Genomic DNA, 55,561 nt, shown 5'->3' with positions numbered 1-55,561 from the left:
TTTCGACAGTCGAACACCTGAACGCCGCTCTGGCAGCACTCGGCATCGATAATATTGTGGTGGAAGTTAACGCGCCTGAAATCCCGATTATGGATGGCAGCGCCGCGCCCTTTATCTATCTGCTGATGGATGCCGGCATCGAAGAGCTGAACAGCGCGAAGAAATTTGTGCGCATCAAACAACCTGTCCGGGTTGAAGAAGGCGACAAATGGGCTGAACTGACCCCGCATAATGGTTTCTCACTGGATTTCACCATTGATTTTAACCATCCTGCGATCGACGCCAGCACCCAGCGCTACCGTATGGACTTCTCTGCCGAAGCCTTTACGCGCCAGCTCAGCCGTGCTCGTACTTTCGGTTTTATGCGCGACATTGAAGCGCTGCAGTCGCGTGGTCTGTGCCTGGGTGGCAGCTTTGACTGTGCCATCGTGGTCGATGACTACCGCGTGCTGAACGAAGACGGCTTACGCTTCGAAGATGAGTTCGTGCGCCACAAAATGCTCGACGCCGTTGGCGACCTGTATATGTGCGGCCACAACATTATCGGTGCACTGACGGCGTTTAAGTCTGGCCATGCGCTGAACAATAAACTGCTGCAGGCGGTTCTGGCGAAGCAGGAAGCCTGGGAATGGGCAACGTTCGAAGACGAAGCTGAACTTCCGGTGACGTTCAAGGCACCTAACCTGGTTCTGGCCTAAGCCAGAACCGGTAGTATCTGGTGACTGACACAGGCTGTGTGGTCAACGGGTAAATTAACGACTGGTTGAGCGGGTACTCTCTCCGGCCAGCGAGGCCAGTCGTTCTAAAATCTTCTTCAGTTTTTCCGGGCTGTTACTGGCCACCGCACGCAAACTTTCCGCACTCTGCTCCGTCATCTTTCTCAGCACCGGTTTTTCTTCGGTAGTCGCCTGAGCGCTGTTTTCTTGCACGGTTTTAAGCCCTTTTGAGGCCAGCGACGGATTAATCCTGATGTCGATTGCCGTCAATGATGGTAATATTTGCGCACGTAAAGCTGATAACAGACTGGCCTGTTCATAGCGTAAGCGCATCAGCCAGCTGGCGTTAGCCGTTTCGATCACCAGAATCCCCTGACGGAAGTTGGCTACGCGGCACCATGGGTGCAGCTGAGCGGGCAGAACCCCCTGAACGGCGCGATTCAGCTTATTCAGGGCGATGGCACGCTGCTGCACATGTTGCAACACGCTCTGCTCCTGGGCGAGATCGAAAAAACTTTCAATTGATTGTGGGCGACTATCACGCATAGTTAGCTCCGGCGGAACACAGTGATCGGTATTCTGAGTCGTTGGCGACAATTTGGCAGACGTTACTTCTGGCCACATCTCCTGCTGGGGATGGTCGCGGCCAGTCTCGGCCTGCCGCAGGCGTCCGCACACGACCACACTACTTTATCAGAAACCTCGTCGCGCAGCCTGAATATCAGCAGCGTGGCGCGCAGCCACCATCTGGCGCTGCTGCAGGAGAGCGTCCGCCGCCCCAGCTTTAGCGTTGATTACTGGCACCAGCACGCGATCCGCACGGTAATCCGCCACCTCTCGTTTACGCTGACGCCGTCGGTTTCTCCGGCCACCGTTGCTGAACAGCCGCTGGAAGCCCACAAGCTGGCGCTGCTGGATACCTTAAACGCCTTACTGACCCACGAAGCGCGGCCGCCGGTGATTATCCGTCGTACCGCCGAGCGCGAAGTCTCCGTTTCCTCTCTGCATCATCCCGGCCTCTGGCTGGCGCAGGTTCGCGGCATCCGTGCCGGACCTGCTTCTCTGGTTTAACTCACCCAAACGATCGTTAACCCCTTTTGAGTGACCGTCGCACATCGCGATGGCAGAGAGAAACTATCTATTATGATTAGCAAATTATTGACCAAAGTCTTTGGCAGCAGCAATGACCGTACCCTGCGCCGTATGCGCAAAGTAGTTGAGCAGATCGGCAAGATGGAGCCGGATTTCGTCAGGCTGACGGATGAAGAGCTGCAGGCAAAAACCAACGAATTCCGTGCCCGCCTGGAGAAAGGCGAATCGCTGGAGAGCCTGATCCCGGAAGCCTTCGCCACCGTGCGCGAAGCCAGTAAACGCGTCTTCGGCATGCGCCACTTCGACGTGCAGCTGCTGGGCGGTATGGTACTGAACGACCGTTGCATCGCCGAAATGCGCACCGGTGAAGGTAAAACCCTGACCGCTACCCTGCCTGCCTACCTGAATGCCCTGAGCGGCAAAGGCGTGCACGTGGTGACGGTCAACGACTATCTGGCCCAGCGTGACGCCGAAAACAACCGTCCGCTGTTCGAGTTCCTTGGCCTGAGCGTCGGCATCAACCTGCCGGGCATGCCGGCACCGGCCAAACGTGCTGCCTACGCTGCTGATATTACCTATGGTACTAACAACGAATACGGCTTCGACTACCTGCGCGATAACATGGCGTTCAGCCCGGAAGAGCGCGTACAGCGCAAGCTGAACTATGCGCTGGTGGATGAGGTTGACTCCATTCTGATCGATGAAGCGCGTACCCCGCTGATCATCTCCGGCCCGGCGGAAGACAGCTCCGAGCTGTATATCAAGGTTAACAAGATTATCCCTAACCTGATCCGTCAGGAAAAAGAAGACTCCGACAGCTTCCAGGGCGAAGGCCACTTCTCGGTGGATGAGAAATCACGCCAGGTGCACCTGACCGAGCGCGGTCTGGTGGCGATTGAAGGGCTGATGGTCAGCGAAGGCATCATGGAAGAGGGCGAGTCGCTCTACTCGCCGGGCAACATTATGATGATGCATCACGTGACCGCCGCGCTGCGCGCCCACGTGCTGTTCACCCGCGACGTAGACTACATCGTAAAAGACGGCGAAGTGATCATCGTTGATGAACACACCGGCCGTACCATGCAGGGCCGCCGCTGGTCTGACGGCCTGCATCAGGCGGTGGAAGCCAAAGAGGGCGTGGATATACAGAACGAGAACCAGACGCTGGCCTCGATCACCTTCCAGAACTACTTCCGCCTGTATAACAAACTGGCCGGTATGACCGGTACCGCCGACACCGAAGCCTTTGAATTCAGCTCGATTTACAAGCTGGATACCATCGTGGTACCGACCAACCGCCCGATGCAGCGTAAAGATCTGCCGGACCTGGTCTATATGACCGAGCTGGAGAAGATTGGCGCGATTATCGAAGATATCCGCGAACGTTCCGCTAACGGTCAGCCGATCCTGGTCGGTACCATTTCGATTGAAAAATCGGAAGTGGTGTCCAACGAACTGACCCGCGCCGGCATCAAACATGAAGTGCTGAACGCCAAGTTCCACGCCCGCGAAGCGGATATCGTGGCGCAGGCCGGTCAGCCGGGTGCGGTCACCATCGCCACCAACATGGCCGGTCGTGGTACCGATATCGTGCTGGGCGGCAGCTGGCAGGCAGAGATTGCCGACCTGACCGATCCCACCGCCGAGCAGATTGAAGCGATCAAGAGCGCGTGGAAAGTGCGCCATGAAGCGGTACTGGCCTCCGGTGGTCTGCACATTATCGGCACCGAGCGTCATGAATCACGCCGTATTGATAACCAGCTGCGCGGTCGTTCCGGCCGTCAGGGTGACCAGGGTTCCTCCCGCTTCTACCTGTCGATGGAAGATGCGCTGATGCGTATCTTTGCCTCTGACCGCGTCTCAAACATGATGCGCAAGCTGGGTATGAAGCCGGGCGAAGCGATTGAGCACCCGTGGGTGACCAAGGCGATTGCTAACGCGCAGCGCAAGGTGGAGAGCCGCAACTTCGATATCCGTAAGCAGCTGCTGGAGTATGATGACGTGGCAAACGACCAGCGCCGCGCCATCTACACCCAGCGTAACGAGCTGCTGGACGTGTCTGACGTTTCTGAAACCATCGCCAGCATCCGCGAAGATGTCTTCAAAGCCACCATCGACGGTTCGATTCCACCGGAGTCGCTGGAAGAGATGTGGGATGTGCCAGGCCTGCAGGAGCGCCTGAAAAACGATTTCGATCTCGACCTGCCGATCGCCGACTGGCTGGAAAAAGAGCCTGAGCTGCATGAAGAGACGCTGCGCGAGCGCATCATGGACGAAGCCAAGGCTCAGTACCTGCGCAAAGAAGAGATTGTCGGCACCGAGATGATGCGCAACTTCGAGAAAGGCGTGATGCTGCAGACGCTGGATTCGCTGTGGAAAGAGCACCTGGCGGCGATGGACTACCTGCGTCAGGGTATCCACCTGCGCGGCTATGCGCAGAAGGATCCAAAGCAGGAGTACAAGCGTGAATCCTTCGCCATGTTCGCGGCGATGCTGGAATCACTGAAGTATGAAGTGGTCAGCACCCTGAGCAAGGTACAGGTGCGTATGCCGGAAGAAGTTGAGCAGATGGAAGAGCAGCGCCGCCAGGAGGCCGAGCGCCTGGCGCAGCAGCAGCACCTGAGCCACGTTGACGATGCAACCGAGGAAGCGCAGGCGCTGGCCGCCCAGACCGGCGAACGTAAGGTTGGCCGTAACGACCTGTGCCCGTGTGGTTCCGGTAAGAAATATAAGCAGTGCCACGGCCGTCTGAGCTAATCTCCTCAGCGTGTGCTAAAGCAGGGCCGGATGAGAATCCGGCCCTTTTTTATGGCGTAGCGTATGACTGACAGACCATGAACACCCACCCACCACCACGGCATATTCGCCAACCACCTGCCATCTTCTGCAACGGGTTTGATTTTTTCCCTGCCCCTTATCACGGTTTCTTTTTCCCGTCTGATAAGTTTCATTATTCTGAGATGACAATCCGTCGACGATCTCCATCTGCCAGTCTGACCGGTAGCCACGGTCGGTGTGGGGGGCAGAGAGTACGCTATTCTTCCGGATGTCTGTAGGGAGTGGTCTGAAGGTAATGTCGGGGTAATGTTGGCGTAATAAAGGGTAATGAGGATGGAATGGGGGCAACGGGATGCCCGATCGCTCTAACAGTAAAAAGGCAGCCGGTGAGGGCTGCCATGAGATTAACTTAATCCGTTTTAGAGAGAATTACTTCTTAGCATCACCGATTTCATTCCAGGCGTCCTGCCATGCAGAACCCACACCCGGCTCATAATGGTTGGCGCTTGATGAGTAAATCGTACACCAGCCGGCAACTGCACCCTGCTTACACTCGTAAACTTTGTTGGTTTTTGGCTGCAGTACGGTGGTGCCTGCTTTGTACTTCGCAATGTTCTGCGGATAAACGAACTCAGCATCACCGGCAGAGACTGGCGCGGTCAGATTTACCTTGAAATCTTCCATTAACATATCGTCAGAACCACGTGGGATTCCCAATACGTTGACAGAGTACACGCCTGAAGCGTTGGCATCCACCGGCACCTGCAGCGTCTTCTTACCGTCTTTCAGGGTTACGGACAGGAACCCTCTGAAAGAATTATCCTCACCGTGTACTTTGGTGTTCACCACCAGGTCGCCTTCGGCTACCACATCAAAGGTCACGATGGCTTTACCATCAACAATCGGGTAGCTTTCCTTGATCTGGCTCAAGGTCATCGACGCCTTGCTTTCGTTTTCAGAGTGGGTTTCGACCACTACGCTGCGCAGCGTGCTGCCTGCACGGGTATAAATCTGGTTCAGATCGGAAGAAGGATTCACTTCACCCTTCGCATTTTTAGAACCTGCGCGGATATCCTTGTGGGCACTGTTGATTTTTTCTGCCAGCGCCTTAGGCCAGTTCTGCTTTTTACCTGCTTCGTCACTGGTGATATCCATTACCAGCTCCAGTCGGGTATTTTCACCGTTGGTGTCGAAGAAGCGCACTTTCACATTGTCACCGGCTTTAAGATCTTTATGTGCCGTAATCGAGCCGATTGAGTTACTCCATTCAGACGGAACGCCACCGTCGAACTCCACGTCTACGGTTTTGTAGAAGCTGTTGCCGGTATCGTCAATTTCCCAGCTGGCGTAAATCACCTGATAACCGTTACGCTCCGGTACCTGGCAGGTGTGAGTTACATCTGCACCTGAAGGGGCAGGGATTTGACCATGGCCGTCAACCACGCAGAATGGCGTCAGTTCAAAAGCGTCACGGGTCAGCGGTTTGTTGGCATCCCAGTCCTGTTTGGTGATGAAGTATTTAAAATCAGTTGTCTTGTGGGCTGCAGTAAAGTGCCAGGTGAAGGTGTTAGTCCCCGCCTGCATTTTATTTTTGTACCAGCGAGTGCTGTCCTGAGCATTGAGTAATTTACCAATACCGGCAGTACCACCGTTACCACTTACCAGTTCACCGTCTGGCGGTGTGCCTGGCTTAGGGAAACCTTTTGGTGATTCACCCACACTCTGAGGTTCCCACTGTGCCTGACCGCACTCGGCGTTTTGCTGGGTCTGGCACAGACGATCGCGGGAAGGTGGCTCGCTGATAAATCCGTGTGCTAATGCACTGCCGCTGATCAGGAGGGCGGAAACCGCCAGAGCAATTTTACTGACTTTCATAAGTGACCGTATTCTCAATTAAATATTAAAATTAAAAGGCATCAGAAAAATGTTTTTGATGCACTACCAAACTACCCATCCAGAATATTGGCTAAACAACGAAATCCGTTACTTAACAAAACTTATAGTTGTTAAACTGCTGTTTTAACTATTTATTTTAATTCTGGTAATGAGTTGGGATGTTTTTTTGAGATTGATAAGTTGTTTTTGTATTGCTTTTAATACATTTTTTGATTGCGTGGTGTCTTCAGGCAGGTTATTAAGATCTGATGCCAGCTTAATTGCACAGATACGGAAAGTTTAACGGGATGGGGAGGGGGATATTATTTGTTAACCGTTCAGGATAACCCTGTATCCGGATGCCAGCCTGACCAGAACACTGTGCCGCCGCCAGACAGCGGTGGCACAGAAGTGAGAAAAGTGTGATTCAGTCAGGAGTAGAGGAGAGTTTCAGTAAAGCTGTCTCAGCAACGCGCTGTTTTCTGCTATGAACAGCAATCCCCCGGCGGAGGCAAGGCTCGGACCAAATGGAAAAGGTGCAGCCAGTGAACGTCCGGTCAGCACACGGCCAGCTGCCAGCCACACAATGCCGCTGGCCGATGCCAGCAGCAGCAGCAGCGGTAACGGCTGCCAGCCCAGCCAGGCACCCAGCGCGGCCAGCAGCTTGGCATCGCCCATTCCCAGCGCTTCCTTGCCTCGCAGCAGCCGGTAGCCGGTTGCCAGCAGCCAAAGCGAGAGATAACCGGCCATCGCTCCCGTCACGCTTTGTTCAAGCGTGATATCAGGCAGCCAGCCCGCCAGCTGGCAGACTATTCCCAGCCACAGCAGCGGCAGCGTCAGCGCATCCGGCAGCAGTTGGTGATCGCGGTCAATCAGCGACAGCGCCAGCAAAAACCAGCTCAGTAACAGTGCGGCGGCCAGCTGTCCATCCGCGGGAAAAATCCAGGCCATCAGCAGGCTCAGCAGCACGCAGGCCATCTCGGTCAGCAGATAGCGCAGGCCAATCTGCTGCCCGCAGCAGCGGCCACGGCCACGCAGCCACAGCCAGCTCAGCAGCGGCAGATTGTCATACCAGGCGAGGGGTGAACGGCAGCGTGGGCAGTGTGAGGGTGGCAGCCACAGGCTAAATTCCGGCCCTTCCTGTTGCAGCACTATGCGCGGCAGCCGCCACACCACCATGTTCATCAGGCTGCCCGCACAGGCACCTAGCAGGGCGATCAAAAGGAAGATCTCATTCATGGCGTTGCAGTACCAGCTGAACCAGGGTGACGCCCTCTGGTGCGTTGCGCAGCTGTAGCCGCACGGCGTGTACGTAATACTCCTGCTCCAGCTGCTGCAGCCAGCGGCTCAGGCGCGGCAGGTCAGTGTTACCCGGGCTGAACAGCAGCTGGCGGGCATCGCGTCCGGCCACCGTCAGGATCAACCCCTGTTCTGCTGCCAGCGCCAGCACCTCCTCCTGCCAGTCCGGGCTGTGCTGGCGCTGCTGGCGTGCCAGCAGTGGCTCCAGCGCCGCGACCTGCTGTTGCATCCCCGCCAGTTCAGCCTGCGCACGGCGGGCCTGCTGCCGGGCGTCAAGCTGATAGTGCCGGGCGGCCTGTAAACTGAGCCACAGCAGGGTCAGTAAGGCGACAGCGGCGAGCAGGAGCAACAACCCGCGTTCACGCGGCGGGCGGGACCAGACCTTTTGTATGCTGTTAATCATGGTTTCCTGCCAATGGTCATGATGTTCTCCTGAATCTGTATTGTCAGCCCATCGCCGCTTAACGCAGCGGGCAGCGTGCTGGCAAAGCTTAAATGAAGCTGCTGCTGCTTTTCATCCCAGCGCAGCGTTTGCAGCGGATTATCTTGCAGCGTTGCGAGCATGGCCGCAGAGTCTGCCAGCAGCCGCAGCGGTCCGTCCGCAGCGGGCACAGCGCTGAGGGCATTCAGCCGTTCCGTCATGCGTGCCGCCGGTCGTGCCGGTTTTTCGTCCGGGAAATAGCGCTGGTACAGCGCCAGGCTTTGCCGCCCTGCCTGTTTCAGCTGGGTGCCAGCCTGCCAGCCGGACCACAGCGGCGGGATCAGCAGCAGCAGTACGCTGCACAGTGCGCAGGCCAGCGCAAAGGTGCGGGCGTGACGCAGCGGCAGCCGGACGGCAAATTCACCCTGCAGTAAATTGATCCGCTGCCGGCACGCCAGCTGGTACAGCTGCCCGGCCGACGCCGGCCCGTCAGCTGCCTGCTGCCCACTGTCGGCCACCAGGGTGGCCAGCAGCGGTGCGTGCAGCTGTAACGGGGCCAGCTGTTGTTCATTCAGGCTGATGCCCTGCCAGCGCTGATGGCGGATCAGCCAGCGATCGCCCAGCCTCAGCGCCTGGTTTTCATCCGGCACCAGCGCATCGGGCAGGGCACGGGTTACGGCAATCCCCCGGCTGCGCAGGTGAGCCAGCAGCTGATGCAGCCACTGTCGGTCAACGGCAGCCAGATGCACCTGCTCACCTTCCTGCTGCAGCACCACGGTATGCAGCATCTCCGGTTCGCTCAGCGCCTGGTTTTCCAGCTGCCAGCTCAGCGTCTGCGGCGTGATATGGCGTAACGTGGCCTGGTGAAAAATAATCTGACTGGCGGGCAGCAGCAGCACCGTGCCGGAAACGGCGGCGGGTAGCGGAGTGTGCTGATCGCCGCTGTGCAGGCGGCCATCCACCTCCCGGTAATACCAGGTGAAGCACCTGGGATCGTGGCTGGTACAGTGAATAACCAGCGGCCGCGGGTCTTTAGAGCGGGACTTATCCATTTTTTTACTCGCTTAGTCCATAAAGTCGGTCAGAAACATGAAGACGCTTGTCGCGCAGGAGTAACCGGCTACGCAGACTGTTGCTGTATTGCGCTTCTCCGGTCCACATCAGCAGCTCCCAGGCCGTGCTTTTGGTGTCCACGCTGCTCAGCAGCAGGGCCGGATTATCTGCTGCATTGTTCTGCCCGGAGGCAGCCAGCATGGCGGTCAGCGTCTTCCAGCCCGCCGGGGGGCGCCGGCTCAGCAACTCGCCAGCCTGGGCCGCAGACAGTGCACCGTCAAACAGGGCGGTAAACAGCGGCAGTTGCTCTTCGGTCAGTCCGTTAATATTGATACGCAGGCTGTCAGAGGGCAGGGTACAGACCAGCGGAGCCAACCTGGCCCAAAGCGCGGCGTCGATGCCGCTGGCCGGGTCGCGCAGCTGGCTGGGTTCAATAAACGCCCCCTTGTGCAGTTGCGCGCTCAGCGCCAGCGCCAGTTGCCGTGCTTTGTCGGGCAGTACGTCAAGTTCCCGGAGCAGGCGGATAAACAGGCGCTGTGCTGCCGTCAGCGGCGAATCAACGGAGGAGTGCGCCGTGCTGTTCAGCTCGTTGCCCGGCACTGCAGGCGTGACAGGATTACCTGAACCCGCCGTGGACTTGTCCTCTCTCTGTGCGCTGCCTGCATGCTGCAATACGGTATCGGCTGCGCTGTTGTTCAGGCCGTTTGCCGGAGCGGCGTTGCTTTTACGGCCCAGCGCGTTGAGGTTGAAGCAGGCCTGACGATCGCGCCACTGGTAGTGGATCACACTATCCTCAAGCTGCAGTTGCTGCGGCGGCTGCGCGCCGGGCGGCGGGGGTTGCAGCAGCAGCCACTCTTCCGCCCCGCGCAGCGACCAGGCGGATTGCAGCATAAAGCGTCCGCTGTATGCCCCGTGCAGCGCCTGCTGAAAGCGATCCTGCGCGGTCACCGCCAGCAGCGTCATCAGTGCAATCAGCAGCAGCACGGTGAGTACGGCCATTCCCCGCTGGCGTTTGTTCATCCGTGGTTTTCCTGTAGCAGCGCGATATGTTTGAACTCACCCCAGGGCTGCATCGTCAGCGTCACTTCGATCGCCTCCGGCAGGCTGTGGGTGGCGGGCCAGTCGGTATGCCAGCTGCCGCCGGCCCAGAAGCGCAGCTGCAGCGCGCTGATCCCGCTGAACTGTGCGCCTGTCTGCCCGTCGCTGAGACTGACCCGCGTCAGCGTCCCGGCAGAAAAACGCCAGGCAACACGCTGCAGTGAGGAACGCTGCGTCTGCAGCGGATTGAGCCAGTTGCGGCGGGTCAGACGCAGCCGTTCTTCATCGTGATTACTGGCGAAAAAGGGGACATCACCGGCAGGCACCAGCGCCGGATGTGCCGGGATCGCTGCCTGTGCCAGATCGCGGCTGAGCAGGGCAATAATCCGCTCCTCATCGTTCAGGCGCGAGCTGTGCTCCTTCAGCTGTTCACCGTTGCGCAGCATCCCCTGCAACAGCTGATAGCCGACCAGACCGACCACCGAGAAGATGGCCAGGGCTACCATCATCTCCAGCAGGGTAAAGCCTTGCTGAATGCGCCTCATGGCCGGCTTCGCCAGCCGTGCAGCCGGGCCAGTGCCTGGGGAGCCTGACGGTTAAGTCGTACTTCCACCTCCAGAGCGCGGATCTGCGGATCGGCGGTACTGACCCCGCGCCAGCGCCAGAACCACTGCTCGCCGGCCATGGTCATATCGCCGTTATGCCAGTTTTCTGCGGGCCACTGCGCATCCAGCTGCAGGCGTTTCAACTGATAATCGGCCACCTGATACGCCAGCTGCTGGTGCTCCAGATGTCCCAGGTGGTGCAGTTGCCCGCTGCTGGTTCGCAGCAGCGCCAGCCCGGCAATTGCCAGCAGCGCCATCGCGACCAGTACCTCCAGTAGCGTCATGCCACGACAGTTCATTCATTCAGCTCCTCTGATGCCCGGCCGTTATGCCAGGTGATAAATCGTGACGCAGCATCCTGCGCCTGCAGTTCAAACGTCAGCGCGGGCATATCGCCATCGGGTGAAAACAGCAGTGTGGCAGGCAGCTTCAGCGGGCGGCCTTGCTGCAGCAGCCGCAGACGGATAGTCTGCGGCAGCCTGAAATGGCCCAGCCTGTGGCTGAGCGGCTGCCAGTGATAGCCGGGCAGAAAGGCGGCATGCTGACCCGCACCCTGCGCCAGCCGCTGCAGCTGCCAGCCGTCGCTTCTGACTTCAAGGCGTAAAAACTGGCCTTCTGTGGCCGCCTGTCCGGCGGCATGATTCAGGGTAAGGGCCAGCCTGCCGGCCTGCTGACGGGCGTCCTGCGAGGGCAGCGTGGCGACAATCAGCCCGGCAACCACCCCCAGCAACAGCATCACCAGCATGATCTCCAGCAGGGTAAAGCCTGCTGCGCGCTGCGCCATTAGCCCTCCTCTTGCCCTTCCGGCTGCCAGTTGGTCACGTCATCGTCGGTGCCGGGTTCGCCGTCCGGCCCGGCGGAGAACACGTCAACGGCACCATGCTCGCCGGGGCTGAGCAGCTGATAGGGGTTGCCCCACGGATCTTCAGGCAGGCGGCGGATATAGCCATCGCTGCGATAGTTGCGCGGCTGTGGGGCCAGCTGTGGCTCGCGGACCAGCGCCTGCAGTCCCTGTGCGCTGGTGGGGTAGCGGCCGTTATCCAGCTTGTACATATCCAGCGCGTTCTCCAGCGTGACGATATCGCTGACCGCTTTCTGCCGGTCGGCGCGGTCTTTATTGCCCATCAGGCTGGGGATCACCAGGCTGGCGAGAATACCGAGGATCACGATCACCACCATGATCTCCAGCAGGGTAAAACCCCGCTGCTGCCGGGCAAGTGAAGAGGGGTGTGTCTGTTTTGGGTTTTTCATCACGTATTAACCTACCAGGTTGTTAAGTTGTAAAATCGGCTGCAGGATGGCAAGGACGATAAACAGCACCACGCCAGCCATCACCACCACCAGCAGGGGTTCAAACAGGCTGACCGCCAGCGTCATCTGGCCGATAAACGCCCGATCCTGCATCTCTGCGGCGCGGGTCAGCATGCTGTCCAGCTCACCGCTCTGCTCGCCGCTGGCGATCATATGGCGCATCATCGGCGACAGCAGGCGGGTCTGTTCCAGCGCCTGGGTAAAGGCGCTGCCTTCACGCACCCGCTGACCCGCCTCCTGCAGCTGCTGACGGATATAGTCGTTGTTCAGCACCGTGGCAGCGATCTGCATACTTTCCAGCAGCGGCACCGCGCTGTTGGTCAGAATGCTCAGCGTGCGGGCGTAACGCGCCATATTCAGATCCAGCATGATGCGGCCCAGCAGCGGCAGCCGAAGCTGCAGGCGGTGCCAGCGCAGGCGGCGCAGCGGGTGGCGCACTGCCAGCCGGAGCAGCAGCATCAGCAGCAAACCGCCCGCCAGCAGCGGCAGCCCGACCGCGCGGGTCACGTCGCTGAGGGTCATCAGCAGGCGCGTAGAGAGCGGCAGCGCCTGCTGCATATGAGAAAACTGCTCCACCACTTTGGGCACCACGGCGGTGAGCAGAATCGCCACCACACCGATCGCTACCGTGGTCAGCAGCAGCGGATAGATCATCGCCTGGGTCAGCTTGCTCTTCAGCTGATGGGCTTTTTCGCAGTAGTCGGCCAGCTGCTCCAGCACCCTGGGCAGATTGCCGGAGGCTTCGCCCGCAGCAATCATCGCCCGGTACAGCGGGGTGAAAATTCGTGGGTAAAGCGCCACCGCCTCGGCCAGCGACGCCCCTTCCAGCAGCGCCTGTCGCAGATGGTTGAGCAGTGCCCGCTGCGCCGGTTTTTCGCTCTGGGTTGCCAGCGCCTGCAGCGCCTGCGGCAGCGGCAGCCGGGCAGCGGTCAGGGTGGCCAGCTGGCGTACCAGCAATACCAGTTCGTTGCCGGAGAACGGCTTACGCTGGCGGGAAAAGCGTGACGACAGCGCAGAAGCGGCGGGTTTCAGCACCAGCGGCGTCAGCTGTTTATCTCGCAGCTGCTGGCGCGCATCGCGCGGGCTGTCCGCGTCGATTTCGCCGCGCTGGCGCACGCCCTGTGCGTTGACGGCGCGGTAGTGAAAACGCATCTCAGCTACCTTCCTGGCTGACGCGCAGCACTTCTTCCAGCGTGGTGATGCCGTCCAGCGCCTTGCGCAGGCCATCCTGCTGTAGCGTGGTGTAGTGCGGCAGCGGCAGCGTTTTCTGCCCGCAGCTCAGGGCCTGGCGCAGCGCGTCGTCCAGCACCAGCAGTTCATGAATGCCGGTGCGCCCGCGGTAGCCGGTGTGGTGGCACTGCTCGCAGCCGCGCGCTGTCCACAGGCCGTGGTCGGTTGCCTGCATCACCGGGAGCAACATCTGATACTCTGTCGCGTTGATCGTCCGCGGCTGACGGCAGTGCGGGCAGAGCTTACGTACCAGCCGCTGTGCCAGGATCCCCTGCAGCGAGCTGGCCAGCAGGAAAGGTTCCACGCCCATGTCCTGCAGGCGCTCGATGGCACCAGGAGCGCTGTTGGTGTGCAGTGTTGACAGGACCAGATGGCCGGTCAGCGAGGCCTGTACAGCGATCTGCGCCGTTTCGGTGTCGCGGATTTCACCGATCATCACCACGTCAGGATCCTGACGCAGTATCGCGCGCAGGCCGCGCGAAAAGGTCATGTCCACCTTGCTGTTGACCTGGGTCTGACCAATGCCGTCCAGTTCGTACTCCACCGGATCTTCAATGGTCATAATGTTTTTCTCCTCGCTCCATACCTGGCGCAAAGCTGCGTACAGCGTGGTACTTTTTCCTGACCCGGTAGGGCCGGTCACCAGCAGGATCCCGTGTGCCGAGTTAAGCAGCCTACTCATCGCCTCACGAATATCAGACGTCATACCGATATCCGTCAGGGTCAGCTTTACACTCTGCTTGTCCAGCACGCGCAGCACGATGCGTTCGCCATAGCTGGAGGGCAGGGTGGATACGCGAACGTCGACACTTCTGCCGCCAATGCGCAGCGAGATGCGGCCATCCTGAGGTATCCGTTTCTCGGCGATATCCAGCTTTGCCATCACCTTAATGCGTGACAGCAGAAAACGGCTGAGCTGTGGCGGAGGTGACAAAACCGACCGCAACATGCCGTCAATGCGGAAACGGATATTCAGTCGTTTTTCGAACGGCTCAATATGTACATCGGAGGCACCCTCTTTTATCGCCTCGCTGAGAATCGCGTTAATCAGGCGGATCACCGGGGCGCCGTCATCACTGTCCAGCAGATCATTATCCTGCGGCAGGGTGTCCACCAGCTGGTGCAGGTCGAAGTCGTCGCCCAGCGTGTCGGCAATCTCACGTGAAGGCGCATTTTGCTGGTAAACCTGCAGTATCTGCTCCGCGAATTCTTCCGCGGTTAACAGTTTTAGGCTGGCTTCAGGCAGCATGCGCAGGGCTTCCAGCACCGCCGCCAGTGGGCTTTCCTTGCGGTAGCCAATCTGTGGTGGCGTGGTGCTGAGGTTGGCCACCACCTGATACTGTTGCACCCAGCTGTAAGGAAATGGCTGGGACATCATGACTGCTCCGCAGCGTAAAAATCGGCAATCTTTTCTCGGATGCTGTTCAGCGCCTGATTGTTCAACTTTTGCGACAGCTGCCGGTCCAGCGCGCTGTCTGCTTTGCTGGCAGGACGTGAGGTCGCCTCTTCGTGACGGAACTTCTCCAGCTGGCGATCGCTGGTGCGATCGAAGCTCTCCTGCTGGCGAATAATAGTCGGGCGGATAAACAGCATCAGATTGCGCTTGCTGCGTTTGTCGCTGTCAGAGCTGAACAGCTTGCCCAGCAGGGGAATACGGCCCAGGAACGGCACGCTGTTTTGCGTATTGCTGTTACTGGTGTCCAGCAGCCCGCCAACCACCACCGTGCGACTGCTGCCAACCAGTACGGCGTTTTTCACCAGACGGGTATTAAAGGTCACGCCTAATTTGCTGTCGCCACTCATTTCATTCACGCTGGAGACTTCCTGTTCGATCTCCATCATCACCGAGTCGCCCTGATTAATTTGCGGCTTGACCTTAAGCTTGATGCCAACGTCCTTACGTTCAACGCTGTTGAAAACATGGCCGCCTGCGGTGGTCTGGCTGCCGCTGAGCACCGGTACGTTCTGCCCGACGGTGAATTCGGCCTCCATATTATCAAGGGTAACGATGCTCGGCGTGGCGAGGATATTGTTCTGGCTGTTGGTTTGCAGTGCGGTAAACAGACCGGACCAGTTGCCATGCCAGAAGCCGGTAGCCAGGCCGTTAACATCTTTCATGGCATCACCGATACCGCCCGGCTTAAGGTTGCTGATTGGCATATGTGTATCGTTAAATTGCGTACCGCCGGCGGATTTATTTAACCACTGCATGCCCAGCGCCATGCCGTCAGCGTCCTGCATCTCCACGATAATCGCCTCTACAAGCACCTGTGAACGGCTGATATCCAGCCGGGTGATAATCTCCTGCAGCTCGCTCATCACATCCGGCGGCGCGTTGACGATCAGCGAGTTGGTATACGCGTCGGCTTTTACCACTATGTCCTGGATCATGCTGACTGCCGGCGCTTTACCCTCGGTTTTATTTTGCAGATTGGTACTGACGCCGGTCAGCACTTCGACCAGATTTTCGGCTTTGGCATGCTGCAGATAAAACACGCGGGAGTTGCTGTTATGCTGGCCTTTGGCATCCAGCGACAGGGCCGTGTTACGCAGTGACTCACGTAACTGGGGGCTGCCGCTAATCAGCAGCGTGTTGGTACGCGGATCTGCGACGGTCTTGCCGCCCTGTTTATCCCCGTGCTGGCCATTCTGACGGCCAAGGCCGTTAAGGATCTCTGCGACCTGGCTGGCCGAGGCGTGTTTCAGTGGTACTTTTTCCAGGTCGGTGTCGGCAGGCAGATCGACACTCTCCACAATGGCGATCAGCTGTTTGATCACCGCAGCACGTCCGGTCATCAGCAGCGTGTTGCTCGGGTCAAAATGCACCACGCCGCCCGCGCTGCTGTCATTCAGCTGGCGCAGCAGCGGTGCCAGCTCTTTCGCAGTAACATGCTGAAGCTGTACCACTCGGGTCACCAGTTCGTCACCGGCATCACCCTTCTGGCCGGCAACAAACGGTACCGCTGATCCTTTGGCATTCTTTGATGGTATTACCTTTACCACGCCGTTTTTCATCTCAATAGCAGCAAAGCCGTGGACTTCCAGCACGCTGAGGAAAAACTGGTAATACTGTTCATTATCCAGTTCATCATAGCTTCGTACGCTAATCTGCCCGCGTACGGCTGGGTCAATAATGATGGTTTTACTCAGATTTTTACTGACTGTATTAATAAACTCATTAATGTCGGTATGCTGGAAGTTGGCCTTCAGACCTTCAGCCTGGGCACCGGCTGCCAGCATCAGTGCCAGGGTTAAGGCCATCGCGCGGGGAGCACGGCCAGCCCTCGGCCTGCGACGAAAAGAAGCTATCTGCATAGTTTGAGCTCGAAAAACGGTCATTCCGCCATCGTAAGCGAGGCGTATTTTCCGTGGTGATAGATGATGGCCCTGTCAGGGAAGATGCGTATCAGTTCTGCGTCACTTTCCGGCAAGTGTTGTCCCGGGCTCAGGCTCAACTGCCTGCCGTTACTCTGGAGAATGAGCAGCGAGCGTTGTGGCTGGTTTGAGCTGATAATGCCAGTGATCTGCACCAGCAGCGTGCTGGCGGGGGCATTGAACAGGCGGTCATCGTCGCTGCTCATCCGCTCATCGTGCTGGGAGAGCGGGTCTGACTGCCTGCCAGCAGGTTGAAATAACTGCTGTATGATGGCTTCATAAGTAGCGGTTTCTTTCCCGTATTCAGCAATATGCACCGCATTTGGAAGCGCATCCCGGGTGGGAAAATGCGCATCCACCGATGCTCTGGCTATCCATAAGCTCCCCCCCAGCATAACGATGCCAGAGGTTATCAGCATAATTAATCGCCAGTTTAATAACAGCATATTTAACGATGCTTTATTTCTTAAGGCCATTATTTAAACCAGTAAAAAACCAGTGAAACCATAAAGAATGACAGCATGAAAATATACGAAGGTCTGTCGGCATGGCGAAGTTTTCCCTGCTGGTTTTCGCTATTTTCTTCTGTGGGTAACGGCTCATGCTGGCTTTCATTTTGGCTGTTTTGCTGAGAAGCTGATGCCGGCATGTCTTTGGCTAGCGAACGCCACAGGTTTTTATTAAGTTTAAGACCATAATAGGGAATGGTGACTAACAGATTAGCCGGCAATCCGTTACGCTGAAAAAGTGCCCGTAACTGGAATGCCAGTTGGTGATAGTTGTTATCACTAATCCGCTGATGATTCTCATACCAGACGATATTGATGATTTCGCGTTTGGCATTAATTTGCCTGATAAGGCAAATCAGTAGCCGCTTCTGTGCTTCATTCAGATTAATAGTAATCCCATGTTCGGGTATTGACAGGGTGTTTAAATGACAGTCAATAGTCATGATTTCTTCAAAGCATAGCGTATCAATATCGAGTATTTCGATGCACTCTTCGATGCTCAGCATCATTTATCCTTTTGTTCATGTGTCTTTAAGTGCTTTCAATGCTAAATAGACAGAAGTCCAGACGCAATACAGGGAGAGAGTCATTAAAATATTTATTCTGTTTAACTTAATGAAAAATAAGTATTTTGTTTAATGTTTTTGGTGTTTTTTTAATGAATTAAAAAGGTTTTAATCTTCTTAAAGTGCTTAATTCGTTAATCTGAACGTAACGTAAGCCACTTAACTCTGTCCGGCTGTTATTGAAATGGCATCTGGCCTCAGGGCAGCATCCGGTGCATAACCCCTTTGCCTGCCAGTTGATGTTTCACCACTGCCAGAATATGTAACAGCACCAGCAGAGCCAGCGAAGCGCAAAAGACGATATGCAAACTATGGAAAAACTGCGTGAGATGTGGTTGGCTTAGTGGAGCCGGAAAAGAGAAAAGGTTGAATACATTGATATCCCTTTCCATCATCAGTACACCGGTAACCAATACCACGGTAATGTTAACGTACAAAACAAGATGCATTACTCTGGCTATTTTGTTTGTGCCCTTTTGCATAGCTTCTTCTGGTGGGCTCTTATGCTTCATGCAATAGATGATGCGTAAAACAAAGAAAGGAATAAAACAGGTGGTTAGTGACACATTAATGAAGCTGATCAATCCTGCTGTCTCAGCATCGGGTTTTCCTAACGGGATGTAAAAGCCACTCATTGTTCCCCAGATGATCACAGCGGCTGAGAGCCAGTGTAACCAGATACGTGGCTGGCTGTATTTTTTACTCATAGAGCTTTCCTGTAATAAAAATGTGTGCATATGAATAATTGCTGTACTCTATTTTTATATTACGGCCATGCCAATGCCGATGGGCTTAATGACGCTTATTTTAAGCGTGATAAGCAAAATGCGCATGCTGTTGAGGTGAGCGGGCGCCGGTTTGCCAGCCGGAGCGAATGTTGCGCCATCACCAGGGGAGTGATAGATTCGCAGCCAGTAGTCACAGGAGAGTAAACAGCATGAAGCAGTTAACGATCGCGGTGGGGATTATCCGCGATGCACAACAGCGCATTTTTCTGACCCAACGCGCCGCAGATTCGCATATGGCGAATAAATGGGAGTTTGCCGGCGGTAAGCTGGAAGCCGGGGAGAGCGCGGAACAGGCGCTGAAGCGTGAGCTGAATGAAGAGGTGGGCATTGAGGTCACGGGCTATCAACCCTTCACCACCGTTGAACACCGCTTTAACGACCGGCACGTGACGCTGCACTTCTTCCTGGTGGAGCAGTGGCAGGGCGAACCGTACGGCCGTGAGGGACAGCCGCAGCGCTGGGTAGCACAGAGTGAGCTGGATGCGACCGAGTTTTCACCGGCCAACGCTGAGGTGATTGCGCGCCTGCAGCGCGCTGGTTAACTTAAATCAGGCCGCGCAAGGCGGCCTGCCTGTTCAGTCGCGAAACCCTTCCTGCTCGCTCCAGTCTTCGCTTTCGTTAAGATCGCCGCTGCTGGCAATGCGCTTCTCTTCCGCCGCCCATTCGCCGAGGTCGATCAGCTGGCAGCGCTTGCTGCAAAACGGACGCCAGCGGCTTTGTTCATTCCAGATTACCGGCTTCTGGCAGGTCGGGCAGTTTACCGTCGTAACATCACTCATTCTTTGCTCCTTAACAGCAGGCCAGGTCAAAATCGAGCCGCGCGGGCACTTCGCCGCGCTCGCTGTCCAGCGGCATAAAGCGGATCGCGTAGCGACTCTTATGGCCGGAAACCTGCGGGTACAGTGAATCTTCCAGCTGCAGCTGCAGGCGCAGCAGATCGGCACCTTCGGCGTTATCCTGGAAAAAACCGTTCAGACTGGTGTGGTTGCGGAAGCTGCCGGACTGACGGATCAGATCCAGAATCAGCATCAGCGCCTCACGGATTGGTGCCAGAGAGGTCATCCAGCGCGCCACCTGTTCATCGCGTACCTGCTGGTCGACGTGCAGCCAGATGTGCAGCGTCGGCAGATCGAAGCTGCAGCAACCGCCGGGAATGCTTAAGCGCTGGCGTACCAGGCTAATCAGCCGGTCTTCGCGCAGCTGCTGGCCAATGCGCGGTGCCGCCATCAGGGCGGTGGCCCGGCTTTTCAGATCCTGGCGCAGCCCGTCAATCCGGCTGAGATCGACGCCGGGAACGTCCGTCCACTGCTGCAGCTTCTGCTGCTGACGGTCCAGCTCTTTCACAATATCGGTACGCAGCTCGCCGCGTTCAAACACGTCCAGCAGCTCGGCCGCGTTGCGGAAGAAGGTCAGCGCGCTCAGATGGTCGGTGATCTGCTGGCTGGCGACCAGCTGGGCGAGTAAAAACTCAATGCGCAGCCAGGTGCGCATTTTTTCGTTTAAAGGGTACTCAAAAAGAACCGTTGTGGTCATGCTGTTAATCCCGATCGCTTGCCGCCGCCAGCGCCAGATAGCGCTGGTTTAGTTCGGCAACGTGCTCTTTCACCGCATCCGGTGAGGCACCGTTATCAATAATGTCGTCGGCCACCGCCAGGCGCGCTTCGCGCGTTGCCTGGGCAGCCAGAATATTTTCGGCCTGTTGCCGGCCAATGCCGTCGCGCGCCATAGTGCGGGAGAGCTGAGTTTCTCTGTCCACGTCAACCACCAGGACCCGGCTGGCCAGATGCTGCAGCTGGTTCTCTACCAGCAGCGGCACCACCCACAGGCACCAGGCTGAACGCGCTAATGCTAACTGGCGCTGCGTCTCCGCGTGAATCAGCGGGTGTAACAGATTGTTAATCCAGCGTTTATCCCCGGGCGAACTGAAGATTTTCTGTCGCAGAACGGCACGGTTCAGCCCGCCGTCGGCCAGCAGGATCGCATCGCCGAAGCGCGCATGGATAGCGGCCAGCGCCGGCTGGCCGGGCTCAACGACCTGGCGTGCAATGATGTCGGCATCGACAATATCAATGCCCAGCGCCGCAAAGGCGTTGGCGACGGTACTTTTTCCGCTGCCGATGCCGCCGGTCAGCGCCACGATATAGCGCACAGGTTACCTCCCGTCGTCCTGCGAAGGGCTGCGTGCGGCGTTAACAGGGGATTTCCGTGCGGACGTCAGCAAACTCGGGGCACACATCACAGGACAGGGTTACAGACAGATTTAGCCGATTGTAGCGTAATTCGTTAAATTTTCGCAGTCCTGACGGCGCGTTTTTGGCGGCATTTGTAACATTCTGACAGGCGGTCTTTTACCCCAGCGCGTCGCCCAGGTTGAACACCGGCAGATACATCGCCACCACCAGGGTGCCGACGATACCGCCGGTTACCAGCATCATCAGCGGCTCCAGCGCCGCCGCCAGCGCATCGGCCAGCTGGTGGGAGCGGGTTTCATGCCAGCTGGCCAGCCGCGCGAGCAGCGCATCCAGCGAACCGGACTCTTCGCCCACCTTAATTAGCTGGCAGCAGAGCGGCGTAAACAGCGTATGCCCCCGCAACGCCTGATGCAGGGGGTGACCTTCGGCAATATGCTGTTGCAGTTGCTGAACCGCCTCACGCCACAGGCCGGCGCGCAGCGTTTTTTCCACCGCCTGCAGGCTGTCTAGCAGCGTCAGCCCGGCGTGCTGGGTGAGCGCCAGGGTGGTGAAGATCTGGCTGAGCTGGCTGCCGCGCCACAGCGGTGAAACCAGCGGCAGCCGCAGCAGCAGCCGCTGCTCGCCCCTGCGCCACGCGGGCGATCGCCGCCGCTGCCAGCGCCAGGCCAGCCCGCAGGCCAGCGTCAGGCCCGCCAGCAGTGGGGCCTGGCGGCTGAGCAGGCCGGAGAGGGCGATCACCGCAGCGGTAAACGGCGGCAGCGGCGCGTTAAAGGTACGGTAGATCGCCACAAACTCCGGCAGTACAAACAGCAGCATACCGCCGGTAACCAGCAGCGCCACGGCCAGCACCAGCAGCGGATAGCGCAGCGCTTTCTTAACCTTCTGCTGCAGCTGCTGCTGGCGTTCCTGCTGTTCTGCCAGCTGCAGGCAGCAGGCATCCAGCTCTCCGGTCAGTTCACCGATGCGGATCAGCGCCGGATAGAGCGGTGGGAACACGTCCGGCCAGGCTTCCAGCGCCTCAGAGAAGGGGGCACCGCTGCTGATGCGCTGCTCCAGCTGCCGCAGCAACGCCTGCCAGCCCGCTTCCGGGTGCCCCTCCGCCAGCAGCAGCAGCCCGCCTGCCAGCGGCATACCGGCCTTCAGCAGCGTCGCCAGCTGGCGGATAAACGCCGTTTTCTGCTGCCAGCGCCAGCTGCCGCGGCGGTAGCGGCGGCCACGCGAAATATGCAGCGGCAGGTGCCCGGCAGCGGCCAGCCGTTCGGTCACCTCAACCGCGCTGGCGGCAAAACCAGCCCCCTGGTGCAGGGCACCTGCCGCATCCAGCGCCTGCCAGCGAAACAGCGTGCGCGGGATCATCGCAACAGCCCTGCAGACCAGGCCAACGCGGCCTGGTCTGCGCCGCTTATCGATACGGGCTGGGCTGGCCAGGTGCAGCCGGTGTATGCAGTAAAGGTAGGTTTAACAGGGTGCCCGCAGGTTTTTAGCCGCATGAAAGCCATCTATTCCCCTCCGTTTCCCGCCACCCGGTTCAGCTCCTCCAGCGTGGTGTCGCCGCGGTTGACGCAGTGCAGCCCTTCGGTAAACAGCGTGTTCATGCCCTGCTGGCGGGCAATTTCCGCCAGCGTTTCCGGGCTGGCGTTTTGCGCCAGCGCGTTCTGCAGCCGCCCGCTGACCGGCAGCAGCTCAAACAGCGCCAGCCGGCCGTAGTAGCCGGAAAAACAGCGCTCGCAGCCCACCGCCCGCCAGTTCTGCACCGTGCCCGGCCAGATATGCGCGGGAAAATGCCCGGTGGCTTCCGCCGGCTGGCGGCAGTGCGGGCAGAGCCGCCGCAGCAGCCGCTGGGCGATCACCAGCTTCAGCGCTGAAGCCAGCAGGTAGCCGGGCACCCCCATCTGCCCCAGGCGCACCAGCGTTTCGGTGGTGGAGTTGGTGTGCAGTGTGGAGAGCACCAGGTGGCCGGTCTGCGCGGCCTTCACCGCGATCTCGGCGGTTTCGCCGTCGCGGATCTCGCCGATCATGATCACGTCCGGATCCTGGCGCAGCAGCGATCGCAGCACCCGGTGAAAATCCAGCCCGGCTTTGGGGTGGATCTGGGTCTGGTTGACGCCGGCCAGTGGGATCTCAATCGGATCTTCCACGCTGCACAGGTTGCGCGAGGCGATATTGAGCCAGCTCAGCCCGCTGTAAAGGGTAAAGGTCTTGCCGCTGCCGGTGGGGCCGGTGACCAGAATCAGCCCCTGCGGCCGTGACAGCGCCTCGCGGTAGCGCTTCAGCAACGGCGCAGGCATCCCCAGCTTGTCCAGCGAGATCGCCTGCGCGTCGCTCTGCAGCAGCCGCACCACCGCTTTCTCACCGAAGCGGGTGGGCAGCGTCGACAGCCGAAACGACGCGGTGGCCTCATTCATCGGCAGCGAGAACTGCCCGTCCTGCGGCACCCGGCGTTCGGCAATATCGAGGCTGGCGAGGATTTTCAGCCGGGCGATCAGCGGCGCGCTGCCGGCGTTGCCGCTGCCCTGCAGCGGTTGCAGCACGCCGTCCACCCGCAGGCGGATGCGCACGCCGCTCTCCTGCGGTTCAATATGCACGTCGGAAGCGCGCTTCTGTAACGCCATCTGCAGCAGCGCGTTGACCTTATCCACGGTACCGCCGTCGTGCTCCTGATGCTGCTCTTTTGCCACGTGGCGGGCGGCGGGAGCTTCCCGCTGGATAAACTGCTCCAGCCGGGCCTGCGGCCAGCACTCCACTTCAATCGCGCAGTGAGTGGCGAAGCGCAGCGCGGTCATCATCTCGTTCGAGGGCGTTTCGGCCAGCGCGATATGCAGCCGCTGCGGGGTACACTCGACGATTACCGCCTGATAGCGCTGGCAGATCGATTCAATGGCGCGACGGGTAGCGGGGCTCATGGTTTCTCCTCCACGTCATCGAAGCGGAACAGCGCCTGGCAGGCCTCTTTCAGGCTGCCGTTGTCGCTGGCGCAGCTGCGCTGCCAGCTGAGCATGCCGTCTTCGCTGTGCCACTGCGGTTTCAGCGTGACGCTCAGGCCCTGCAGGTTCTCCTGGCCGGTCAGCAGCAGGGTGCCTGCCACCACGGTCAGCTGTGACACGTAGCGGGAAGTGCGCGCGGCCGGAACACCGTTGGTCCCGGCGCTGCAGCTGCCGGCACCGCCGTGCTCGATGGCGCACAGCTCAACGGCGGTCTTATACGGCATCGCGGTTTGCAGCATATCGGTCAGCGCCGCCTTCTGCAGATAGCCCTGATAAGCGGGCAGCCCGATGGCGCTGAGAATGGCGACGATCGCGATGACGATCATCAGTTCAATCAGGGTAAAGCCCTGTTGCAGACGCATGGTAAACCTCCTTGTGGTTAACAGAGGGGCACCATAGCGCCGGGAAAAGGGGGCAGCCAGCGGCCGGTTGCGGGGTTCAGAGGCGCTGCGCAAACAGAATTTGTAGCTTGCAGCTTTCACTCTCTCAGCGGAACAGGGCGCACAAAACCAGAACCGCAGGCGCAAAAAAACCGCCGGTCGCCGGAGCGGGGCGGTTCTGTTCTACAGCAACGCAGGTGGGCAGATATGTCAGCGCTGCCGGGAAAAAGCCGGCGGCGTCAGCGGGTCACAGCAGCAGCTGTTCCGGGCGGCAGGCGTAGAGCCGTGCCAGACGCTCGCGGGTTTTTCTCTGCGGTTTGCTGTCGGCACGCTCCCACTGAGAAACCGCGGACTGGGTGGTGCCGAGTTTTTCCGCCACCTCGTACTGTGACAGCCCGCGGTGGATGCGCCAGGCGGCCTGCAGGCTGACGTCCTGATCGACCATAATGCTCACCACCTCCTGCGGTACGGTTTCATTATCGTCGGCGGCCGCCGCGTAATCGAGATTGCCCCAGCCTGGCCCGGCGGCGGCAAGCAGCTGTTCGTAGTCGGTAACGGGCAGCACCACAAACTGGATGTTGCCCAGGCCGTCATAGATATATTGTTTGGACATTGCGCCTCCTTTCTCAGCCGGTAATACCGGCGTTTCAGTAAGTCCGGCTGGTTCGGCGTTTCACCTGCTGGATCAGCAGCACCAGTGGCTTACCCTGTACCAGTTCAAAGATCACTCTGTAGTCGCCGACCCGCAGGCGGTGGTAGTTCTCTTCCCCCTCCAGCTTTTTCACATCGAGGATCACCGGCGGGAAGGCCACCAGCTGGGCTGTCTTATCCTTGATGGCCTGTCGATAGCGACGATCGATCGTCAGCAGCTGCTTTAAGGCCCGTTTGGACCAGAGTACGTTTCCCATACTTCCCCCATTGGCTTCAGGTCGCCAAAGCGGGGTGATTAGATAGTAGGTCTGAAATCTGATTATTTCAAATCTAAAATCTAATTATCTAATGCAAATTGTGCTCCCCGCTGGCGTTCGCTGTGGGACAGGGTCAGCGCAAAGCCGGGGAGATGCCAGCGGTGCGGCAGCGGGTTCAGAGGCAGGGCACAGGCTATTTTACCGGTTGCAGCGCGGTACATCGGGCAGGGGAGGCACGCCGCAGAATCAGACAAAAAAGGCCAGCCGGCGTGAGGTGATGCATCACGCCGGCTGGCCAGCAGAGGGGGAAGCGTAAGCCGCGCCGGTTAGCGGAAGCGCATCGACAGATCCAGCGCCCGCACGTGCTTGGTCAGCGCGCCGACCGAGATATAGTCCACGCCGGTTTCGGCAAAGGTCCGCAGCGTCTGGTCGGTGACGTTGCCGGAGACCTCCAGCAGGGCGCGGTTATCGCTGAGTTTGACCGCCTCACGCATCTGCTCCACGCTGAAGTTATCCAGCATCACGATATCGGCGCCGGCCTGCAGCGCCTGCTCCAGCTCCTCCAGCGACTCCACCTCCACTTCCACCGGCACGTCCGGGTGCAGCCAGAAGGCTTTCTCCACCGCTTTGCTAATCGAGCCGCAGGCGATAATGTGGTTCTCTTTGATCAGAAACGCGTCCGACAGCCCCAGCCGGTGGTTGGCACCGCCACCGCACAGCACGGCGTATTTCAGCGCGGTACGCAGCCCCGGCAGGGTTTTGCGCGTGTCCAGCAGCTGAGTGCGGGTGCCCTCCAGCAGCGCCACGTAGCGGCTGACTTCGGTGGCCACGCCGGAGAGCGTCTGCACAAAGTTCAGCGCGGTGCGCTCGGCGGTGAGCAGCAGCGGTGCCGGGCCGTTCACTTCAAACAGCGGCTGGTCGGCAACCAGCTTATCGCCATCTTCCACGTGCCAGACCAGCTTCGCTTTATTGCCCAGCTGGATAAAGACCTCTTCCACCCAGCGCTTGCCGCAGAAGATGCCGGGTTCACGGGTAATCACTACCGCGTGGGCGGGGGTATCGGCGCTGAGCAGGCGGGCAGTGATGTCGTTATCGGCGTCGACATCCCCGCCCAGGTCTTCCCGCAGCGCCTGGGCCACGGCGGGGGGGATATCGTCCTCAATGCGCTCCATCAGTTCCGTGCGGCGGTGGTCCGGATCGTAACGGCGGGATGTCATGGCTTAACTCCGAAAGGTCGGCTAACAGTGGCGACATGCTAGCCTGGTTGCCGCCCCGTTGTCAGCCGTCCACTGAGTCTTACCTGCTGATGCCTGCTCCGGCAGTGACAGATGCCCTGGACGATAGTGTTCTCCCTGATTTGGTTCATCCCGTCTCATCGCCTGCCTGAGAGTGGCAGTACACTTTTAACAGCAGCCCCGGCCAGCCATCAAGCCGGTGGCCAACTGAACATCTCACCGCTGGCAAATGACCAGTCCTCCGGTTGGGTAAAGCTCAGCGTCACCATCACATCCTGCGGGCGTACCGCCAGCTCGTGGGCGAGCCGTTCAGCCAGCCTGCGGTAGAAGCGTTGTTTTTGCTGCGTGCTGCGCGGGCGCCCGGCGGTGATGCTGAACCAGATAAAGCCGTCCGAACGTGGGCCGCCCTGATAGTGGCGGTCAAACACGCGCTGTGCCGGGGCATGCTCATCCAGCAGCTGGAAGCAGTCGTCCGGCGGCACGTCAAACTCCGCGACCAGCGTCTGCTGCAGAATGGTGGAGAGCTGCTGCTGAAATGCTGCGCTGGTGCCGGCGGGCAGGGCGATACGGGTAAAGGGCATGGTTTACTCCTGTTCACTGGCGTTAAGCAGTTCCAGGGCGCTGACGGCGGCAGGCCAGCCGCAGTAAAACGCCAGATGGGTCATCACTTCGCTGAGCTGCTCTTTGCTCAGCCCGTTCTGCCGGGCAAAGCTCAGATGCCAGGCCAGCTGTTGCGGGCGGCTTTGTGCGATCAGCGCCGCCACGGTGATCAGGCTGCGTTCGCGCGGGCTGAGCTCGGGCCGCTGCCATATTTCGCCAAACAGGGTCTGCTCGGTAATGGCGGCCAGCGTCGGGGCGACGGCCGCCAGCGAGTGACGATCGAGAGGGATACTCATGCTGTAACTCCGGTGTTTGAGGAAATAACCGCAGCATAAGCAGGCGGAATGGTTTATAAAATCACATAATTTTGCGATAACAATCCCGAAAAACAGGATGATTCTATGTCACTCTTGCGACCCGCCACCTTTGACCCGGAAGCCCTGCGCAGTTTTGTGCTCGGTGTGGAGCTGAACAGCTTTGCGCTGGCGGCAGCGCGCCTGTGCCGCTCCACTTCGGCGGTGAGCGCCCAGCTGAAAAAGCTGGAGCAGCAGGCGGGCGTGGTGGTGCTGCGTAAGGCCGGTCGCGGCCTGCAGCTGACCGAAGAGGGGGAGCTGCTGATGGCCTACGCCCGCCGTCTGCTGGCACTTAATGATGAGGCATTTAGTGCGCTCAGCGGTCTGGGGCTGGCAGGCAGCGTGCGCCTTGGCCTGCAGGAGGATTTCGGTGAAACTCTGTTACCGGCGCTGCTCGGGCAATTTTCCCGCGCCCACCCGCAGGTGCAGGTGGCCGCCCGTATCGGGCGCAATGCTGAAATGGTGCAGGCTATCCGTCAGGGGGAACTGGATCTGGCACTGTGCTGGCAGGGGGAAGAGAGCAGCCGTTTTGCCGATCCGCTGGCGGCGTTACCGCTGTACTGGATCGGCCGCGACAGTGAGCAGCTGGCGCAGTGGCTGGAGAGTGGAGCTGCGCTGCCGTTGCTGGTATTTGATGCTCCGTGCCTGATGCGCAGCCGGGCGATCGATGCGCTGGATAGCGCCGGTATCCCCTGGCGAATCGCCTTTACCAGCGGCAGCCTGAACGGTATCTGGTCCGCCGCGCGTGCCGGGCTGGGGATAACCCTGCGCAGCGCCTTCGGCCTGCCGCCGGCGCTGCAACGGCTGGAACATCCTGGTCTGCCGGCGGTGAATGCGCTGGGGATCGCACTACACCAGAATGTCACCTTATCAGACCCTGCCGTCAGCCGTTTACGCGAAATCCTGCTGACGCAGCTGGCACTCATTCTGCCTGTTGCAGTGGCTACAACCGGGTCACCGGCCCGCTAAACAGCACCGGGCCGGTCGGCAGGCCGGTCGGTGAGCCGCCCTGCGGTTCGAGGCTGATGGCCAGCAGCGGCTGCCCGGCCAGCTCAGGCGCGGTAAGGGTTTGCTGTTGCCGGATATCGGCGGCCAGCAGACCCAGCGACTGCGGTTTTTCCCCTGGCGGGATCAGCCACAGCTGCAGGCTGTGCTGCGGCGGTATCGCCGCGGTGCCCAGCGCCTGCACGGTCAGCTGACGACGATCGGCACTCAGGCTGACCACCCAGCTGCCCGCCTGCTGGCTACCGTTAAGTACCGCCACCGCCTGCGGGGCCGGCGCGGGGGAGGGGCTGAGCTGCACCCAGACCAGCGCGCCGGCAAACGAGGCCGCCAGCGCCCAGCCGAGCCACGGCCAGCTGACGCGCCGCCGTACTGCGGGGTCAGCGGGCAGCGAACGAACGATGCGCTGCCACACCGCCTCCGGGGGCTGCACCGGGGTGAGATTACGGTCGAGTTCGGCGAGCGCGTTCTGCCAGCGGCTGACTTCGGCCGCCAGCGCCGGCTCCTGAGGCAGGCGGCGGGCAAAACGGCGGCGTGCCGCGCCGCGCAGGGTGCCGAGGGCATATTCCGCGGCCAGCGCTGAATCATAATCCTGTCTGCTTTTCATAGGCCCACACACGCTTTCAGTTGCATTAATGCGCGCCGGATCCAGCTTTTCACCGTGCCGGCGGGTTGCTGCAGATGCAGCGCAATTTCACCGTGCGACAGCCCCTGATAATACGCCAGCGTCACGCTCTGCCGCTGCTCCGGTGACAGCTGCGCCAGGCAATTCGTCAGCCTGAGCGACTCCGAGCTGAAGGCCTCGCGCTCCGCCCCGGATTCAGTTTCCACCATAACGGTTTCCTCCTCTTCCAGCTCAAGGGCGCGGTTATCCTGCAGCCGCAGATAGTCGATGGCGCGGTTACGGACGATATGGGTCAGCCAGGTTTGCGGAGCGCTGAGCGCCGGGTCATAGCTGGCGGCACGCTGCAGGACGATCAGGAAGCTGTCGTGGAGCACTTCTTCGGCCCAGCCGCGTCGTCGAACCATACGCAGGGCGATAGCAAACAGCCAGGGTGAGTAGCGGCGGTAAACGGCCTCAAATGCGCGTTTATCCCCGGCAGCAACGGCCTGCAGCAGCAGAACCTGGCTGTCTATAGTCTCGTCCGTCATCAGGCGTCCTGAAAAAAAGTGCAGAGGGAGGGGAAATCCAGAATTCCCCCTGCACAAAGTGTATACCCATTATTTTGACTTCAGCGGGTATATTTATTCTTTCCCTTAAGGTGCTGGCGCAATAACGTTTTACGGCATCAGTACGGTATCGATGACGTCGATCACGCCATTTTTCTGCTGTACGTCATAGGTGCTGATACTGGCGACGTTGCCTTTTTCATCTTTCAGCTGAATATTGTGCGGGCCGTTCTGCATGATCCACAGCGGCGCGCCGTTCACCGTTTTCAGCTCGGCGTGGCCGTTGCCCTGCTTAATCTTTTTCATCAGCGCTTTCATATCGTATTTACCCGCCACCACGTGGTAGGTCAGCACGCTGGTCAGCATGGCTTTATTTTCCGGTTTCAGCAGATTGTCCACGGTGCCGGCCGGCAGTTTGCTGAAGGCGGCATTCGTGGGGGCAAACACGGTGAAGGGGCCGGCACCCTGCAGGGTATCCACCAGACCCGCGGCCTTCACGGCGGCTACCAGCGTGGTGTGGTCTTTGGAATTCAGGGCATTCTCGACGATGTTGCGCGACGGATACATTGACGCTCCGCCGACCATCACGGTGTTAGCGGTCATTTCTGCCATTGATGCGGCGCTGAACAGTAATGTGGCACAAACGGCTGAGCAGATAAGCGTTTTCATAAGCAGTTCCTCTGGGGAAAGAAGGCACGGCGTGCCCTGTACTGCTATCTACGGTTGAGGAGGCAAAACGGATGCAGAAAAAAAGAAATTTTTTTCTGTGGTGCCAGACGCGGCGGAGAAGTTTACTTAGCCCGAAAAAAATCATGCTAATCTGAGGGCAATCTGACCACAGAGGAGCAGGGCATGCAGTTGCAACAGGGCTGGATCACGGGCATCAGGCACGTACCTTCGCCGCATTTTAACCCGCGTCCGGACAATGAAACGCCGTCGTTACTGGTTATTCACAATATCAGCCTGCCGCCGGGCCAGTTTGGCGGCCCGTGGATTGACCAGCTGTTCAGCGGTACGCTCGATCCCACCGCCGATCCCTATTTTGCCACCATCGCTCACCTGCAGGTGGCCGCCCACTGTCTGATCCGCCGTGACGGCGAGATCGTCCAGTACGTTCCTTTCGATCTGCGCGCCTGGCACGCGGGCGTCTCCTGCTATCAGGGGCGCGAGGCGTGTAACGACTTCTCGATTGGCATCGAACTGGAGGGGACCGATACGCTGCCCTATACCGACGCGCAGTATCAGGCGCTGCTGGCGGTGACCCAACTGCTGGTCAGCCACTATCCTGCGCTGGCGCAACATATTACCGGCCACAGCGATATCGCCCCCGAACGTAAAACCGATCCCGGCCCGGCCTTTGACTGGGGTCGTTTCCGCGCGGCGCTGGCGCAGCCTGTGGCACATTTACCGGAGGTTCAGCCATGACGCTGTTTAGTTTATTACTGGTATTAGGCTGGGAACGGCTGTTTAAGCTGGGCGAACACTGGCAGCTGGACCACCTGCTGGAGCCGCTGTTCCGCCCGCGCCAGCGTTTTTCGTTGCTGCGCACGCTGCTGATGGTGCTGCTGGCGATGGCGCTGACCGCGCTCTGCCTGCTGGCGCTACGTGGGCTGTTCTTCGGCCTGCCGCAGCTGCTGTTCTGGATCGTCGTCGGGCTGCTGTGCATCGGTGCCGGGTCGGTACGGCTGCACTATCACGCCTACCTGAAAGCCGCAGGCCGCAACGATACCGATGCGCACAATGCGATGGCCGAAGAGCTGGCGCTGATCCACGGGCTGCCGGGCGAGTGCAGCGAGCGTGAATACCTGTGCGAGCTGCAGAACGCGCTGCTGTGGATCAACTTCCGTTTCTACCTCGCGCCGCTGTTCTGGTTTGTGGTGGGCGGCCCGTGGGGGCCGGTACTGCTGGTGGGTTATGCCTTCCTGCGCGCCTGGCAGAGCTGGCTGGCGAAGCGGCAGACGCCGCTGGCGCGCGCGCAGTCCGGGATTGATGCGCTGCTGCACTGGCTGGACTGGATCCCGGTGCGCCTCGCCGGCGTGGCCTACGCGCTGCTCGGCCACGGTGAACGGGCGCTGCCGGCGTGGTTTGCCTCACTGGGCGATCGTCACACCCCGCAGTATCAGGTGCTGACCCGGCTGGCGCAGTTTTCGCTGGCGCGCGATCCCCACCAGGACAAGGTGGAGACTCCGCGCGTGGCGGTTGCGCTGGCGAAGAAGGTCTCGCTGGTACTGGTGGTGGTGGTGGCACTGCTAACCATTTACGGCACGCTGGTCTGACGCCGTATCCGCGGGCGGGGTGCCAAATACCGGCATGCCGTCCGCGTCCCAGGTGAATGCTTTCACCCGCGTATGGCGGTTTGGATCGTACAGCGGGTCCCCCTCGATTTCGGTGTAGTTGCGTGCGTGATACACCAGCAGGTCCTCACCGTTCTCCCCCTGCGTAAAGCTGTTGTGCCCCGGTCCGTACTGACGATTCTGCCAGCTGGTGCTGAACACCGGCGCGGCCGATTTTTGCCAGTTCTCTGCGATCAGCGGATCGGCATCCGCATCGATCCACAGCAGCCCCATGCAGTAGTTTTCATCGGTGGCGCTGGCCGAATAGCTGACGAACAGGCGCTGACCGTGGCGGATCGCCGCCGGCCCCTCGTTGACGCTGAAACCAGCGCACTCCCACTCATACTGCGGACGGCTGAGCATTACCGGCTGTCCTGCGATCTGCCACGGGGTGGCCAGTTCGGCAAGATAGAGGTTCGAGTTGCCGGGAATCGCCGGGTCTTTCTGCGCCCACAGATACCAGTTGCGTCCCTGATGGACAAAGTGGGTGGCATCCAGCGAGAAGCTGTCGATCGGCGTCGCCATGCGCCCGCGATCGACCCAGCGGCCGCTGAGCGGATCGGCATCGTCGCAGGTCAGGGTGTACATCCGGTGCTGGAACAGGCCGTCTTTGATCGCCTGCGACGGTGCGGCGGCGTAGTAAATCACCCACCGTCCGTCGATGCGGTGCAGCTCCGGTGCCCAGATCAGCGCGCTCTGCGGGCCGCTGGCGGGCTTGCGCCACACCACGCTGGCCGCGGTCGTCGCCAGCCCGGCCAGCGTCGCAGCGCGGCGGATCTCCAGCCGGTCGTACTCGGGCACGGAGGCGATAAAATAGTAGTGGTTATCGTGGCGCAGGATAAACGGGTCGGCGCGCTGTTCGATCAACGGGTTTGGCCAGTGGCTCATCGGGAGGCTCCTTGCGGGTCAGTACCCTGTGGTTGTAGGGCGGCAGCGGGGGCCGCGTGCGGGGCATCGGCACGGCGTTGTGCCAGGTCACGCTGGATCTGCAGCATCAGCGCACGGTCAACTTTCAGCAGGCGTACCACGCCGGCGGTTACCAGATAGCCAATGCCGGGAATGACGGTAAACAGCAGCACGATGCCGTTAACGGCGCTGGCGCTCTGCTGTTTCGCGCCGGCATCGTAGCCGTACCACGACAGCAGAAAACCGACCATCGCCCCGGCCACCGCCAGCCCGACCTTAAGGAAGAACAGGTTGCCGGAGAAGCTGATGCCGGTGATGCGTTTGCCGGTTTTCCATTCGCCGTAATCGTCGACGTCCGCCATCAGCGACCAGTGCAGCGGGGAGGGGATCTGGTGCAGGATATTGAGCAGGAAGTAGAGCACCAGCACCATCATCGTCGCCTGCGGATTGACGAAGTAAAACGCGCAGGAGAATACCGCCAGCACGATATTGGTCCAGAAGAACACTTTCAGCTTGCACCAGCGGTCGGTCAGCACCTTGGCCAGCGTGCTGCCGATCATCATGCCCACCACGCCAAGGCTGATAAACAGCGTGGCGAAGTGGGTGGACTGCTGCATCACCCAGGTGACGTAGTACATGGTGGCCGCCATACGGATAAAGCCGGGGCAGACGTTGCACAGCGTCAGCAGCAGGATGCGCACCCACTGGTCGTTCTTCCACGCATCGCGCAGGTCATTTTTGATATCGTCGTTGGTCGGGGCGGCGGGGCGGATGCGCTCGCGCACCGTGGCAAAGCAGAACAGGAACATCAGCAGCGCCACCAGCGCCATTACCCCCATCGCCATCTGATAGCCGCGCGCCTTATTGTCGCCGCCGAACCAGTCGGCCAGCGGCAGCAGGGTCAGCGACAGGATCAGCGTGGCCACGCCAACCATCACAAAGCGGTACGACTGGCAGGAGACGCGCTCGCCCGGATCGCTGGTGATGACGCCACCCAGCGAGCAGTAGGGAATGTTGATGGCGGTATAGGTGAGCGACATCAGGAAGTAGGTGGCAAACGCCCAGATCACCTTGCTGTTATAGCTCCACTCCGGGGTGGTGAACATCAGCACGCTGAACAGCACGTAGGGCACGCAGACCCACAGCAGCCAGGGGCGGAAACGTCCCCAGCGGCTCTGCGTGCGATCGGCAATCGCGCCCATAATCGGATCGGTCACCGCATCCAGCACCCGCACCGACAGCAGCAGTATGCCGACCAGCGCCGGGGCCAGGCCAAACACATCGGTGTAGAAATAGTTAAGGAACAGCATGATTGCGCCGCCGATCATATTGCATCCCGCGTCGCCCATGCCGTAACCAATTTTCTCTCTGACGGACAGCTTTTCGCCCTGCATGGCCGTATCTCCTGCTCTGTTAAGGTTCAGAACAGTATTTACGCTTTACGTCGAGGTATCGCTGGGGGAAAACGTCGCAGAAATGGACAAAACCGCTGCCGGGGGGAAAGTGTGAAGCAGTTAACAGTTCGGCCAGCGGGCGCTGGCCGAAACAGAAGCACAGGTAATGATTAAGCGCGCTGGCTGCGGTTCTTAATCACGTAACCCACCGCCAGAATCGCGATCCACACCGGGATCAGCCACACCGAGATCGCCATCCCCGGGGTCATCGCCATCAGCACCAGGATACCGGCGAGGAACAGCAGGCAGATCCAGTTACCCAGCGGGTAGAACAGCGCCGGGAAGCGGGTTTTCACGCCCTGCTGGTCTTTCTTACGACGGAATTTGATGTGTGCCAGGCTGATCATCGCCCAGTTAATCACCAGCGCCGAGACCACCAGCGCCATCAGCAGGCCAAAGGCCTCACCCGGCATCAGGTAGTTGAGCAGCACGCAGAGCCCGGTAGCCACCGCTGAGAAGGCGATTGACAGCACCGGCACGCCGCGGCCATCAACTTTCAGCAGCGCTTTCGGGGCGTTGCCCTGCTGCGCCAGGCCGAACAGCATACGGCTGTTGCAGTACACGCAGCTGTTGTACACCGACAGCGCGGCGGTGAGGATCACCACGTTCAGCGCGTTGGCTACCAGCGCATCGCCCAGCTCATGGAAGATCAGCACGAACGGGCTGGTATCGGCGGTGACGCGGGTCCACGGCAGCAGCGACAGCAGCACCGCCAGCGAGCCGATATAGAAGATCAGGATGCGCCAGATCACCTGGTTAGTGGCTTTCGGGATACTGGTTTCCGGGTTATCGGCTTCGGCGGCGGTAATACCGACCAGCTCCAGGCCACCAAAGGAGAACATGATGATCGCCATCATCATCACCAGCCCGGTAAAGCCGTGAGGCAGGAAGCCGCCCTGTTCCCACAGGTTGCGCACGGTGGCCTGCGGGCCGGCGTTGCCGCTGAACAGCAGCCAGCCGCCGAACAGGATCATACCGATTACCGCTGCTACTTTGATAATGGCGAACCAGAACTCCATCTCACCGAACACTTTGACGTTGGTCAGGTTGATGGCGTTGATCAGCACAAAGAAGGCGGCGGCAGAGGCCCAGGTGGGGATCTCCGGGTACCAGAACTGAATATATTTGCCGACCGCGGTCAGCTCGGCCATCGCCACCAGCACGTAGAGCACCCAGTAGTTCCAGCCGGAGGCAAAACCGGCAAAGTTACCCCAGTACTTATAGGCAAAATGGCTGAATGAACCGGCAACCGGCTCCTCCACGACCATCTCACCCAGCTGGCGCATAATTAAGAAGGCAATAAAACCGGCAATGGCGTAGCCAAGAATAACCCCTGGCCCGGCCGACTGAATAACCGATGCACTGCCCAGAAACAGGCCGGTACCGACGGCCCCACCCAATGCGATCAGCTGGATGTGGCGGTTCTTCAGGCCACGGTGCAGCGTTTCGCCCTGCTGTTGTCCCATGTGTAACCTCGTGATGTTTTCTTATTGTGTGTGCAGCAGGCCCTGTTATCCCGCTGTATCGTAAACTTTACGCTGTCATGTAAGCAAATGTGAGTCTTAACATAGCCTCAGCATGAGAATAGTGCTATGCCCAGTGCTTTGCACTCGCTTTCTGTTCATACCACGCATAATCGACTAAAAAATCAGCGCGCCATCCCACTTTTTACCGCCTTTGTTTTGTCACAAATTGTATTAAATGACGAATAACATTCTCTTATGGCTGGCGGGCAAGATGAATGTGGTTCAGGAACAGCGGCAGCTGACCCCGCCGTCAGCGGGATGGCAAAGGTCTGAAGATAAAGAGGACCGAAAGGGAAGGATAAAGATAAGGAGAAAAGCGATGAGGGCGCCGTAAGACGGTGGTTCGGGAAATTGCGCAACAGGATAAGGTGAAGACAGTGGAGACAATGAACACCGTGAGGATAATGCCGGGGTCAGCGAAGACCGGCAGTGGTCACTGGCATCGCAGGGCCGTTCCGGGGCAGCCTCTCCCCGCAACGGCCTGCGACTGTGGCTGAATTAGCTCTGAACGCCGCGACCTTTAACGGCAAAGCCTGCCGCCAGCACGCCAATCCACACCGGAATCAGCCATACCGAGATCGCCATGCCCGGCGTCATCGCCATAATCACCAGCACGCCGGCCATAAAGGCCAGGCACAGCCAGTTGCCAAACGGGTAGAACAGCGCCTTAAAGCGCGGCTGCAGCCCCTGCTGATTAGCGCGCTTGCGAAAGCGCAGGTGCGCCAGGCTGATCATCGCCCAGTTGATGATCAGCGTCGAGACGACCAGCGACATCAGCAGGTTAAAGGCTTCGCCCGGCATCAGGTAGTTGATCAGCACGCCGATCGCGGCGGCCGCCGCTGAGATCAGAATGGCGTTTACCGGCACGCCGCGACGGTCGACCTTCATCAGCGCTTTTGGTGCGTTGCCCTGCTGCGCCAGGCCAAACAGCATCCGGCTGTTGCTGTAGACGCAGCTGTTATAGACCGACAGCGCGGCGGTGAGGATCACCACGTTCAGCGCGTTGGCCACCAGGCCGTCGCCCAGCTCGTGGAAGATCAGCACAAACGGGCTGGTATCTTCGCTGATGCGCATCCACGGCATCAGCGACAGCAGCACGGTCAGCGAGCCAATATAGAAGATCAGGATGCGCCACAGCACCTGGTTAATCGCTTTCGGGATGCTCTGCTGCGGGTTCTCGGCTTCCGCCGCGGTGAGGCCGATCATCTCCAGCCCGCCGAACGAGAACATAATGATGGCGATCATCATCACCAGTCCGTGCCAGCCGTTGGGCATAAAGCCGCCGTGGCTCCACAGGTTGCTTACACTGGCCTGCGGGCCACCGTTGCCGCTGAACAGCAGCCAGCCGCCGAAGGCGATCATCGCGACGACCGCCACCACCTTAATAATGGCAAACCAGAACTCCACCTCACCAAACATCTTCACGTTGGTCAGGTTGATGGCGTTGATCAGCACAAAGAACACCGCCGCTGACACCCACGTCGGGATCTCCGGGTACCAGAACTGGATGTATTTCCCCACGGCGGTCAGCTCGGCCATCGCCACCAGCACGTACAGCGCCCAGTTATTCCAGCCGGACGCAAAACCGGCGAACGGGCCCCAGTATTTGTGCGCAAAGTGGCTGAAGCTGCCCGCCACCGGCTCCTCAACGATCATTTCGCCCATCTGGCGCATGATCAGGAACGCGATAAAGCCGGCAATGGCGTAACCCAGAATGACCGCGGGGCCGGCCGATTTGATCACCGATGCGCTGCCCAGAAACAGGCCGGTGCCGACGGCGCCGCCCAATGCGATCAGCTGAATGTGGCGGTTCTTTAAGCCGCGGTGCAGCGTGTCGCCCTGCTGTTGTTCCATACTCTTCCTCGTGATGCGGTTTTTATTTTTAGCTACCAGAGTGGTGCAAGGTAATAACGTACTGAAATGTTTACGCTTATCCCGTAACGAAAACGTCTGCGAATCTTGCGTCGCGCAGAGAATAGTGCCGCGCGCGGCGTAATGCACTTTCTTTATGCTGTCTGCTGACCGGGGTGGTTGAAAATGCATCGAACGTGCTGTGTAAGGTAATGAAAATTTTATGTCGCAGAAGAAGTGCATTAAGCCATTTTCTACGGAGGCCTCAGGCGGAGGGAGCGTCGACTAAACTGCTGCCATGTTTCAAAAAAGTTTGATTTTTTAACATTAACAGTACATTCAACCCGCTGCCCGGCGGGGTTTAACAACCCCTGTCAGGAACGAGACCCCGGTCTGGTTTCGCCAGGTTGCCATATGGACATCAGGTGAATACTTTGTTACTTTACGGGCGTCTTTTTTGAATTGGTATGACCAATTTACTCTGCAAATCGGTGAAGAAGGGATAATGGCATACAGCAAAATTCGCCAACCAAAGCTCTCTGATGCTATCGAGCAGCAGCTTGAATCCCTGATTATGGAGGGGACGCTGCGTCCCGGAGAGAAACTGCTGCCCGAGCGCGAGCTGGCGGTGCAGTTTGACGTTTCCCGCCCTTCTTTACGCGAGGCTATCCAGCGCCTGGAAGCCAAAGGTCTGCTGCTGCGCCGTCAGGGCGGTGGCACCTTCGTGCAGAAAAACCTGTGGGCCAGCATGAGCGACCCGCTGATTGAACTCCTTGCCGAACACCCGGAATCCCAGTTTGACCTGTTAGAAACGCGTCATGCGCTGGAAGGGATTGCCGCCTATTACGCCGCCCTGCGCGGCACTGACGATGATATTGCCCGCATCCGCGACTGCCACCTGCAGATCCAAACCGCGCAGGACAGCGGCGATCTTGACGCCGAAGCCGGTGCCGTCATGCAGTATCAGATTGCTGTCACAGAAGCAGCGCATAATGTGGTGCTGCTGCATTTGCTCCGCAGTATGGGGCCGATGCTGGAACAGAACGTCAGACAGAACTTCGAAATGCTCTACTTACGCCGGGAGATGCTGGCGAAGGTGAGTGAACACCGCGCCAGTATTTTTCAGGCGATTGTGGCACGCGAGCCGGAGCAGGCCCGTGAAGCTTCACACCGTCACCTGGCGTTTATCGAGGAAGTATTGCTGGACAGAAGTCGGGAGCAGAGTCGTAGAGAGCGCTCCTTGCGACGTTTACAGCAACGTAAGGACTAAGCGTGGACGGAGGGCCCAGGCCCCGGATATCGCGCAGCACGTAAAACGACGGGCCTGTCTCACTGTGTTCTGGTGGCAAGAGCACAGCGAGACAGGCTCCAGACAATTCAACGAAGTAGACACAGATAAGGAATACCCCCATGTCAGAACGTTTAAATAATGACGTGGATCCGATCGAAACTCGCGACTGGCTACAGGCGATCGAATCGGTCATCCGTGAAGAAGGTGTTGAGCGCGCACAGTATCTGATCGATCAGGTTCTGAGCGAAGCACGTAAAGGCGGCGTTAAAGTGGCTGCAGGCGCAGGTGCCAGCAACTACATCAACTCAATCGCCGTTGAAGACGAGCCGGAGTACCCGGGCAACAGCTCTTTAGAGCGTCGTATTCGTTCCGCCATCCGCTGGAACGCGATCATGACCGTTCTGCGTGCGTCCAAGAAAGATCTGGAGCTGGGTGGCCATATGTCCTCCTTCCAGTCTTCTGCTACCGTATATGAAGTGTGCTTTAACCACTTCTTCCGCGCGCGTACTGAAAAAGACGGCGGCGACCTGGTGTACTTCCAGGGCCACATCTCTCCGGGCGTGTATGCCCGTGCGTTCCTCGAAGGGCGTCTGACCGAAGAGCAGATGAACAACTTCCGTCAGGAAGTTCACGGTAAAGGCCTGTCCTCTTACCCGCACCCGAAACTGATGCCTGACTTCTGGCAGTTCCCGACCGTATCTATGGGCCTGGGGCCGTTGGGTGCAATTTACCAGGCGAAGTTCCTGAAGTACCTGGAACACCGTGGCCTGAAAGACACCTCTCAGCAGACCGTTTACGCCTTCCTCGGCGACGGTGAGATGGATGAGCCGGAATCCAAAGGTGCGATCACTATCGCCACCCGCGAGAAGCTGGACAACCTGGTGTTCATCATCAACTGCAACCTGCAGCGCCTGGACGGCCCGGTCACCGGTAACGGTAAGATCATCAACGAACTGGAAGGCATCTTTAACGGCGCCGGCTGGGAAGTGATCAAAGTGATCTGGGGCGGTCGTTGGGACGAGCTGCTGCGTAACGACACCAGCGGTAAGCTGATCCAGCTGATGAACGAAACCGTTGACGGTGACTACCAGACCTTCAAATCGAAAAACGGTGCCTACGTGCGCGAGCACTTCTTCGGCAAATACCCGGAAACCGCCGCGCTGGTGAAAGACTGGTCTGACGACGAGATCTTCTCTCTGAACCGCGGTGGCCACGATCCGAAGAAAGTCTACGCGGCGCTGAAAAAAGCTCAGGACACCAAAGGCAAGCCGGTACTGATTCTGGCACATACCATCAAAGGTTATGGTATGGGCGACACCGCGGAAGGCAAAAACATTGCCCACCAGGTGAAGAAGATGAACATGGATGGCGTGCGCCATATCCGTGACCGCTTCAACGTGCCGGTTGCCGATGCTGACATCGAAAAACTGCCGTACGTGACCTTCGCAGAAGGCTCTGAAGAGCATACTTACCTGCACGCACAGCGTCAGAAGCTGGGTGGCTATGTGCCAACCCGCGAAGCCACCTTCAGCGAGAAGCTGGAGATGCCTGCGCTGGAAGATTTCCGTCAGCTGCTGGATGAGCAGAACAAAGAGATCTCCACCACCATCGCCTTCGTGCGTGCCCTGAACGTGATGCTGAAGAACCCGTCGATCAAAGATCGCCTGGTGCCAATCATCGCCGATGAAGCGCGTACCTTCGGTATGGAAGGCCTGTTCCGTCAGATCGGTATCTACAGCCCGAACGGCCAGCAGTACACCCCGCAGGACCGTGAGCAGGTTGCTTACTACAAAGAAGACGAGAAAGGTCAGATCCTGCAGGAAGGCATCAACGAACTGGGCGCAGGCGCATCCTGGCTGGCGGCGGCAACGTCTTACAGCACCAACAACCTGCCGATGATCCCGTTCTACATCTACTACTCCATGTTCGGTTTCCAGCGTATCGGCGATCTGTGCTGGGCAGCAGGTGACCAGCAGGCACGCGGCTTCCTGGTAGGCGGCACCTCCGGTCGTACCACCCTGAACGGTGAAGGTCTGCAGCACGAAGATGGTCACAGCCACATTCAGTCGCTGACTATCCCGAACTGTATCTCTTACGACCCGGCTTACGCCTATGAAGTGGCCGTGATTATGCACGACGGCCTGGTACGTATGTACGGTGAAGCGCAGGAGAATGTGTACTACTACATCACCACGCTGAACGAAAACTACCACATGCCAGCCATGCCGCAGGGCGCGGAAGAGGGTATCCGTAAGGGTATCTACAAGCTGGACAGCATCGAAGGTAGCAAAGGCAAAGTGCAGCTGCTGGGTTCAGGTTCTATCCTGCGCCACGTGCGTGAAGCGGCAGAGATCCTGGCGAAAGACTACGGCGTCGGTTCTGACGTGTACAGCGTGACCTCCTTCACCGAACTGGCCCGCGACGGTCAGGACTGTGAGCGCTGGAACATGCTGCACCCAACCGACGAACCACGCGTACCGTACATCGCTCAGGTGATGAACGATGCACCGGCGGTGGCGTCTACCGACTATATGAAACTGTTTGCAGAACAGGTTCGCAGCTACGTGCCTGCCAGCGACTACCGTGTGCTGGGTACTGACGGCTTCGGTCGTTCAGACAGCCGTGAGAACCTGCGTCACCACTTCGAAGTGGATGCATCCTACGTGGTGGTTGCTGCCCTGGGTGAACTGGCTAAACGCGGCGAAATCGATAAGAAAGTGGTAGCGGAAGCGATCGCTAAGTTCAATATCGATGCTGATAAAGTTAACCCGCGTCTGGCGTAAGAGGTAAAGAGTTATGTCTATTGAAATTAACGTACCGGATATCGGCGCGGACGAAGTTGAAGTCACCGAGATCCTGGTCAAGGTTGGCGACAAAGTAGAAGTTGAGCAGTCGCTGCTGGTGGTTGAAGGCGATAAGGCTTCCATGGAAGTGCCTTCACCGCAGGCCGGTGTGGTTAAAGAGATCAAAGTTGCCACCGGCGACCGTGTTGAAACCGGCAAACTGATCATGATCTTCGAAGCGGAGGGCGGTGCTGCGGCACCGGCTCCGGCCGCTGAGAAGAAAGAAGAGGCGGCTCCGGCTGCCCCTGCAGCGGCCCCGGCGGCTGCCTCAGGCCCGAAAGAGGTTCACGTACCGGATATCGGCGGCGACGAAGTTGAAGTCACCGAGATCATGGTCAAAGTGGGCGATACCGTTGAGGCCGAGCAGTCGATTCTGACCGTTGAAGGCGACAAAGCCTCAATGGAAGTGCCGGCTCCGTTCGCGGGTACCGTGAAAGAGATCAAAGTGAACGCGGGCGACAAAGTCAGCACCGGTTCCCTGGTGATGGTGTTTGAAGTGGCCGGCGCTGCGCCTGCTGCTGCTGCACCGGCGGCGGCTGCTCCGGCAGCGGCGGCTCCGGCTAAGCAGGAAGAGAAAGCGGCCCCGGCAGCACCTGCTGCTACGAAAGCGGACGCCAAATCTGACTTCGCTGAAAACGATGCCTACGTGCATGCCACCCCGGTGATCCGTCGTCTGGCGCGCGAATTCGGTGTTAACCTGGCGAAGGTCAAAGGCACCGGTCGTAAAGGCCGTATTCTGAAAGAAGACGTGCAGACCTACGTGAAAGACGCGGTGAAACGCGCTGAAGCGCCAGCTGCCGGCGGCGGTCTGCCTGGCATGCTGCCATGGCCGAAAGTGGACTTCAGCAAGTTCGGTGAGATCGAAGAAGTCGAGATGGGCCGCATCCAGAAAATCTCGGGTGCTAACCTGAGCCGCAACTGGGTGATGATCCCACACGTGACTCACTTCGACAAAACCGATATCACCGATCTGGAAGCGTTCCGCAAGCAGCAGAACGCCGAAGCCGAGAAGCGCAAGCTGGACGTGAAGTTCACCCCGGTGGTGTTTATCATGAAAGCCGTTGCCGCTGCGCTTGAGCAGATGCCACGCTTCAACAGCTCACTGTCTGAAGACGGCCAGAAGCTGACGCTGAAGAAATACATCAACATCGGTGTGGCGGTGGATACGCCAAACGGTCTGGTGGTTCCGGTGTTCAAGGACGTCAACAACAAGGGCATTACCGAACTGTCCCGTGAGCTGATGGCCATCTCCAAAAAAGCGCGCGACGGCAAGCTGACCGCCGGCGAGATGCAGGGCGGCTGCTTCACCATCTCCAGCCTCGGTGGCATCGGGACGACTCACTTCGCGCCGATCGTTAACGCGCCGGAAGTGGCGATCCTCGGCGTCTCCAAGTCGGCGATGGAGCCGGTGTGGAACGGTAAAGAGTTCGTGCCGCGTCTGATGATGCCGATGTCGCTCTCCTTCGACCACCGCGTGATCGACGGTGCTGATGGTGCGCGCTTCATCACCATCATCAACCAGGCACTGGCCGATATTCGCCGTCTGGTGATGTAAAAGATAACAAGGCCGGCAATTGCCGGCCTTGCTTTAGAGATTCGTAGCAACGCGGTTTGCAGTTTATTAACAATTCTGTAAACTCTTGCGGTGCATACGTCCCGGTGGAAGAAGGACGTCGAGACACAAGCAGTCTGACCCGCCGGTACATCAATATAAGAGGTCATGATGAGTACAGAAATTAAAACTCAGGTCGTGGTACTTGGGGCAGGTCCTGCAGGCTACTCTGCAGCCTTCCGTGCAGCGGATTTAGGTCTGGAGACCGTAATCGTTGAGCGCTACAGCACCCTCGGTGGTGTCTGTCTGAACGTTGGCTGTATCCCTTCTAAAGCCCTGCTGCACGTGGCGAAGGTGATTGAAGAAGCGAAAGCGCTGGAAGCCCACGGCGTGGTGTTCGGTAAACCTCAGACCGACGTGGACAAAATCCGCGGCTGGAAAGAGAAAGTGATCAACCAGCTGACCGGCGGCCTGGCGGGTATGGCCAAAGGCCGTAAAGTTAAAGTGGTTAACGGCCTGGGTAAATTCACCGGCGCTAACACCCTGGTAGTGGAAGGCGAAAATGGCCCAACCACCATCACCTTCGACAACGCGATCATCGCGGCGGGTTCCCGTCCGATTCAGCTGCCGTTTATTCCTCATGAAGACCCACGCGTCTGGGACTCTACCGATGCGCTGGAGCTGAAATCTGTCCCTGAGCGCCTGCTGGTGATGGGCGGCGGTATTATCGGTCTGGAAATGGGTACCGTGTACCACGCGCTGGGCTCGCAGATCGACGTGGTTGAGATGTTTGACCAGGTGATCCCGGCTGCCGATAAAGACGTGGTGAAAGTCTTCACCAAACGTATCGAGAAGCAGTTCAATCTGATGCTCGAAACCAAAGTCACCGCCGTTGAAGCCAAAGAAGACGGTATCTACGTGACCATGGAAGGCAAGAAAGCCCCGGCTGAACCACAGCGTTACGACGCGGTGCTGGTGGCGATCGGCCGCGTACCGAACGGTAAAGGTCTGGACGCCGGTAAAGCGGGCGTGGAAGTCGACGATCGTGGCTTTATCCGCGTCGACAAGCAGATGCGTACCAACGTGCCGCACATCTTCGCCATCGGCGATATCGTCGGTCAGCCAATGCTGGCGCACAAAGGCGTGCATGAAGGCCACGTGGCGGCAGAAGTGATCTCCGGTAAGAAACACTACTTCGACCCGAAAGTGATCCCATCGATCGCCTACACCGAGCCGGAAGTTGCCTGGGTCGGTCTGACCGAGAAAGAAGCGAAAGAGAAAGGCATCAGCTACGAAACCGCCACCTTCCCGTGGGCGGCATCCGGCCGTGCTATCGCCTCTGACTGCGCTGAAGGTATGACCAAACTGATCTTCGACAAAGAGACTCACCGCGTGATCGGTGGTGCGATTGTCGGCACCAACGGCGGCGAGCTGCTGGGTGAGATTGGCCTGGCGATCGAGATGGGCTGCGATGCAGAAGATATCGCGCTGACCATCCACGCGCACCCGACTCTGCACGAGTCCGTGGGCCTGGCGGCAGAGATCTTCGAAGGCAGCATCACCGACCTGCCAAACGCGAAAGCGAAGAAGAAGTAAGTCGCATAGCGTTGATACAACGGCTCCGTGTGGAGCCGTTTTTGTTGATGTTTTCTCATACTTATTACTCGTTAGCGACTGACGGTGCCTGGCACCACTGGCGTATTTTTCATCACAATGTAAACTAAAATCCTCTTTTTCCTTTTACGGAAAAATAGCGTATCTTTGCCGTCTACGTTTTTCAGTATGAAGGTTCCCCGTGTCACATAACGTTGCCCTGATCACCGGTGCCAGCCGGGGGATCGGCCACCATCTTGCCCGCCATTTTTATGATCTGGGCTACACGCTGATTCTGATTGCCCGCCACGCCCCGGCGCTGGAGGCCTTTGCCGCCACGCGGGATCCTGCCCGCATCACCACGCTGGCGGTCGATCTCAGCAACACGGCCACCGCTGAACCGCTGCTGCGGCAGGCGTTAAGCGACCATGCCCGCATCGACGTGCTGGTTAACGCCGCCGGCATCTTCCGCCCCGGCTCCACGCAGACGCCGGTGGACGATTTCAGCGCGCTGCTGGCGACCAACGTCACCGCTATTCACCTGCTGTGCCAGCTGTGCACGCCGTGGCTGCTGAAATCAGCGCAGGGGCGCATCTTTAACCTTGCCTCGATCAGCGGCGTGCAGCCGTTTGGCAGCGTCGCCAGCTATGCCGCCAGCAAACATGCGCTGGTCGGCTACAGCCGTTCCATTGCCCGCGAGCTTGGCGCACAGGGGATTAAGGTCACCACCCTGTGCCCGGACGTGGTGAATACCGATATGGCCGAAGGGTCCGGGCTGACGGCGGAAGAGATGCTGAGCACGGAAGATATCTGCCGCGCGGTTGATTTTGTTATGTCGCTGTCACCGGCAGCGGTAGTGGAGCAGCTGACCATCGGGCGGCAGCCGCGCCCGCGTCAACCACGTTAAGAGTAAGCGATGATTGAACTGAACGGAGTTTCTCACGCCTTCGGTGCCCGCGAAGTGCTGAAAGAGATCACCCTGCGGCTCACCGAAAAACGCATCGGCATTGTTGGCAGCAACGGCTGCGGCAAAAGCACCTTCGCGCGCCTGCTGAACGGCCTGCTGCTGCCGCAGCAAGGCGAGGTGGTGGTCGACGGACTGAACACCCGCAAAGAGGGCAAGGCGGTGCGGCGCAAGGTTGGCTTTGTGTTTCAGAATCCGGATAACCAGATCGTCTTCCCGGTGGTGGAGGAAGATCTGGCCTTCGGCATGAAGAACCTGGGATTACCGAAAGCCGTTATCCGTGAACGAACCGATGCCGCGCTGGCGCGCTATGATCTGCAGGATCTGCGCCAGCACCCGGCGCACCTGCTGAGCGGCGGCCAGAAGCAGCTGCTGGCGATCTCCGGCGTGCTGGTGATGGAGCCGGACTATATCGTCTTCGATGAGCCGACCACGCTGCTGGACCTGCGTAACAAGCGCCGCATTGCCGAAGCGATCGCCGCGCTGGACCAGACCGCGATTGTGGTTTCCCACGATCTGGAATTTTTACAGGATTTTGACCGCGTGCTGGTCTTTGACCACGGGCGGGTAGTGATTGACGAGGTGCCCGCCGTGGCGCTGAAGGAGTATGTCAGGATGATGTCATGACCTTAAGTGATTACGTACCGGGCGACTCGCTGATTCACCGCCTGCCGCCGGGCATTAAGATCCTTGCGCTGGCGCTGACCGGGACGCTGCTGTTTGCCGTTCCACGCCTCGAGCTGGCCGCAGCCGCGCTGCTGCTGGTCGGGCTGTTCTATCCGCTGGCGGGTATCCCGCTGCGGATGATGGTGTTGCAGCTGAAGCCGCTGCTGTGGATCCTGCTGCTGCTGTTTGCCGTGCAGTGGTGGCTGGTCAGCTGGCAGTCCGCCACCGTGGTGGCGCTGCGGCTGATGGCGCTGATGCTGGCCGCGTCGCTGGTCACGCTGACCACCCGGGTCAGTGAGATGGTGGATGCGCTGGAAAAGGGGCTGTTCTGGCTGCGTTTTCTACGCATCAACCCGGCGAAGGTCAGCATGGCGCTGTCGCTGGCGCTGCGCTTTATCCCGGTACTGGCGGCGATTACCGCTGAAGTCCGCGAGGCGCAGCGCGCGCGCGGGCTGGAGCGCAGCATTATCGCCGTAGCGATCCCGGTGCTGGTGCGCACGCTGAAAATGGCCGACGATATCGCCGCCGCGCTGGACGCCCGCGCATACGATCCCCACGCTTCCCGCCCGCAGGCGGCGGATAAACCTTTGAGAGAATCTGAATGACCACCCGCGATATTGTGTACATTGCGCTGTTTGCCGCGCTGACCGCCGCGCTCGGCCTGTTTCCGGCCTTTACCCTGCCGGTGATTGGCGTGCCGATCACCGCGCAGACCATGGGCTGCATGCTGGCCGGTGCCATTGCCGGGGCAAAGCGTGGCGCGCTGGCGCTGCTGCTGTTTGTGGTGCTGGTGGCGATCGGGCTGCCGCTGCTGGCCGGTGGTCGCGGCGGGCTGGGGATCTTTATGGGGCCGAGCGGCGGCTTTATCCTGTCATGGCCGCTGGCGGCGCTGGCGATCGGTGCGCTGTATCAGCGTAACCTGTTACGTCTGAATGCGGTGAAAGAGGCGCTGTTTATGGTGGCGGGCGGTATTGTGCTGATTTACGGCTGTGGCATTCCCTGGGTGTCGCTGGTGGCCGGCGTCAGCCTGAAGCAGGCCGCGCTGGGCAGCCTCGGCTTTATCCCCGGTGACCTGGTGAAGGTGGCGCTGGCGGTGGTGATTGCCCGCGCGGTGCGCCGGGCTTACCCGACGCTGGGCTAAGCCGGGCAGCACGTTAACCTGCAGATACAGATACAGATACAGATACAGATGCAGATGCAGATGCAGATGCTGGCGCGCTGGCCACCATCGCATCAAAACGTCCGGGGAGAGCTGAGGCCGGACTAAGCCTGGCATCTGGCGAACCCGCTGATGCCGATTGTGGGTGCACTGGCCGCTATCGCATCAAGGCGGCCGGCGCGACAGGTCGAGAGTGCCGCGCCGGGACAAAAATGCAGTAAGGTGCTTACAGCCTCAGCAGGATTTTCCCTTTCAGCTCACCGGAGAGCACCGCCGCTGCCGCCAGCTGGATCTGTTCCAGCGGAAATTCGGCGGCGATCTCAGTGGCGATAATGCCGTCGCGGATCATTGCCATCACCTCGTCAATGCGCTGCTGCACCCGCGCTTTCTCATGCGAATGTACCCACATGCGCAGGTGAAAGTTGCTGAAGCGGATATCCGGGCGGCTGCGCCAGAAGGTGGCCGGGATCGGGCGGCCGGAGAGCAGGCCGTAGTGGATAAACTGCCCGCCCGGCGTCAGCACCTCCGCCAGCTGCAGCGATTCCTCACCGCCGATGCAGTCGAGGATCGCCGCCACGCCGCCGCTGGCTTTCAGCTCTGCCAGCGCCTGCGGGTAGCCGCCGTCGCTGCTGTTCAGCACCCGTTCGGTGCGGTCGGCGGCGAACAGGCCGGTGTTTTCCGCCCGGCGCACGATGGCGATCGGTGCCAGCCCCATCTGACTGGCCATGCGGATTAACGTGCGGCCAATCGCCGAGTTGGCGGCGTTGATGATAATGCGCATGCCCGGCGCGAAGTCGAGCTCTTCCTTCAGCATCAGCAGCGCGGTCATCGGGTTAACGTAGCTGGTGGCCGCCTGGCGATCGCTGACGAAGTCCGGGACGGTAAAGCACCACTGTGGCTCGCTCTCTTTGACGTTCTGCCACGCGCCCATACTGCCCACCGGCAGCACGCGGGTGCCGACCGGCAGCTGCGGGTCGCGGCTTTCACTCACGCTGCCCACGCCTTCAAAACCGGGCACGAAGGGCAGGGCGATGCGTGAGCGATAGGCACCGGAGAGGGTAATAATGTCGGAGGGATTGATGGTAGCGAAGGCCATCTTTACCCGCACCTTACCTGCAGGTAACCCGGGCAACGGGCACGATTCAAGCCGCAGAATATCGCGGATATCACCGAACTCGCGTACCATCGCCCTGGTGAATAATTGCTCTTTCATGATATCTTTTTCTTCGTGACGACCCGGTTAAAAGCCTATCCCATTAGGCTGTTTTATGAGTCAGTGTGCCTAATGGGATAGGCTTTACAGGTAAACAGCAGTATGCAGCAGCAGTATAATAGCGAAACATTTCGGGTATCAATGCGCGATATCGACCTGAACGGTCACGTGCATAATTCGGTCTATCTGGATTATTTCGAAGATGCGGTGGTTAACGCCTTCCGGCGGGCGGCGATACTGCCGCTGTTCCGTCCGGCGACGGCGGGAGTGGCCTATCACGTGAAGAAATGCGAGGCGACCTTTCTGCAGCCGCTGTCGGTGGATGATGTGGTAACGCCGCAGGTGAAGATTGAGAAGCTCGGCAACAGCAGCCTGATTTTCGCTATCGATCTGTACGGCGAAAACAACCCGCAGCCCTGTGCACAGGGTAAGCTGGTGTGGGTGTGCGTGGGGTTAAGCGATAATAGACCCTGCCCGATCCCGCCGCCCGCGCGCGAGGCGCTGACCCGCCACTTTGCCTTCAGCGAGGCGCAGGGCTGATGCCGGTTCATGACCGGGTACAGCAGCATGCGCAAACCCGCCCTGATGCCATCGCGGTGGACATCGACGGCCAGCGGCTTAGCTGGCGGCAGCTGTGGCTGCGTTCGCTGGCGCTTTACCAGCATATTCACAGCCAGCCAGCCGCCAGCGGCATTGTGGCGATCGCCACCGGCAATGATATCGGCTTTCCGGTGTGCTGGCTGGCGGCCACCGCGCAGCCGGGCGTGGCGGCAATTCTCGATCCGCAGCTGCCGCAGGCGCAGCTGCAGGATATCCTCACGCGGCTGGCGCCGGATCTGCTGCTGCTGAAATCACATGACCGCCCGCTGATCGCACTGGCCGATCGGCTGGCGATCCGCTGGCTGGCGGTCGATGACTGGCAGCCGTCGTCAGCGCCTGCATCGGATGACGTCCCCCCGGTCGCCGCAACGCCCCGGCTCTTCGAAGCCTTCACCGCCGGGATGCAGGACGCCACGCCATTCCTGATCAACTTCACCTCCGGCACCACCAGCCTGCCGAAGGCGTTCAGCCGCTCGCGTCGCTCGTGGCGCAGCAGTTTTGAAAACGGCGAAGCCATTTTCGGCCTGGGTGCTGCCCCCTCCACGCTGTTTCCCGGCCCGCTGGCGCACGGCATCGGCCTCTACTGCCTGAATGAAACCCTTTACGCCGGCGGCACCTTCTACAGCATGGGCCGCTGGCAGCCTGCCGCCGCGCTGGACCTGATGGCGCAGCTGAACATTGCGCGGCTGGTGGTGGTGCCGACGATGATTAACGGTCTGGCCCGAGCAGCCAGCGGAGCCAGCAATGTCAGCCTGCCCACGCTGAAACAGCTGCTCAGCGCCGGGGCCAAGCTGGAGCTGAACCATTACCGGCAGGCGCGCGCGCTGTTCCCGCTGGCGACGATGCAGGAGTATTACGGCGCGTCCGAGCTGGGGTTTATCGCCGTCAATACGCTGGATGACGACAACATCAGCGCCTCGCTGGCCACCGTCGGTCTGGCCTTCCCCGGCACCACGCTCTCCATCCGTGACGATAACGGCGGGTTGCTGCCGCCGGGCCAGCCGGGCACCATCTGGCTGCAGAGTGAGCAGATCATCAATGGCTATCTGTGGGGCGACGACGGCCAGGCGTTTGTGCGGCGGGCCTGGGGCGCGACGGTGGCCGATATCGGCTGGCTGGACGCGCAGCAGCGGCTGCACGTGATCGGCCGGCGGGGCAATATGATCCTCAGCGGCGGCAATAATATCTACCTGGCTGAAATCGAATCGCTGATCAAATCATTGCCCGGCGTGATCGAGGCGGTGGTGATCGCGGTTGCCGACGGCGATGCCGGGCAGAAGGCGGTGGCGATCATTGAAGGATCAGAGACCTGCCTGCAAACGCTGCCGCAGCAGTGCCGCCAGCGGCTGGCAAAATATAAACTTCCCCGCCACTATTTCCGTACGGAAAGCTGGCCACTGACCGCCAGCGGCAAAATTAAACGCGCCGACCTGGCTGAGAGGATCGCACACCGTGACCGCCACCCTGAACTCACTGAAATTCCAGCCCGCGGATGACCAGCAGCCGGTGATCGTTGCCGCCTGCCGCACCCCGGTGGGGCGGGCATACGGCGCGCTGGCCGGGCTGCCGATGGAGGCGCTGCTGGCTCCGCTGTTTACCCGGTTACGGGCGGCGCTGCCTGACGGCTATAGCGCCATTGATGAGGTGATTATCGGTAACGCCACCGGCGGGGGCGGCAATATCGCCCGGCTGGCGGCGCTGGCCGCCGGGCTGCCGCTGGCGATGCCGGCGGTCACGGTCGACCGCCAGTGCGGCTCCGGGCTGGAGGCGGTAATTAACGCCTGCCGTCTGGTGCAGGCTGGTGCCGGCGAGTGCTACCTGGCGGGCGGCGTTGAAAGCGTCAGCACCGCGCCGTGGCGGGTGGAGAAACCGGCCAGCCTGAAGCAGCTGCCGCGCTTTTACGCCCGCGCCCGCTTCTCGCCGGATGAGGTCGGCGACCCGGAGATGGGCATCGCCGCCGAAAACGTCGCCCGCCAGTGCGGCATCAGCCGCGAGCGTCAGGATGCCTTTGCGCTGCGCAGCCATCAGCGGGCCGTGGCGGCGCAGCAGCAGGGGGCTTTTGCAGGCGAGATCGTGCCGCTGGCGGTTAACGGTAAGCCGGTCGCGGTGGATGAGTGCCCGCGTCCGGCCACTTCGCTGGAGCGGCTGGCCGCCCTGCCGCCGGTGTTTACGGAAAACGGCACGGTGACCGCCGGTAACTGCTGCCCGCTGAACGACGGCGCGGCTCTGCTGCTGGTGATGAGCCGCCGCCGGGCACGGGAGTGCGGGTTCAGCGACGGGCTGCTGTTTGCCGATGCCTGCAGCGCGGGCGTCGACCCGAACCTGCTGGGCCTTGGCCCGGTGCCCGCCACCCAGAAGCTGCTGGCACGCCAGCCCGCGTTACGTCTCGATGACGTGGCGGCGATTGAGTTTAACGAAGCCTTTGCCGCTCAGGTGCTCGGCTCGCTGGATGCGCTGGGCATCGACGAGCAGCGGGTTAACCTGCAGGGTGGGGCGATCGCGCTCGGCCACCCTTACGGCGCCTCCGGCGCGATGATGGTCACCCGGCTGTTCAGCCAGCTGGTCAGCACACAGCGTTACGATGAGCAGGGGCTGGCGATGCTCGGCATTGCCGGCGGGCTGGGGCTGAGTGCGCTGTTTCAGGCGATCCGGCTTCAGGGCAGTTAGCGCCCCTGCCAGTTCGGCTGACGGCGCTCCGACCGCGCCAGCAAACTCTCCTGATAATCGTCGCTGGCCTGCAGCTGCCGCAGCTCGGCATCGCTGCGATCCGGCAGTCCGTCAATCGCCGCCTGCAGCAGCGCATTGCAGGCCTGTACCGCCAGCGGCGCGTTGCGGTTCAGGCGCGCGGCCAGCGCCAGCGCCGCCTCTGGCAGCTGTTCCTGCGGCACCACCTGGCTAAACAGCCCGGCGGCCAGCGCCCGTGCGGCGCTCAGCGGCTCAGCGGCCAGCAGCAGCTGGCGGGCCAGCGCGACGGGCAGCCGCTTTGCCAGCTGCTCTATTGCCCCACCCAGCGGCAGCAGCCCGTGCTGCACCTCCGGCAGCGCAATCTTTGCCTGCTCCGCGGCGAGAATAAAGTCACAGCTCAGCGCCAGCTCCAGCCCGCCGCCGTAAGCGTGGCCGTTCAGCGCCGCAATCCAGATCTTACGCCGCGGCAGGTGCTGCAGCGGACTCCAGCCGCCCGCGCTATTGCGCAGCCCTTTACCGCCCCCGGTAAACGCCTCCTGCAGGTCGGCGCCGCTGCAGAATACCGTGCCGCTGCCGGTGAGGATCACCGTGCGGATCGCGATCTCCTGCTCTGACCACGCCAGCCACTGCGCCAGCTCATTGACCATCTGCGCGTTATAAGCGTTGCGCGCGTCGGGGCGGTGCAGGGTCAGGCGCAGAACATGCTGTTGCGGGAAGTCGGCCAGCAGCATCCGGCTGGCGGGGGAAGGTAAAGGCATCGCGGCTCCTGTGGGTAGGGGACACGGTCGCTGGCTCGCCCCTGCATTAAATGCATCAATTGTTGATTTAATCCGGGGTGAGTATAACGGTTTCATCGACAACCGGCGGGAAGAGAATGATGAAACAGAGAACCGTCGGCACGCCGGGCTTCCTGCTCGGTTCAGCGTGCGCATTCTGTTAGGCGGATTCAGTTGCACTTTGATGTTAATGAAATGAGAATAAGTCGTATTTCTTAGCGGGCAGGAAGAGTCACGGATGAAGGGACTGAAGCGCATTATGTATCAGCTGCTGGCGGTGGTCAGCCTGGCGCTAGCGGTTGCCGGGTTTATCCTGCCCGGCCTGCCCTGCACCGAATTCGTCCTGCTGGCCACCTGGGCGGCGGCGCGCAGCTCGCCGCGCCTGCATGCGTGGATCTTACGCCACCGCTGGTTTGGCCCGCTGCTGACCCACTGGCAGCGCGGTATTCTGCCGCGAAAAGCCAAGTGGCTGGCCACCGCCTCAATGACGGTAACCGCCGTGATTATGGCGCTGACCGTGCCGCATCTGCCCAGCGTGGCGATCTCGGTGGGCTGTATGTGCCTGGTGCTGCTGTGGCTGTGGCGACGGCCGGAAGCCTGAGCAGCCGCTATTTTGTAACCTGTTTTTATAACGTTTTCTGATAGAAGGCGGCGGCAGATAACTATTTTTAACCAGTAATACGCATAAAATAGCGTAATGTAGGGTTGTAACCGCCCATAACCCTTTAGATATAAGGGATTCTGCGGTAATGTTGCTTTTTTGTAAACAGATTAACAAGCGAGCGGAATCCTGCTATGCTGCCCCACGCACAACCGGGCACCTTACCCTACACATGGAACGTCTCACACTGCGGTGATGCAGGTGGCCCGGGATGCTAAATACAATGAGAGCGAGGAGAACGTCGTGCTAGAAGAATACCGTAAGCACGTTGCCGAGCGTGCTGCCCAGGGGATCGTTCCTAAACCGTTAGATGCTTCCCAAATGGCCGCGCTGGTTGAACTGCTAAAAGCCCCTCCAGCGGGTGAAGAAGAATTCCTGTCCGATCTGTTAATCAATCGAGTGCCGCCGGGCGTAGATGAAGCGGCGTACGTCAAAGCCGGTTTCCTGGCCGCCGTCGCAAAAGGCGAAGCGACTTCTCCTCTGGTTACTCCTGAAAAAGCCGTTGAGCTGCTGGGCACCATGCAGGGCGGATACAACATTCATGCGCTGATTGACGCGCTGGATGATGACAAGCTGGCCGCGATTGCCGCCGAAGCGCTGTCCCACACCCTGCTGATGTTCGACAACTTCTACGATGTGGAAGAGAAAGCCAAAGCCGGTAACCCACACGCGAAAAAAATTATCCAGTCGTGGGCAGACGCCGAGTGGTTCCTGAAACGCCCTAAACTGGCTGAAAAAATCACCGTCACCGTGTTTAAAGTGACCGGCGAAACCAATACCGACGACCTCTCTCCGGCGCCGGATGCCTGGTCACGCCCGGATATTCCACTGCACGCGCTGGCAATGCTGAAAAACGCCCGTGACGGCATCGAACCCGACGATGCCGGCAACGTTGGCCCGATCAAACAGATCGAAGCGCTGCAGCAGAAAGGTTTCCCGCTGACCTACGTCGGTGACGTGGTCGGTACCGGTTCATCACGTAAATCCGCCACCAACTCGGTGCTGTGGTTTATGGGCGATGACATCCCTTACGTGCCGAACAAGAAAGGCGGCGGCGTCTGCCTCGGCGGTAAAATCGCGCCAATCTTCTTTAACACCATGGAAGATGCCGGTGCGCTGCCGATCGAAGTCGACGTCGACAGGCTGAATATGGGCGATGTGATCGACATCTACCCGTATAAAGGCGAAGTGCGTAACCACGACACCGATGAAGTGCTGGCAACCTTCGAACTGAAAACCAACGTGCTGCTGGATGAAGTGCGCGCCGGTGGCCGTATCCCGCTGATTATCGGCCGTGGTCTGACCACCAAGGCGCGTGAAGCGCTGGGCCTGCCGCACAGCGACGTGTTCGAACAGGCGAAAGACGTGGCGGAAAGCAGCCGCGGCTACTCGCTGGCGCAGAAGATGGTGGGCCGCGCCTGTGGCGTGGAAGGCATCCGTCCTGGCGCCTACTGCGAACCGAAAATGACCTCGGTAGGCTCGCAGGACACCACCGGCCCGATGACCCGTGATGAGCTGAAAGACCTCGCCTGCCTCGGCTTCTCGGCTGACCTGGTGATGCAGTCCTTCTGCCACACTGCGGCCTATCCGAAACCGGTGGACGTGACCACTCACCATACGCTGCCGGACTTCATTATGAACCGCGGTGGCGTGTCGCTGCGTCCGGGTGACGGGGTGATCCACAGCTGGCTGAACCGTATGCTGCTGCCGGATACCGTCGGTACCGGCGGTGACTCGCACACCCGCTTCCCGATCGGAATCTCCTTCCCGGCAGGCTCCGGCCTGGTGGCCTTTGCCGCCGCTACCGGCGTGATGCCGCTGGATATGCCGGAGTCGGTGCTGGTGCGCTTTAAAGGCGAAATGCAGCCGGGTATCACCCTGCGTGACCTGGTGCACGCCATTCCGCTGTACGCAATCAAAGCCGGCCTGCTGACCGTGGAGAAGAAAGGTAAGAAAAACATCTTCTCCGGCCGCGTGCTGGAAATTGAAGGTCTGCCGCAGCTGAAAG

57 protein-coding genes (2 of these 57 running past the window's edge) are annotated in these 55,561 nt (G+C 59.7%); 20 read left to right on the top strand and 37 right to left on the bottom strand.

What is annotated here, in order from left to right; all coding sequences use genetic code 11:
* Positions 1–698: the 3' portion of a UDP-3-O-acyl-N-acetylglucosamine deacetylase gene (gene lpxC / locus GKQ23_RS20020; RefSeq protein WP_212409262.1), read on the top strand. The gene continues 220 nt to the left of window position 1, outside the view; the window shows 698 of its 918 coding nt (coding positions 221–918); its start codon lies beyond the left edge, outside the window; its stop codon occupies positions 696–698.
* A 54-nt stretch (positions 699–752) separates the two neighbouring features.
* Here the strand turns inward: lpxC and GKQ23_RS20015 are convergent, their stop codons facing one another.
* Positions 753–1,262: a DUF721 domain-containing protein gene (locus GKQ23_RS20015; protein ID WP_101505410.1), complete on the bottom strand. Its 510-nt coding sequence runs from the start codon at positions 1,260–1,262 to the stop codon at positions 753–755.
* A gap of 21 nt (positions 1,263–1,283) precedes the next feature.
* Between GKQ23_RS20015 and secM the strand changes: the two genes are divergently transcribed.
* Positions 1,284–1,787, top strand: coding sequence for a secA translation cis-regulator SecM (gene secM / locus GKQ23_RS20010; RefSeq protein ID WP_212409261.1), 504 nt, complete (start codon positions 1,284–1,286; stop codon positions 1,785–1,787).
* A 72-nt stretch (positions 1,788–1,859) separates the two neighbouring features.
* Positions 1,860–4,565, top strand: a complete 2,706-nt coding sequence (gene secA / locus GKQ23_RS20005; RefSeq protein ID WP_212409260.1) for a preprotein translocase subunit SecA — start codon at positions 1,860–1,862, stop codon at positions 4,563–4,565.
* Positions 4,566–4,580: 15 nt separating this feature from the next.
* Here secA and GKQ23_RS20000 read toward each other — a convergent pair whose 3' ends face one another.
* The 16 genes from GKQ23_RS20000 to GKQ23_RS19925 all read right to left on the bottom strand — a co-directional run bounded on the left by GKQ23_RS20000 (position 4,581) and on the right by GKQ23_RS19925 (position 18,575).
* On the bottom strand, positions 4,581–4,793 hold the full coding sequence (locus GKQ23_RS20000; protein WP_212409259.1) for a hypothetical protein: 213 nt from the start codon (positions 4,791–4,793) through the stop codon (positions 4,581–4,583).
* Between the two features lie 222 nt (positions 4,794–5,015).
* Positions 5,016–6,461 (bottom strand): N-acetylglucosamine-binding protein GbpA, encoded by a 1,446-nt coding sequence (gene gbpA / locus GKQ23_RS19995; protein ID WP_212409258.1) that lies wholly within the window; start codon positions 6,459–6,461, stop codon positions 5,016–5,018.
* 450 nt (positions 6,462–6,911) lie between these two features.
* Positions 6,912–7,700, bottom strand: a complete 789-nt coding sequence (locus tag GKQ23_RS19990) for an A24 family peptidase (protein ID WP_212409257.1) — start codon at positions 7,698–7,700, stop codon at positions 6,912–6,914.
* The gene (gene gspM, locus GKQ23_RS19985) at positions 7,693–8,163 is read right to left on the bottom strand and encodes a type II secretion system protein GspM (RefSeq protein ID WP_212409256.1); all 471 of its coding nucleotides are present in this window, start codon (positions 8,161–8,163) and stop codon (positions 7,693–7,695) included. Before gspM ends, GKQ23_RS19990 begins: the two co-directional genes overlap by 8 nt.
* Positions 8,160–9,233, bottom strand: a complete 1,074-nt coding sequence (gene gspL, locus GKQ23_RS19980; RefSeq protein WP_212409255.1) for a type II secretion system protein GspL — start codon at positions 9,231–9,233, stop codon at positions 8,160–8,162. Before gspL ends, gspM begins: the two co-directional genes overlap by 4 nt.
* A 4-nt stretch (positions 9,234–9,237) precedes the next feature.
* Complete coding sequence (locus GKQ23_RS19975; protein ID WP_212409254.1) at positions 9,238–10,254, bottom strand: type II secretion system protein GspK; 1,017 nt, start codon at positions 10,252–10,254, stop codon at positions 9,238–9,240.
* Complete coding sequence (gspJ, locus tag GKQ23_RS19970; RefSeq protein WP_212409253.1) at positions 10,251–10,817, bottom strand: type II secretion system minor pseudopilin GspJ; 567 nt, start codon at positions 10,815–10,817, stop codon at positions 10,251–10,253. The genes GKQ23_RS19975 and gspJ overlap by 4 nt, the downstream gene beginning before the upstream one ends.
* Positions 10,814–11,176: a type II secretion system minor pseudopilin GspI gene (gene gspI, locus GKQ23_RS19965; protein WP_056236057.1), complete on the bottom strand. Its 363-nt coding sequence runs from the start codon at positions 11,174–11,176 to the stop codon at positions 10,814–10,816. The genes gspJ and gspI overlap by 4 nt, the downstream gene beginning before the upstream one ends.
* The gene (gspH, locus tag GKQ23_RS19960) at positions 11,173–11,661 is read right to left on the bottom strand and encodes a type II secretion system minor pseudopilin GspH (protein WP_212409252.1); all 489 of its coding nucleotides are present in this window, start codon (positions 11,659–11,661) and stop codon (positions 11,173–11,175) included. Before gspH ends, gspI begins: the two co-directional genes overlap by 4 nt.
* The gene (gene gspG, locus GKQ23_RS19955) at positions 11,661–12,128 is read right to left on the bottom strand and encodes a type II secretion system major pseudopilin GspG (protein WP_212409251.1); all 468 of its coding nucleotides are present in this window, start codon (positions 12,126–12,128) and stop codon (positions 11,661–11,663) included. The genes gspH and gspG overlap by 1 nt, the downstream gene beginning before the upstream one ends.
* A gap of 6 nt (positions 12,129–12,134) precedes the next feature.
* Positions 12,135–13,340, bottom strand: coding sequence for a type II secretion system inner membrane protein GspF (gene gspF, locus GKQ23_RS19950; RefSeq protein ID WP_212409250.1), 1,206 nt, complete (start codon positions 13,338–13,340; stop codon positions 12,135–12,137).
* A 1-nt stretch (position 13,341) separates the two neighbouring features.
* A complete protein-coding gene (gene gspE, locus GKQ23_RS19945) occupies positions 13,342–14,793 on the bottom strand; it encodes a type II secretion system ATPase GspE (RefSeq protein WP_212411902.1) in 1,452 nt (483 codons plus the stop codon).
* The gene (gspD, locus tag GKQ23_RS19940) at positions 14,793–16,679 is read right to left on the bottom strand and encodes a type II secretion system secretin GspD (RefSeq protein ID WP_249168436.1); all 1,887 of its coding nucleotides are present in this window, start codon (positions 16,677–16,679) and stop codon (positions 14,793–14,795) included. The genes gspE (GKQ23_RS19945) and gspD overlap by 1 nt, the downstream gene beginning before the upstream one ends.
* 74 nt (positions 16,680–16,753) lie before the next feature.
* Complete coding sequence (locus GKQ23_RS19935; RefSeq protein WP_212409248.1) at positions 16,754–17,269, bottom strand: type II secretion system protein N; 516 nt, start codon at positions 17,267–17,269, stop codon at positions 16,754–16,756.
* Positions 17,269–17,808 carry a hypothetical protein gene (locus GKQ23_RS19930; RefSeq protein ID WP_212409247.1) on the bottom strand — a complete coding sequence of 180 codons (540 nt, stop codon included), beginning with the start codon at positions 17,806–17,808 and terminating at the stop codon, positions 17,269–17,271. Before GKQ23_RS19930 ends, GKQ23_RS19935 begins: the two co-directional genes overlap by 1 nt.
* Positions 17,809–18,065: 257 nt before the next feature.
* The gene (locus GKQ23_RS19925) at positions 18,066–18,575 is read right to left on the bottom strand and encodes a cytochrome b (protein ID WP_212409246.1); all 510 of its coding nucleotides are present in this window, start codon (positions 18,573–18,575) and stop codon (positions 18,066–18,068) included.
* Positions 18,576–18,805: 230 nt separating this feature from the next.
* Between GKQ23_RS19925 and mutT the strand changes: the two genes are divergently transcribed.
* Positions 18,806–19,198, top strand: a complete 393-nt coding sequence (mutT, locus tag GKQ23_RS19920; RefSeq protein ID WP_212409245.1) for an 8-oxo-dGTP diphosphatase MutT — start codon at positions 18,806–18,808, stop codon at positions 19,196–19,198.
* Positions 19,199–19,231: 33 nt separating this feature from the next.
* Here the strand turns inward: mutT and yacG are convergent, their stop codons facing one another.
* The 11 genes from yacG to GKQ23_RS19865 form a co-directional block, all read right to left on the bottom strand.
* Complete coding sequence (gene yacG / locus GKQ23_RS19915) at positions 19,232–19,435, bottom strand: DNA gyrase inhibitor YacG (RefSeq protein WP_101505403.1); 204 nt, start codon at positions 19,433–19,435, stop codon at positions 19,232–19,234.
* A 10-nt stretch (positions 19,436–19,445) separates the two neighbouring features.
* On the bottom strand, positions 19,446–20,189 hold the full coding sequence (gene zapD / locus GKQ23_RS19910) for a cell division protein ZapD (protein WP_212409244.1): 744 nt from the start codon (positions 20,187–20,189) through the stop codon (positions 19,446–19,448).
* A gap of 4 nt (positions 20,190–20,193) precedes the next feature.
* Positions 20,194–20,805, bottom strand: a complete 612-nt coding sequence (gene coaE, locus GKQ23_RS19905) for a dephospho-CoA kinase (RefSeq protein WP_212409243.1) — start codon at positions 20,803–20,805, stop codon at positions 20,194–20,196.
* A 199-nt stretch (positions 20,806–21,004) separates the two neighbouring features.
* Positions 21,005–22,204 carry a protein transport protein HofC gene (hofC, locus tag GKQ23_RS19900; RefSeq protein WP_212409242.1) on the bottom strand — a complete coding sequence of 400 codons (1,200 nt, stop codon included), beginning with the start codon at positions 22,202–22,204 and terminating at the stop codon, positions 21,005–21,007.
* A gap of 143 nt (positions 22,205–22,347) precedes the next feature.
* A complete protein-coding gene (gene gspE / locus GKQ23_RS19895; RefSeq protein ID WP_212409241.1) occupies positions 22,348–23,751 on the bottom strand; it encodes a type II secretion system protein GspE in 1,404 nt (467 codons plus the stop codon).
* Positions 23,748–24,194: a prepilin peptidase-dependent pilin gene (gene ppdD, locus GKQ23_RS19890; RefSeq protein ID WP_056236097.1), complete on the bottom strand. Its 447-nt coding sequence runs from the start codon at positions 24,192–24,194 to the stop codon at positions 23,748–23,750. The genes gspE (GKQ23_RS19895) and ppdD overlap by 4 nt, the downstream gene beginning before the upstream one ends.
* 265 nt (positions 24,195–24,459) lie before the next feature.
* Positions 24,460–24,825 carry a helix-turn-helix domain-containing protein gene (locus tag GKQ23_RS19885; protein WP_212409240.1) on the bottom strand — a complete coding sequence of 122 codons (366 nt, stop codon included), beginning with the start codon at positions 24,823–24,825 and terminating at the stop codon, positions 24,460–24,462.
* A gap of 34 nt (positions 24,826–24,859) precedes the next feature.
* On the bottom strand, positions 24,860–25,120 hold the full coding sequence (locus tag GKQ23_RS19880) for a type II toxin-antitoxin system RelE/ParE family toxin (protein ID WP_056236104.1): 261 nt from the start codon (positions 25,118–25,120) through the stop codon (positions 24,860–24,862).
* A gap of 326 nt (positions 25,121–25,446) precedes the next feature.
* The gene (gene nadC / locus GKQ23_RS19875) at positions 25,447–26,337 is read right to left on the bottom strand and encodes a carboxylating nicotinate-nucleotide diphosphorylase (RefSeq protein ID WP_212409239.1); all 891 of its coding nucleotides are present in this window, start codon (positions 26,335–26,337) and stop codon (positions 25,447–25,449) included.
* A gap of 209 nt (positions 26,338–26,546) precedes the next feature.
* Positions 26,547–26,936 carry a tautomerase family protein gene (locus GKQ23_RS19870; RefSeq protein ID WP_212409238.1) on the bottom strand — a complete coding sequence of 130 codons (390 nt, stop codon included), beginning with the start codon at positions 26,934–26,936 and terminating at the stop codon, positions 26,547–26,549.
* A gap of 3 nt (positions 26,937–26,939) precedes the next feature.
* A complete protein-coding gene (locus GKQ23_RS19865) occupies positions 26,940–27,251 on the bottom strand; it encodes a carboxymuconolactone decarboxylase family protein (protein ID WP_212409237.1) in 312 nt (103 codons plus the stop codon).
* A gap of 105 nt (positions 27,252–27,356) precedes the next feature.
* On the opposite strand from GKQ23_RS19865, the gene GKQ23_RS19860 reads away from it, so the two are divergent.
* Positions 27,357–28,277, top strand: a complete 921-nt coding sequence (locus GKQ23_RS19860; RefSeq protein WP_212409236.1) for a LysR substrate-binding domain-containing protein — start codon at positions 27,357–27,359, stop codon at positions 28,275–28,277.
* On the opposite strand, the gene GKQ23_RS19855 is transcribed toward GKQ23_RS19860, so the two are convergent.
* The 3 genes from GKQ23_RS19855 to GKQ23_RS19845 form a co-directional block, all read right to left on the bottom strand.
* Complete coding sequence (locus GKQ23_RS19855) at positions 28,252–28,917, bottom strand: anti-sigma factor domain-containing protein (protein WP_212409235.1); 666 nt, start codon at positions 28,915–28,917, stop codon at positions 28,252–28,254. The two genes, GKQ23_RS19860 and GKQ23_RS19855, sit on opposite strands and share 26 nt — an antisense overlap.
* Entirely contained in the window at positions 28,914–29,462 is a 549-nt protein-coding gene (locus GKQ23_RS19850) for a sigma-70 family RNA polymerase sigma factor (protein WP_212409234.1), read from the bottom strand. Before GKQ23_RS19850 ends, GKQ23_RS19855 begins: the two co-directional genes overlap by 4 nt.
* A 129-nt stretch (positions 29,463–29,591) precedes the next feature.
* Complete coding sequence (locus GKQ23_RS19845; RefSeq protein WP_212409233.1) at positions 29,592–30,149, bottom strand: fasciclin domain-containing protein; 558 nt, start codon at positions 30,147–30,149, stop codon at positions 29,592–29,594.
* 183 nt (positions 30,150–30,332) lie between these two features.
* Between GKQ23_RS19845 and ampD the strand changes: the two genes are divergently transcribed.
* Both ampD and ampE read left to right on the top strand, forming a co-directional pair.
* On the top strand, positions 30,333–30,905 hold the full coding sequence (gene ampD, locus GKQ23_RS19840; RefSeq protein WP_212409232.1) for a 1,6-anhydro-N-acetylmuramyl-L-alanine amidase AmpD: 573 nt from the start codon (positions 30,333–30,335) through the stop codon (positions 30,903–30,905).
* Positions 30,902–31,756 carry a beta-lactamase regulator AmpE gene (gene ampE, locus GKQ23_RS19835; RefSeq protein ID WP_056236124.1) on the top strand — a complete coding sequence of 285 codons (855 nt, stop codon included), beginning with the start codon at positions 30,902–30,904 and terminating at the stop codon, positions 31,754–31,756. Before ampD ends, ampE begins: the two co-directional genes overlap by 4 nt.
* On the opposite strand, the gene GKQ23_RS19830 is transcribed toward ampE, so the two are convergent.
* The 4 genes from GKQ23_RS19830 to aroP (GKQ23_RS19815) form a co-directional block, all read right to left on the bottom strand.
* Complete coding sequence (locus GKQ23_RS19830) at positions 31,730–32,701, bottom strand: family 43 glycosylhydrolase (protein ID WP_212409231.1); 972 nt, start codon at positions 32,699–32,701, stop codon at positions 31,730–31,732. The two genes, ampE and GKQ23_RS19830, sit on opposite strands and share 27 nt — an antisense overlap.
* Complete coding sequence (locus tag GKQ23_RS19825; protein WP_212409230.1) at positions 32,698–34,113, bottom strand: glycoside-pentoside-hexuronide (GPH):cation symporter; 1,416 nt, start codon at positions 34,111–34,113, stop codon at positions 32,698–32,700. Before GKQ23_RS19825 ends, GKQ23_RS19830 begins: the two co-directional genes overlap by 4 nt.
* A 170-nt stretch (positions 34,114–34,283) precedes the next feature.
* On the bottom strand, positions 34,284–35,639 hold the full coding sequence (gene aroP, locus GKQ23_RS19820; protein ID WP_056236131.1) for an aromatic amino acid transporter AroP: 1,356 nt from the start codon (positions 35,637–35,639) through the stop codon (positions 34,284–34,286).
* A 558-nt stretch (positions 35,640–36,197) separates the two neighbouring features.
* A complete protein-coding gene (gene aroP / locus GKQ23_RS19815; RefSeq protein WP_212409229.1) occupies positions 36,198–37,553 on the bottom strand; it encodes an aromatic amino acid transporter AroP in 1,356 nt (451 codons plus the stop codon).
* 502 nt (positions 37,554–38,055) lie between these two features.
* On the opposite strand from aroP (GKQ23_RS19815), the gene pdhR reads away from it, so the two are divergent.
* The 8 genes from pdhR (at position 38,056) to GKQ23_RS19775 (ending at position 47,600) form a co-directional block, all read left to right on the top strand.
* A complete protein-coding gene (pdhR, locus tag GKQ23_RS19810; protein WP_056236138.1) occupies positions 38,056–38,820 on the top strand; it encodes a pyruvate dehydrogenase complex transcriptional repressor PdhR in 765 nt (254 codons plus the stop codon).
* A gap of 140 nt (positions 38,821–38,960) precedes the next feature.
* The gene (gene aceE / locus GKQ23_RS19805; RefSeq protein ID WP_101505396.1) at positions 38,961–41,624 is read left to right on the top strand and encodes a pyruvate dehydrogenase (acetyl-transferring), homodimeric type; all 2,664 of its coding nucleotides are present in this window, start codon (positions 38,961–38,963) and stop codon (positions 41,622–41,624) included.
* A 13-nt stretch (positions 41,625–41,637) separates the two neighbouring features.
* The gene (aceF, locus tag GKQ23_RS19800) at positions 41,638–43,239 is read left to right on the top strand and encodes a pyruvate dehydrogenase complex dihydrolipoyllysine-residue acetyltransferase (RefSeq protein WP_212409228.1); all 1,602 of its coding nucleotides are present in this window, start codon (positions 41,638–41,640) and stop codon (positions 43,237–43,239) included.
* Positions 43,240–43,407: 168 nt separating this feature from the next.
* Entirely contained in the window at positions 43,408–44,832 is a 1,425-nt protein-coding gene (gene lpdA / locus GKQ23_RS19795; RefSeq protein ID WP_056236394.1) for a dihydrolipoyl dehydrogenase, read from the top strand.
* A gap of 199 nt (positions 44,833–45,031) precedes the next feature.
* Positions 45,032–45,736, top strand: coding sequence for an SDR family oxidoreductase (locus GKQ23_RS19790; protein WP_212409227.1), 705 nt, complete (start codon positions 45,032–45,034; stop codon positions 45,734–45,736).
* A 9-nt stretch (positions 45,737–45,745) separates the two neighbouring features.
* Entirely contained in the window at positions 45,746–46,420 is a 675-nt protein-coding gene (locus GKQ23_RS19785; RefSeq protein WP_056236153.1) for an energy-coupling factor ABC transporter ATP-binding protein, read from the top strand.
* Positions 46,417–47,064, top strand: coding sequence for an energy-coupling factor transporter transmembrane protein EcfT (locus tag GKQ23_RS19780; RefSeq protein ID WP_056236156.1), 648 nt, complete (start codon positions 46,417–46,419; stop codon positions 47,062–47,064). Before GKQ23_RS19785 ends, GKQ23_RS19780 begins: the two co-directional genes overlap by 4 nt.
* Positions 47,061–47,600, top strand: coding sequence for a biotin transporter BioY (locus GKQ23_RS19775; RefSeq protein WP_212409226.1), 540 nt, complete (start codon positions 47,061–47,063; stop codon positions 47,598–47,600). Before GKQ23_RS19780 ends, GKQ23_RS19775 begins: the two co-directional genes overlap by 4 nt.
* Positions 47,601–47,844: 244 nt before the next feature.
* On the opposite strand, the gene GKQ23_RS19770 is transcribed toward GKQ23_RS19775, so the two are convergent.
* The gene (locus tag GKQ23_RS19770) at positions 47,845–48,831 is read right to left on the bottom strand and encodes a zinc-dependent alcohol dehydrogenase family protein (protein ID WP_212409225.1); all 987 of its coding nucleotides are present in this window, start codon (positions 48,829–48,831) and stop codon (positions 47,845–47,847) included.
* A 141-nt stretch (positions 48,832–48,972) separates the two neighbouring features.
* On the opposite strand from GKQ23_RS19770, the gene GKQ23_RS19765 reads away from it, so the two are divergent.
* The 3 genes from GKQ23_RS19765 to GKQ23_RS19755 are packed head-to-tail and all read left to right on the top strand — an operon-like array spanning position 48,973 to position 52,098.
* Positions 48,973–49,371 carry a thioesterase family protein gene (locus GKQ23_RS19765; protein ID WP_249168435.1) on the top strand — a complete coding sequence of 133 codons (399 nt, stop codon included), beginning with the start codon at positions 48,973–48,975 and terminating at the stop codon, positions 49,369–49,371.
* The gene (locus GKQ23_RS19760) at positions 49,371–50,927 is read left to right on the top strand and encodes a class I adenylate-forming enzyme family protein (RefSeq protein ID WP_212409223.1); all 1,557 of its coding nucleotides are present in this window, start codon (positions 49,371–49,373) and stop codon (positions 50,925–50,927) included. Before GKQ23_RS19765 ends, GKQ23_RS19760 begins: the two co-directional genes overlap by 1 nt.
* Positions 50,884–52,098: a thiolase family protein gene (locus GKQ23_RS19755; RefSeq protein WP_212409222.1), complete on the top strand. Its 1,215-nt coding sequence runs from the start codon at positions 50,884–50,886 to the stop codon at positions 52,096–52,098. The genes GKQ23_RS19760 and GKQ23_RS19755 overlap by 44 nt, the downstream gene beginning before the upstream one ends.
* On the opposite strand, the gene GKQ23_RS19750 is transcribed toward GKQ23_RS19755, so the two are convergent.
* Positions 52,095–52,874, bottom strand: a complete 780-nt coding sequence (locus tag GKQ23_RS19750) for an enoyl-CoA hydratase/isomerase family protein (RefSeq protein WP_212409221.1) — start codon at positions 52,872–52,874, stop codon at positions 52,095–52,097. The two genes, GKQ23_RS19755 and GKQ23_RS19750, sit on opposite strands and share 4 nt — an antisense overlap.
* Before the next feature lie 256 nt (positions 52,875–53,130).
* Here GKQ23_RS19750 and GKQ23_RS19745 point away from each other — a divergent pair, with 256 nt between their 5' ends.
* Together GKQ23_RS19745 and acnB are read left to right on the top strand one after the other, a co-directional pair.
* Positions 53,131–53,493 carry a YbaN family protein gene (locus GKQ23_RS19745; RefSeq protein WP_056236176.1) on the top strand — a complete coding sequence of 121 codons (363 nt, stop codon included), beginning with the start codon at positions 53,131–53,133 and terminating at the stop codon, positions 53,491–53,493.
* Positions 53,494–53,796: 303 nt separating this feature from the next.
* A protein-coding gene (acnB, locus tag GKQ23_RS19740) for a bifunctional aconitate hydratase 2/2-methylisocitrate dehydratase (RefSeq protein WP_072166361.1) crosses the window boundary here: on the top strand, positions 53,797–55,561 show its 5' portion. 833 nt of this gene lie beyond the right edge of the window; 1,765 of the gene's 2,598 nt are visible here — the first part of the coding sequence; it begins with the start codon at positions 53,797–53,799; its stop codon lies beyond the right edge, outside the window.

The sequence above is a fragment of the Erwinia sp. E602 genome (assembly GCF_018141005.1).
Lineage (GTDB): Bacteria > Pseudomonadota > Gammaproteobacteria > Enterobacterales > Enterobacteriaceae > Erwinia.
Note: the sequence above shows the minus strand (reverse complement) of the source record. Positions and strands in the feature narration are given on the sequence as shown.

Coding starts and splice junctions, on each gene's coding strand:
- GKQ23_RS20015 (WP_101505410.1), bottom strand. CDS start 1,262: ATGCGTGATAGTCGCCCACAATCAATTGAAAGTTTTTTCGATCTCGCC.
- secA (WP_212409260.1), top strand. CDS start 1,860: ATGATTAGCAAATTATTGACCAAAGTCTTTGGCAGCAGCAATGACCGT.
- GKQ23_RS20000 (WP_212409259.1), bottom strand. CDS start 4,793: ATGGAGATCGTCGACGGATTGTCATCTCAGAATAATGAAACTTATCAG.
- gbpA (WP_212409258.1), bottom strand. CDS start 6,461: ATGAAAGTCAGTAAAATTGCTCTGGCGGTTTCCGCCCTCCTGATCAGC.
- GKQ23_RS19990 (WP_212409257.1), bottom strand. CDS start 7,700: ATGAATGAGATCTTCCTTTTGATCGCCCTGCTAGGTGCCTGTGCGGGC.
- gspM (WP_212409256.1), bottom strand. CDS start 8,163: ATGATTAACAGCATACAAAAGGTCTGGTCCCGCCCGCCGCGTGAACGC.
- gspL (WP_212409255.1), bottom strand. CDS start 9,233: ATGGATAAGTCCCGCTCTAAAGACCCGCGGCCGCTGGTTATTCACTGT.
- GKQ23_RS19975 (WP_212409254.1), bottom strand. CDS start 10,254: ATGAACAAACGCCAGCGGGGAATGGCCGTACTCACCGTGCTGCTGCTG.
- gspJ (WP_212409253.1), bottom strand. CDS start 10,817: ATGAGGCGCATTCAGCAAGGCTTTACCCTGCTGGAGATGATGGTAGCC.
- gspI (WP_056236057.1), bottom strand. CDS start 11,176: ATGAACTGTCGTGGCATGACGCTACTGGAGGTACTGGTCGCGATGGCG.
- gspH (WP_212409252.1), bottom strand. CDS start 11,661: ATGGCGCAGCGCGCAGCAGGCTTTACCCTGCTGGAGATCATGCTGGTG.
- gspG (WP_212409251.1), bottom strand. CDS start 12,128: ATGAAAAACCCAAAACAGACACACCCCTCTTCACTTGCCCGGCAGCAG.
- gspF (WP_212409250.1), bottom strand. CDS start 13,340: ATGCGTTTTCACTACCGCGCCGTCAACGCACAGGGCGTGCGCCAGCGC.
- gspE (WP_212411902.1), bottom strand. CDS start 14,793: ATGTCCCAGCCATTTCCTTACAGCTGGGTGCAACAGTATCAGGTGGTG.
- gspD (WP_249168436.1), bottom strand. CDS start 16,679: ATGGCCTTAACCCTGGCACTGATGCTGGCAGCCGGTGCCCAGGCTGAA.
- GKQ23_RS19935 (WP_212409248.1), bottom strand. CDS start 17,269: ATGGCCTTAAGAAATAAAGCATCGTTAAATATGCTGTTATTAAACTGG.
- GKQ23_RS19930 (WP_212409247.1), bottom strand. CDS start 17,808: ATGCTGAGCATCGAAGAGTGCATCGAAATACTCGATATTGATACGCTA.
- GKQ23_RS19925 (WP_212409246.1), bottom strand. CDS start 18,575: ATGAGTAAAAAATACAGCCAGCCACGTATCTGGTTACACTGGCTCTCA.
- mutT (WP_212409245.1), top strand. CDS start 18,806: ATGAAGCAGTTAACGATCGCGGTGGGGATTATCCGCGATGCACAACAG.
- yacG (WP_101505403.1), bottom strand. CDS start 19,435: ATGAGTGATGTTACGACGGTAAACTGCCCGACCTGCCAGAAGCCGGTA.
- zapD (WP_212409244.1), bottom strand. CDS start 20,189: ATGACCACAACGGTTCTTTTTGAGTACCCTTTAAACGAAAAAATGCGC.
- hofC (WP_212409242.1), bottom strand. CDS start 22,204: ATGATCCCGCGCACGCTGTTTCGCTGGCAGGCGCTGGATGCGGCAGGT.
- gspE (WP_212409241.1), bottom strand. CDS start 23,751: ATGAGCCCCGCTACCCGTCGCGCCATTGAATCGATCTGCCAGCGCTAT.
- ppdD (WP_056236097.1), bottom strand. CDS start 24,194: ATGCGTCTGCAACAGGGCTTTACCCTGATTGAACTGATGATCGTCATC.
- GKQ23_RS19885 (WP_212409240.1), bottom strand. CDS start 24,825: ATGTCCAAACAATATATCTATGACGGCCTGGGCAACATCCAGTTTGTG.
- GKQ23_RS19880 (WP_056236104.1), bottom strand. CDS start 25,120: ATGGGAAACGTACTCTGGTCCAAACGGGCCTTAAAGCAGCTGCTGACG.
- nadC (WP_212409239.1), bottom strand. CDS start 26,337: ATGACATCCCGCCGTTACGATCCGGACCACCGCCGCACGGAACTGATG.
- GKQ23_RS19870 (WP_212409238.1), bottom strand. CDS start 26,936: ATGCCCTTTACCCGTATCGCCCTGCCCGCCGGCACCAGCGCAGCATTT.
- GKQ23_RS19865 (WP_212409237.1), bottom strand. CDS start 27,251: ATGAGTATCCCTCTCGATCGTCACTCGCTGGCGGCCGTCGCCCCGACG.
- GKQ23_RS19860 (WP_212409236.1), top strand. CDS start 27,357: ATGTCACTCTTGCGACCCGCCACCTTTGACCCGGAAGCCCTGCGCAGT.
- GKQ23_RS19855 (WP_212409235.1), bottom strand. CDS start 28,917: ATGAAAAGCAGACAGGATTATGATTCAGCGCTGGCCGCGGAATATGCC.
- GKQ23_RS19850 (WP_212409234.1), bottom strand. CDS start 29,462: ATGACGGACGAGACTATAGACAGCCAGGTTCTGCTGCTGCAGGCCGTT.
- GKQ23_RS19845 (WP_212409233.1), bottom strand. CDS start 30,149: ATGAAAACGCTTATCTGCTCAGCCGTTTGTGCCACATTACTGTTCAGC.
- ampD (WP_212409232.1), top strand. CDS start 30,333: ATGCAGTTGCAACAGGGCTGGATCACGGGCATCAGGCACGTACCTTCG.
- ampE (WP_056236124.1), top strand. CDS start 30,902: ATGACGCTGTTTAGTTTATTACTGGTATTAGGCTGGGAACGGCTGTTT.
- GKQ23_RS19830 (WP_212409231.1), bottom strand. CDS start 32,701: ATGAGCCACTGGCCAAACCCGTTGATCGAACAGCGCGCCGACCCGTTT.
- GKQ23_RS19825 (WP_212409230.1), bottom strand. CDS start 34,113: ATGCAGGGCGAAAAGCTGTCCGTCAGAGAGAAAATTGGTTACGGCATG.
- aroP (WP_056236131.1), bottom strand. CDS start 35,639: ATGGGACAACAGCAGGGCGAAACGCTGCACCGTGGCCTGAAGAACCGC.
- aroP (WP_212409229.1), bottom strand. CDS start 37,553: ATGGAACAACAGCAGGGCGACACGCTGCACCGCGGCTTAAAGAACCGC.
- pdhR (WP_056236138.1), top strand. CDS start 38,056: ATGGCATACAGCAAAATTCGCCAACCAAAGCTCTCTGATGCTATCGAG.
- aceE (WP_101505396.1), top strand. CDS start 38,961: ATGTCAGAACGTTTAAATAATGACGTGGATCCGATCGAAACTCGCGAC.
- aceF (WP_212409228.1), top strand. CDS start 41,638: ATGTCTATTGAAATTAACGTACCGGATATCGGCGCGGACGAAGTTGAA.
- lpdA (WP_056236394.1), top strand. CDS start 43,408: ATGAGTACAGAAATTAAAACTCAGGTCGTGGTACTTGGGGCAGGTCCT.
- GKQ23_RS19785 (WP_056236153.1), top strand. CDS start 45,746: ATGATTGAACTGAACGGAGTTTCTCACGCCTTCGGTGCCCGCGAAGTG.
- GKQ23_RS19780 (WP_056236156.1), top strand. CDS start 46,417: ATGACCTTAAGTGATTACGTACCGGGCGACTCGCTGATTCACCGCCTG.
- GKQ23_RS19775 (WP_212409226.1), top strand. CDS start 47,061: ATGACCACCCGCGATATTGTGTACATTGCGCTGTTTGCCGCGCTGACC.
- GKQ23_RS19770 (WP_212409225.1), bottom strand. CDS start 48,831: ATGAAAGAGCAATTATTCACCAGGGCGATGGTACGCGAGTTCGGTGAT.
- GKQ23_RS19765 (WP_249168435.1), top strand. CDS start 48,973: ATGCGCGATATCGACCTGAACGGTCACGTGCATAATTCGGTCTATCTG.
- GKQ23_RS19760 (WP_212409223.1), top strand. CDS start 49,371: ATGCCGGTTCATGACCGGGTACAGCAGCATGCGCAAACCCGCCCTGAT.
- GKQ23_RS19750 (WP_212409221.1), bottom strand. CDS start 52,874: ATGCCTTTACCTTCCCCCGCCAGCCGGATGCTGCTGGCCGACTTCCCG.
- GKQ23_RS19745 (WP_056236176.1), top strand. CDS start 53,131: ATGAAGGGACTGAAGCGCATTATGTATCAGCTGCTGGCGGTGGTCAGC.